59 protein-coding genes (1 of these 59 running past the window's edge) are annotated in these 57,671 nt (G+C 36.8%); 43 read left to right on the forward strand and 16 right to left on the reverse strand.

What is annotated here, in order from left to right:
- The first annotated feature begins 403 nt into the window (after positions 1–403).
- The 6 genes from C4B60_RS19010 to C4B60_RS19035 all read left to right on the forward strand — a co-directional run bounded on the left by C4B60_RS19010 (position 404) and on the right by C4B60_RS19035 (position 7,107).
- Positions 404–868 (forward strand): JAB domain-containing protein, encoded by a 465-nt coding sequence (locus C4B60_RS19010; RefSeq protein ID WP_104059625.1) that lies wholly within the window; start codon positions 404–406, stop codon positions 866–868.
- A 423-nt stretch (positions 869–1,291) separates the two neighbouring features.
- Positions 1,292–2,614, forward strand: a complete 1,323-nt coding sequence (locus tag C4B60_RS19015; protein ID WP_104059626.1) for a hemolysin family protein — start codon at positions 1,292–1,294, stop codon at positions 2,612–2,614.
- A gap of 70 nt (positions 2,615–2,684) precedes the next feature.
- Entirely contained in the window at positions 2,685–3,686 is a 1,002-nt protein-coding gene (locus C4B60_RS19020) for a sodium:calcium antiporter (protein ID WP_104059627.1), read from the forward strand.
- A gap of 281 nt (positions 3,687–3,967) precedes the next feature.
- Positions 3,968–4,375, forward strand: a complete 408-nt coding sequence (locus C4B60_RS19025; protein ID WP_104059628.1) for a MerR family transcriptional regulator — start codon at positions 3,968–3,970, stop codon at positions 4,373–4,375.
- Between the two features lie 38 nt (positions 4,376–4,413).
- Positions 4,414–5,724, forward strand: coding sequence for a hemolysin family protein (locus C4B60_RS19030; protein WP_104059629.1), 1,311 nt, complete (start codon positions 4,414–4,416; stop codon positions 5,722–5,724).
- Positions 5,725–5,799: 75 nt separating this feature from the next.
- Complete coding sequence (locus tag C4B60_RS19035) at positions 5,800–7,107, forward strand: hemolysin family protein (protein ID WP_104059630.1); 1,308 nt, start codon at positions 5,800–5,802, stop codon at positions 7,105–7,107.
- A 777-nt stretch (positions 7,108–7,884) separates the two neighbouring features.
- On the opposite strand, the gene C4B60_RS19045 is transcribed toward C4B60_RS19035, so the two are convergent.
- On the reverse strand, positions 7,885–8,685 hold the full coding sequence (locus C4B60_RS19045) for a DUF2935 domain-containing protein (RefSeq protein ID WP_104059632.1): 801 nt from the start codon (positions 8,683–8,685) through the stop codon (positions 7,885–7,887).
- Between the two features lie 311 nt (positions 8,686–8,996).
- Between C4B60_RS19045 and C4B60_RS19050 the strand changes: the two genes are divergently transcribed.
- The 4 genes from C4B60_RS19050 to C4B60_RS19065 all read left to right on the forward strand — a co-directional run bounded on the left by C4B60_RS19050 (position 8,997) and on the right by C4B60_RS19065 (position 10,993).
- Positions 8,997–9,377, forward strand: a complete 381-nt coding sequence (locus tag C4B60_RS19050) for a hypothetical protein (protein WP_104059633.1) — start codon at positions 8,997–8,999, stop codon at positions 9,375–9,377.
- A 213-nt stretch (positions 9,378–9,590) separates the two neighbouring features.
- Positions 9,591–9,986: a DUF6075 family protein gene (locus C4B60_RS19055; RefSeq protein WP_104059634.1), complete on the forward strand. Its 396-nt coding sequence runs from the start codon at positions 9,591–9,593 to the stop codon at positions 9,984–9,986.
- A 24-nt stretch (positions 9,987–10,010) separates the two neighbouring features.
- Complete coding sequence (locus C4B60_RS19060; RefSeq protein ID WP_104059635.1) at positions 10,011–10,772, forward strand: hypothetical protein; 762 nt, start codon at positions 10,011–10,013, stop codon at positions 10,770–10,772.
- A complete protein-coding gene (locus C4B60_RS19065; RefSeq protein WP_104059636.1) occupies positions 10,772–10,993 on the forward strand; it encodes a hypothetical protein in 222 nt (73 codons plus the stop codon). The genes C4B60_RS19060 and C4B60_RS19065 overlap by 1 nt, the downstream gene beginning before the upstream one ends.
- A gap of 188 nt (positions 10,994–11,181) precedes the next feature.
- Here the strand turns inward: C4B60_RS19065 and C4B60_RS19070 are convergent, their stop codons facing one another.
- The 3 genes from C4B60_RS19070 to C4B60_RS19080 form a co-directional block, all read right to left on the reverse strand.
- Positions 11,182–11,748 (reverse strand): MerR family transcriptional regulator, encoded by a 567-nt coding sequence (locus tag C4B60_RS19070; protein WP_104059637.1) that lies wholly within the window; start codon positions 11,746–11,748, stop codon positions 11,182–11,184.
- Between the two features lie 251 nt (positions 11,749–11,999).
- Entirely contained in the window at positions 12,000–12,431 is a 432-nt protein-coding gene (locus C4B60_RS19075; protein WP_104059638.1) for a CopG family ribbon-helix-helix protein, read from the reverse strand.
- Positions 12,403–13,197, reverse strand: coding sequence for a ParA family protein (locus C4B60_RS19080; protein WP_245154055.1), 795 nt, complete (start codon positions 13,195–13,197; stop codon positions 12,403–12,405). Before C4B60_RS19080 ends, C4B60_RS19075 begins: the two co-directional genes overlap by 29 nt.
- A 401-nt stretch (positions 13,198–13,598) precedes the next feature.
- Here C4B60_RS19080 and C4B60_RS19085 point away from each other — a divergent pair, with 401 nt between their 5' ends.
- The 22 genes from C4B60_RS19085 (at position 13,599) to C4B60_RS19185 (ending at position 35,620) form a co-directional block, all read left to right on the forward strand.
- Positions 13,599–14,090, forward strand: a complete 492-nt coding sequence (locus C4B60_RS19085; RefSeq protein ID WP_104059640.1) for a hypothetical protein — start codon at positions 13,599–13,601, stop codon at positions 14,088–14,090.
- Between the two features lie 213 nt (positions 14,091–14,303).
- A complete protein-coding gene (locus tag C4B60_RS19090) occupies positions 14,304–15,290 on the forward strand; it encodes a Kiwa anti-phage protein KwaB-like domain-containing protein (protein ID WP_167578709.1) in 987 nt (328 codons plus the stop codon).
- Positions 15,291–15,308: 18 nt separating this feature from the next.
- On the forward strand, positions 15,309–15,980 hold the full coding sequence (locus tag C4B60_RS19095) for a hypothetical protein (protein ID WP_104059642.1): 672 nt from the start codon (positions 15,309–15,311) through the stop codon (positions 15,978–15,980).
- A 437-nt stretch (positions 15,981–16,417) separates the two neighbouring features.
- Complete coding sequence (locus C4B60_RS19100; RefSeq protein ID WP_104059643.1) at positions 16,418–17,248, forward strand: ParA family protein; 831 nt, start codon at positions 16,418–16,420, stop codon at positions 17,246–17,248.
- A complete protein-coding gene (locus C4B60_RS19105; RefSeq protein ID WP_104059644.1) occupies positions 17,241–17,606 on the forward strand; it encodes a DUF5388 domain-containing protein in 366 nt (121 codons plus the stop codon). The genes C4B60_RS19100 and C4B60_RS19105 overlap by 8 nt, the downstream gene beginning before the upstream one ends.
- An 870-nt stretch (positions 17,607–18,476) precedes the next feature.
- Entirely contained in the window at positions 18,477–19,862 is a 1,386-nt protein-coding gene (locus C4B60_RS19110; protein WP_104059645.1) for a primase C-terminal domain-containing protein, read from the forward strand.
- Between the two features lie 582 nt (positions 19,863–20,444).
- Complete coding sequence (locus C4B60_RS19115; protein WP_245154056.1) at positions 20,445–23,078, forward strand: helicase HerA domain-containing protein; 2,634 nt, start codon at positions 20,445–20,447, stop codon at positions 23,076–23,078.
- Between the two features lie 11 nt (positions 23,079–23,089).
- A complete protein-coding gene (locus C4B60_RS19120; protein WP_104059646.1) occupies positions 23,090–23,980 on the forward strand; it encodes a replication-relaxation family protein in 891 nt (296 codons plus the stop codon).
- Positions 23,981–24,008: 28 nt separating this feature from the next.
- Positions 24,009–24,344: a hypothetical protein gene (locus C4B60_RS19125; protein ID WP_104059647.1), complete on the forward strand. Its 336-nt coding sequence runs from the start codon at positions 24,009–24,011 to the stop codon at positions 24,342–24,344.
- 11 nt (positions 24,345–24,355) lie between these two features.
- Positions 24,356–25,267 carry a conjugal transfer protein gene (locus C4B60_RS19130; protein WP_104059648.1) on the forward strand — a complete coding sequence of 304 codons (912 nt, stop codon included), beginning with the start codon at positions 24,356–24,358 and terminating at the stop codon, positions 25,265–25,267.
- Between the two features lie 23 nt (positions 25,268–25,290).
- Positions 25,291–25,512: a hypothetical protein gene (locus C4B60_RS19135; RefSeq protein ID WP_104059649.1), complete on the forward strand. Its 222-nt coding sequence runs from the start codon at positions 25,291–25,293 to the stop codon at positions 25,510–25,512.
- Between the two features lie 3 nt (positions 25,513–25,515).
- Positions 25,516–25,944 carry a conjugal transfer protein gene (locus tag C4B60_RS19140; protein ID WP_104059650.1) on the forward strand — a complete coding sequence of 143 codons (429 nt, stop codon included), beginning with the start codon at positions 25,516–25,518 and terminating at the stop codon, positions 25,942–25,944.
- Entirely contained in the window at positions 25,922–28,495 is a 2,574-nt protein-coding gene (locus tag C4B60_RS19145) for an ATP-binding protein (protein ID WP_104059651.1), read from the forward strand. Before C4B60_RS19140 ends, C4B60_RS19145 begins: the two co-directional genes overlap by 23 nt.
- Positions 28,492–28,929, forward strand: coding sequence for a hypothetical protein (locus C4B60_RS19150; RefSeq protein ID WP_104059652.1), 438 nt, complete (start codon positions 28,492–28,494; stop codon positions 28,927–28,929). The genes C4B60_RS19145 and C4B60_RS19150 overlap by 4 nt, the downstream gene beginning before the upstream one ends.
- Positions 28,922–31,324, forward strand: a complete 2,403-nt coding sequence (locus C4B60_RS19155; RefSeq protein WP_209020117.1) for a CD3337/EF1877 family mobilome membrane protein — start codon at positions 28,922–28,924, stop codon at positions 31,322–31,324. Before C4B60_RS19150 ends, C4B60_RS19155 begins: the two co-directional genes overlap by 8 nt.
- 11 nt (positions 31,325–31,335) lie before the next feature.
- On the forward strand, positions 31,336–31,962 hold the full coding sequence (locus tag C4B60_RS19160) for a hypothetical protein (RefSeq protein WP_104059653.1): 627 nt from the start codon (positions 31,336–31,338) through the stop codon (positions 31,960–31,962).
- Positions 31,949–33,142: a bifunctional lytic transglycosylase/C40 family peptidase gene (locus C4B60_RS19165; protein ID WP_104059654.1), complete on the forward strand. Its 1,194-nt coding sequence runs from the start codon at positions 31,949–31,951 to the stop codon at positions 33,140–33,142. Before C4B60_RS19160 ends, C4B60_RS19165 begins: the two co-directional genes overlap by 14 nt.
- A gap of 73 nt (positions 33,143–33,215) precedes the next feature.
- Positions 33,216–33,497: a hypothetical protein gene (locus C4B60_RS19170; protein WP_104059655.1), complete on the forward strand. Its 282-nt coding sequence runs from the start codon at positions 33,216–33,218 to the stop codon at positions 33,495–33,497.
- Positions 33,470–33,646 carry a hypothetical protein gene (locus C4B60_RS21560; protein ID WP_167578710.1) on the forward strand — a complete coding sequence of 59 codons (177 nt, stop codon included), beginning with the start codon at positions 33,470–33,472 and terminating at the stop codon, positions 33,644–33,646. Before C4B60_RS19170 ends, C4B60_RS21560 begins: the two co-directional genes overlap by 28 nt.
- Positions 33,647–33,655: 9 nt before the next feature.
- Positions 33,656–33,955 (forward strand): hypothetical protein, encoded by a 300-nt coding sequence (locus C4B60_RS19175; protein ID WP_135122147.1) that lies wholly within the window; start codon positions 33,656–33,658, stop codon positions 33,953–33,955.
- Between the two features lie 81 nt (positions 33,956–34,036).
- Positions 34,037–34,771 carry a type II toxin-antitoxin system PemK/MazF family toxin gene (locus C4B60_RS19180; RefSeq protein ID WP_104059657.1) on the forward strand — a complete coding sequence of 245 codons (735 nt, stop codon included), beginning with the start codon at positions 34,037–34,039 and terminating at the stop codon, positions 34,769–34,771.
- Between the two features lie 216 nt (positions 34,772–34,987).
- Positions 34,988–35,620, forward strand: a complete 633-nt coding sequence (locus C4B60_RS19185) for a YdhK family protein (protein WP_104059702.1) — start codon at positions 34,988–34,990, stop codon at positions 35,618–35,620.
- Between the two features lie 52 nt (positions 35,621–35,672).
- Here the strand turns inward: C4B60_RS19185 and C4B60_RS19190 are convergent, their stop codons facing one another.
- The 3 genes from C4B60_RS19190 to C4B60_RS19200 are packed head-to-tail and all read right to left on the reverse strand — an operon-like array spanning position 35,673 to position 38,511.
- Positions 35,673–36,539, reverse strand: coding sequence for a F510_1955 family glycosylhydrolase (locus tag C4B60_RS19190; RefSeq protein ID WP_104059658.1), 867 nt, complete (start codon positions 36,537–36,539; stop codon positions 35,673–35,675).
- On the reverse strand, positions 36,527–37,201 hold the full coding sequence (locus C4B60_RS19195; protein WP_104059659.1) for a response regulator transcription factor: 675 nt from the start codon (positions 37,199–37,201) through the stop codon (positions 36,527–36,529). Before C4B60_RS19195 ends, C4B60_RS19190 begins: the two co-directional genes overlap by 13 nt.
- Positions 37,198–38,511, reverse strand: coding sequence for a sensor histidine kinase (locus tag C4B60_RS19200; protein WP_167578711.1), 1,314 nt, complete (start codon positions 38,509–38,511; stop codon positions 37,198–37,200). The genes C4B60_RS19195 and C4B60_RS19200 overlap by 4 nt, the downstream gene beginning before the upstream one ends.
- A 151-nt stretch (positions 38,512–38,662) precedes the next feature.
- On the opposite strand from C4B60_RS19200, the gene C4B60_RS19205 reads away from it, so the two are divergent.
- Entirely contained in the window at positions 38,663–38,992 is a 330-nt protein-coding gene (locus C4B60_RS19205) for a four-helix bundle copper-binding protein (protein WP_104059661.1), read from the forward strand.
- 344 nt (positions 38,993–39,336) lie between these two features.
- On the opposite strand, the gene C4B60_RS21915 is transcribed toward C4B60_RS19205, so the two are convergent.
- Positions 39,337–39,462 carry a hypothetical protein gene (locus C4B60_RS21915; protein WP_280632287.1) on the reverse strand — a complete coding sequence of 42 codons (126 nt, stop codon included), beginning with the start codon at positions 39,460–39,462 and terminating at the stop codon, positions 39,337–39,339.
- Positions 39,463–39,591: 129 nt separating this feature from the next.
- Here C4B60_RS21915 and C4B60_RS19210 point away from each other — a divergent pair, with 129 nt between their 5' ends.
- Complete coding sequence (locus C4B60_RS19210) at positions 39,592–40,869, forward strand: helix-turn-helix transcriptional regulator (protein ID WP_104059662.1); 1,278 nt, start codon at positions 39,592–39,594, stop codon at positions 40,867–40,869.
- 364 nt (positions 40,870–41,233) lie between these two features.
- On the opposite strand, the gene C4B60_RS19215 is transcribed toward C4B60_RS19210, so the two are convergent.
- Positions 41,234–42,511, reverse strand: coding sequence for a helix-turn-helix domain-containing protein (locus tag C4B60_RS19215; protein ID WP_167578712.1), 1,278 nt, complete (start codon positions 42,509–42,511; stop codon positions 41,234–41,236).
- 343 nt (positions 42,512–42,854) lie between these two features.
- Here C4B60_RS19215 and C4B60_RS19220 point away from each other — a divergent pair, with 343 nt between their 5' ends.
- Entirely contained in the window at positions 42,855–43,646 is a 792-nt protein-coding gene (locus tag C4B60_RS19220) for an alpha/beta fold hydrolase (RefSeq protein WP_104059664.1), read from the forward strand.
- A gap of 81 nt (positions 43,647–43,727) precedes the next feature.
- Here the strand turns inward: C4B60_RS19220 and C4B60_RS19225 are convergent, their stop codons facing one another.
- From C4B60_RS19225 to C4B60_RS19255, 7 genes are read right to left on the reverse strand one after another with little or no spacing between them, the layout of a single operon-like run.
- A complete protein-coding gene (locus C4B60_RS19225) occupies positions 43,728–45,443 on the reverse strand; it encodes a hypothetical protein (protein WP_104059665.1) in 1,716 nt (571 codons plus the stop codon).
- Complete coding sequence (locus C4B60_RS19230; protein WP_167578713.1) at positions 45,436–46,344, reverse strand: alpha/beta hydrolase; 909 nt, start codon at positions 46,342–46,344, stop codon at positions 45,436–45,438. Before C4B60_RS19230 ends, C4B60_RS19225 begins: the two co-directional genes overlap by 8 nt.
- Positions 46,345–46,349: 5 nt before the next feature.
- Entirely contained in the window at positions 46,350–47,615 is a 1,266-nt protein-coding gene (locus tag C4B60_RS19235) for an LL-diaminopimelate aminotransferase (protein WP_104059667.1), read from the reverse strand.
- Complete coding sequence (locus C4B60_RS19240) at positions 47,612–49,036, reverse strand: class I adenylate-forming enzyme family protein (protein WP_104059668.1); 1,425 nt, start codon at positions 49,034–49,036, stop codon at positions 47,612–47,614. Before C4B60_RS19240 ends, C4B60_RS19235 begins: the two co-directional genes overlap by 4 nt.
- A 13-nt stretch (positions 49,037–49,049) precedes the next feature.
- Complete coding sequence (locus tag C4B60_RS19245) at positions 49,050–50,474, reverse strand: SagB family peptide dehydrogenase (protein ID WP_167578714.1); 1,425 nt, start codon at positions 50,472–50,474, stop codon at positions 49,050–49,052.
- Positions 50,464–51,195, reverse strand: coding sequence for a class II aldolase/adducin family protein (locus tag C4B60_RS19250; protein WP_245154057.1), 732 nt, complete (start codon positions 51,193–51,195; stop codon positions 50,464–50,466). The genes C4B60_RS19245 and C4B60_RS19250 overlap by 11 nt, the downstream gene beginning before the upstream one ends.
- A 5-nt stretch (positions 51,196–51,200) precedes the next feature.
- On the reverse strand, positions 51,201–51,455 hold the full coding sequence (locus tag C4B60_RS19255; RefSeq protein ID WP_104059671.1) for a phosphopantetheine-binding protein: 255 nt from the start codon (positions 51,453–51,455) through the stop codon (positions 51,201–51,203).
- 107 nt (positions 51,456–51,562) lie between these two features.
- Here C4B60_RS19255 and fabG point away from each other — a divergent pair, with 107 nt between their 5' ends.
- The 8 genes in view from fabG to C4B60_RS19295 are tightly spaced (at most 36 nt apart) and all read left to right on the forward strand, a layout consistent with a single transcriptional unit that may run on beyond the window.
- Positions 51,563–52,303, forward strand: coding sequence for a 3-oxoacyl-[acyl-carrier-protein] reductase (gene fabG / locus C4B60_RS19260; protein WP_104059672.1), 741 nt, complete (start codon positions 51,563–51,565; stop codon positions 52,301–52,303).
- Between the two features lie 21 nt (positions 52,304–52,324).
- Positions 52,325–52,573 carry an acyl carrier protein gene (acpP, locus tag C4B60_RS19265; RefSeq protein ID WP_104059673.1) on the forward strand — a complete coding sequence of 83 codons (249 nt, stop codon included), beginning with the start codon at positions 52,325–52,327 and terminating at the stop codon, positions 52,571–52,573.
- 5 nt (positions 52,574–52,578) lie between these two features.
- Entirely contained in the window at positions 52,579–53,838 is a 1,260-nt protein-coding gene (fabF, locus tag C4B60_RS19270) for a beta-ketoacyl-ACP synthase II (RefSeq protein WP_104059674.1), read from the forward strand.
- Between the two features lie 2 nt (positions 53,839–53,840).
- Positions 53,841–54,833 carry a hypothetical protein gene (locus tag C4B60_RS19275; protein WP_104059675.1) on the forward strand — a complete coding sequence of 331 codons (993 nt, stop codon included), beginning with the start codon at positions 53,841–53,843 and terminating at the stop codon, positions 54,831–54,833.
- A gap of 6 nt (positions 54,834–54,839) precedes the next feature.
- Positions 54,840–55,262, forward strand: coding sequence for a 3-hydroxyacyl-ACP dehydratase FabZ family protein (locus C4B60_RS19280; RefSeq protein ID WP_104059676.1), 423 nt, complete (start codon positions 54,840–54,842; stop codon positions 55,260–55,262).
- A gap of 36 nt (positions 55,263–55,298) precedes the next feature.
- Complete coding sequence (locus C4B60_RS19285; RefSeq protein WP_104059677.1) at positions 55,299–56,534, forward strand: beta-ketoacyl-[acyl-carrier-protein] synthase family protein; 1,236 nt, start codon at positions 55,299–55,301, stop codon at positions 56,532–56,534.
- Complete coding sequence (gene fabZ, locus C4B60_RS19290; RefSeq protein WP_104059678.1) at positions 56,527–56,976, forward strand: 3-hydroxyacyl-ACP dehydratase FabZ; 450 nt, start codon at positions 56,527–56,529, stop codon at positions 56,974–56,976. The genes C4B60_RS19285 and fabZ overlap by 8 nt, the downstream gene beginning before the upstream one ends.
- 13 nt (positions 56,977–56,989) lie before the next feature.
- On the forward strand, positions 56,990–57,671 hold the 5' portion of the coding sequence (locus C4B60_RS19295; protein ID WP_104059679.1) for an enoyl-ACP reductase FabI. 89 nt of this gene lie beyond the right edge of the window; only the first 682 of its 771 coding nucleotides appear in the window; the start codon lies at positions 56,990–56,992; its stop codon lies beyond the right edge, outside the window.

The raw sequence follows: 57,671 nt of genomic DNA on the forward strand, positions 1-57,671 counted from the left end.
GAATCGTAAGACGGAGCAAGGGCTCTACGTTTCTAGCCGGTAGGACACCCGAACCTTTCCGGCTACAAACGAAGAGCCCTAGGCGGGCGGTCAAGGGGCAAAAAACTTTTTGCTTTATTTATCCTCCAAGAGGAAGCAAAAACTTTTTGTGCTAATCCCTTGACCGCCTGCCTATGCTCGTCTTTCGTTCTCCTTGCAAAGAGGGCAAAAATCATCCTTTTCAGGAATGAATCGCTTCGGAAGGCAAAGAAGCAAACGAAAAGAGAAAATACTCAAACACCTAAATCTTTTAAATAGTGTCTAAACGGAATAAAAATGAAAGGAGGTGAAGAAAAGAAAGAAGCGTTGAACTGATCATTCAACGGGTAACATACAAAATCCCAATTATAAAGGAGTTTTAAAAGTGGAGAATCCGAAACTAACACCAATTTTTGAAGTAGTAAAAATTAAGCAGGTAGTAAAGGAAACGAACGCACCGTTTGAAAATTTTCCTGTTCGCTCTCCAGAGGATGTAAACAAAGTAGCTTCCGCTCATATCGCAGACGATGACCGAGAAGTCTTTCTTGTAATCGTACTCAACACTAAAAATCAAATTATTGCTTTGCACCGAGCGCATATAGGCTCCATTAACGCCAGCATTGTTCACCCAAGAGATGTACTAAAAGCTGCCATTTTAAATAATGGAGCCTCTATAGCCGTCAGCCATAACCATCCTTCAGGAAACAGTCAGCCAAGCGCTGAAGATATTTCAGCTACCAAAAGGCTTTATGAATCTTGTGAGCTTTTGGGAATTGATCTTTTAGATCATGTAGTCGTCACCCATACAGGGCAATATTCAAGTATGAGGGAATTAGGCTATATCTTTTAAAAACGGGCAGGAGGGAGAAATCCCTCTTGTTTAAAGAAAAGAAAAGGGACCATCAGCTGAAAGGAGCAGCTGGTGATCCCGACGAAGGGAAGAAAAGCATTCGCTTTTCCTGATTATTAAGCAGGCATCGAGCCTGCAAGACCGCTGCTTATGCAGCTTTTAAAATATGTAAAGAAAGTATCTGCTTTAACAAATGCTTCTCTAGTGCATTAATTCATAGCCAATGTAAACACTCAGTCATATTATAACTGGGTTTATATTTTAAATAAAAATGGATAGGAAGCCCTAAGATGCTTTATTGCTTTCCAATGTTATTTATTGCTTTCCAGATTTTGAAGTGGGATTATTAAGAAATAAGTTAGTCATTGAACCAAAACAAGAACATGTTATCTCTATAAATATAAATGATGGAGGGTAATTCCTTTGACGATTGCGCTTGTAACGCTCGTTGTACTAATTCTGATCAATGCTTTTTTTGCTGCTTCAGAGCTTGCTTTGGTAAACCTGAATGACAACAAAGTGAAGCGGGCTGCAGATAATGGAGATGCAAAAGCTCAAACGCTATACAAACTCATTTCACAGCCAAGCCTTTTTCTGAGTACGATTCAAATTGGCATTACGCTTGCAGGGTTCTTATCCAGTGCATTCGCTGCAGATTTTTTCGCGGGTCCGCTCGCTGAAACATTGGTTAATTGGGGCGTTCCGTTGTCATTTGGTGTGCTGAACACCGTTTCAGTCATTACCATCACCATTATCCTGTCATACTTTACACTGGTTTTTGGGGAGCTTGTGCCAAAACAGCTTGCACTTCAAAAAGCTGAAGCCATTTCTAACATTGCAGCTACGCCCCTTTCTGTACTGGCGAAAATCAGTGCACCGATTATCTTTATTCTGACCATGTCTACTAATGCAGTCGTCCGCCTATTCGGTGTTGATCCGAATGCAAAAAGTGAAGAGGCTACTGAGGAAGATATCAGAATGCTTGTAGACGTCGGGCGTGAAAGAGGCACCATTAATCTTGAGGAAAAGATCATGATTAATAATATTTTTGAATTTAACGATACCATCGCAACAGATATTATTACTCATCGCAGAGATATATCTGCTCTCCCGATTGATGCAACCTTTGAAGATGTACTTTCATTAATAAAAGAAAAACGCTTTACACACTTTCCTGTTTATGAAGAGACAATTGATAATATAAAAGGAGTTTTACATTCGAAAGACCTTTTCCAGTACATTGGAAATGGCGAGCCTTTCGATTTAAAAGATGTTATTAGAAAACCGTTTTTTGTATTAGAATCGCAGCCCATTGATGTGCTGTTTGCTTCGATGCAAAAAAGTAACATGCATATCGCGATTGTGATTGATGAATATGGCGGCACGGAAGGGATTATTACAATTGAAGATGTTATTGAAGAGATTGTAGGAGAGATCTCAAGTGAAAGCCTGGAAACTTTGCCTGAGCAGGAAATTGTCGAACTGGAACCAGGTGTGTATATTACCCGGGGAACGGTTAGGCTTTGGGAGCTAGAAGAAGCAATTAAGGTCAGCCTGCCATCAGGGGAGCTTGACACAGTCAGCGGTTTTATTATTCATGAGCTTGGCTATATCCCAAATGAATTGGACAAGCCTTTTGTTCCGTATAAAAACGTTGTGTTTAATGTACTTGAAGTATCCGAGAACAGAATCGAACGGGTGAAGATCCTTGTCAATCAGTCTGAAGACTCCGAGCCTGAAGAATAATGTAAATTAGGCTGCTGTTTTTAAGCAGCCTTTGTTGATTTTCCATCCATACGAAAAGAGGTAAATACATATGGCATTTATCTGGTTTATTCTGGCTGCAGTTGTGACTGTCTATGCAGCGATGAAGCTTTCAGCCTATGCAGATGTTATCAGTACAAAAACAGCTATGGGCGGCTTGCTCGTGGGAACGCTTTTACTAGCAGGCGCGACCTCCTTGCCGGAAGTAACAACCAGCCTTTCCGCAGTTTTAATCGGAAACAATGATATTGCAATTGGAAACGTGCTCGGATCAAACTTATTTAACATATTTATTCTTGCCTGCTTTGACCTTTACTACAGAAAGAAAAAGCTTTTTTTACAGGCAAGCAATGATCATCTATACACCGCAGGACTTGGCTTGCTGCTCACACTGCTTGTTATGGTAGCTTTAACACTCCGGATTGACTATACCATTCTTGGTCTGGGGATCGATTCTCTGTTGATTGTCGTTATTTATGGCGCAGGGATTCTGATTATTGGGCGATTATCAAAAACTGATCAGGTAGCACCGCAGACAGATGACCACATCATGACACCTAAAGAGTCCGTAGAGTCTGCGTTATCTGTTAAACACGCAGTGATCGGATTTATCATTGCAGCAATCGTCATCATGGGGGCAGGTACAGTGCTGTCCATCATGGGCGATCAGATTGCCGTCATCACAGGGCTTGGTTCAAGTTTTATAGGAAGTTTCCTGGTAGCTGCTACGACCTCACTTCCTGAAGCAGTGTCTGTACTCGTTGCCCTGCGTTTGAAAAATATTAACCTAGCAATGGGATCGATTCTCGGCAGTAATATTTTCAATATGCTTATCCTTGCAGGATCTGACCTGATCTATAGGGAAGGTGCCATTATCACAACGGTCTCAGAGTCTCACTTAACGACCGCAATCGGTGTAACTATTCTTTCAGTAATTATGATTTTGGCTGTTCTGATGAAAAAAGCAGCATCTTCTTTTACCTACATGATGCCCTCCCTCTTAATTACAGTCATTTATTTTGTCACTTCTTATTTAATTTTTGTGAACAGTTGATCTTTCCACTCTAAAAAGCTCCTGCAAAAACAGGAGCTTTTTAGATTTTAAACATGTTTGATCCAAAGATATACGTTTATATCTTTTCGCTCTGTTATTATCTATGCAACGCGTCCTGTGTGCTTCGTTCCCAAGGTTTTGTGCTGCTTCCTCATTCAGACCTTTCACTAAAATTCGTCACATTAATTAATTTGACACATTTAAAACACTATATCGTCACGTTATACTGTATAGTTTTGTAAAAACCATGATATATTTAGAGTACAAATATTAAAGGAGGTATGCCCCTTGGGAAGGAGCTGCTAAAGATAGGTCAAGTCGCTAAGCTAAGTGGGTTGTCTTCACGTACGATTGATTATTACACACAATGTGGTTTATTATCATTTGAACGCTCACCATCTAACTATCGTCTTTATGATGAAAGTGTCCTCCATACACTTGAGCGCATACGGCTTTTAAAAAAACAGCGAATGTCTCTTGATGAAATTTCTGCATCATTACAATTGCCGTATGATGAAAACCATGAGCCTCTCCTCAACGAGGTTCGAGAGGAAATTAATAAACTTCAAAAGAAAATGGTTTCCCTTGAAGAAACAATGAAACATAAACCCAAAGAAGAAAAAGCACGAATTTATCAAGATTTATCCAACAAACTCGCTGTTATCACGCAACTTTTAACGTTATTATAATTCTCGCGGAGGTGAATCCCTCACTATGAGGGAATCTATTGGATAGTATATTACTTTTAAACTTGGCCTTGGTCGCCATTTTAATCGCATTAACAGCTTTTTTCGTAGGTTCAGAGTTTGCTGTTGTTAAAGTTCGACTTTCACGCATTGACCAGTTAATCGATGAAGGAAATAAAAAAGCGATCGTCGCTAAAAAGCTCATTACCGATTTGGACTATTACCTTTCGGCCTGTCAGCTTGGGATTACAGTGACAGCACTTGGACTTGGTTGGTTAGGGGAACCGACTGTCGAAAAAATATTACATCCGTTTTTTGAAAATTTTGATATCCCAAGTTCTGCGGCAGCGATTATTTCATTCGCATTAGCCTTTTCCATCGTAACTTTTCTTCATGTAGTAATTGGAGAACTTGCTCCCAAATCATTAGCAATTCAATTTGCTGAAAAAATGACCCTTTTGCTAGCAGGTCCTCTATATTGGTTCGGGAAAATAATGTATCCATTTATATGGACATTAAATGGTTCAGCTCGTATTTTGCTGCGGACTCTTGGTGTTCGACCAGTTGGCCATGAACAAGCTCATTCAGAAGAAGAATTAAAAATTATTATGGTACAAAGTTTTGAGAGTGGTGAAATCAACCAAACCGAGCTCTCCTATATGGAGAACATCTTTGCTTTTGATGAGCGAGTGGCAAAAGACATTATGGTACCTCGCACCCAAATGGTTACCCTGATGAAAACAATGACCCAAACCGAAGTTCTAGAGATCATTAATAGTCATCCCTATACACGATACCCTGTAACAGAAGCTGGTGACAAAGATCATATTATTGGATTTGCCAACGTAAAAGAAATGTTGATTAATTACGCAGTTGGTCGAAATAGAACGCTGGAAGACAGCATGCATGAATTAGTGCTAATTCATGAGACCACTACTTTACAAAACGCCTTATTAAAAATGCAAACCGAGCGAGTTCATGTGGCTTTGGTGATTGACGAATACGGGGGAACAGCTGGCCTTCTAACTATGGAGGATATCTTAGAAGAAATCGTTGGAGAAATACGAGATGAGTTCGATACAGATGAAACACCCGATATTGAGACTGTAAGCAAAAGAAGATACCTTTTAAAAGGAAGGGTTCTGCTCGAGGATCTTACAGAACAATTTGGACTAACATTTGCAAATAGCGAAAATGTAGACACCATTGGCGGATGGTTCCAACTACAAAACACTGAAGCAATGCCGAATGATTCTATTGAAACTGACGGTCATCTCTTTACGCTCTTAGAAATGGATAACCATCAAATTATTCAGATTCAGCTTGATCTGCCTGCAAAAGAAAATCATTAAACTGTAAATGCAAAAAGACAGTTAAAGAGACTAAAAATTTCTCGGAGGTGAATCCCTCGTTTTTGAGGGTGAGTATTGGATCCCATAATCATTTTGAATTTAAGTTTGCTTGTATTATTGATTTTTTTAACAGCTTTTTTTGTAGGTTCAGAGTTTGCGGTGGTAAAGGTAAGGATGTCTCGAATCGATCAATTAATTTCAGAAGGCAATAAAACAGCTGTCATTGCTAAAAAATTAATCCATGACCTAGACTATTATTTGTCTGCCTGTCAGCTTGGGATCACCGTAACAGCCTTGGGACTCGGCTGGTTAGGAAAACCTACCGTTGAGCGCATTTTATATCCAGTCTTTGATCAGTTTGATGTCCCTTCTTCTATTTCTGCACCATTATCATTTATTATCGCTTTTTCTTTTGTAACCTTTCTACACGTTGTAGTCGGAGAACTTGCTCCTAAGACACTGGCGATTCAATATGCAGAAAAAATGACCTTATTATTAGCACGTCCTCTTTACTGGTTTGGTAAGCTGATGTATCCATTAATTTGGACACTTAATGGGTCTGCCCGATTATTATTGCGAGCTTTTGGGGTGCAGCCTGCAGGCCATGAACAGGCGCATTCGGAAGAAGAGCTGAAGATTATCATGAGTGAAAGCTTCAAGGGGGGAGAAATTAATCAGAATGAACTCTTGTATCTAAATAATATATTCACATTTGATGACCGCGATGTGAAGGATATTATGGTCCCCCGCATTCAAATGATCACAATTGATCAAGATATGGGTCGTGATGAGATTATTAGGATCTTTGACGAACATCAATATACACGTTATCCTGTTACTGAAAAAAAAGATAAAGATCGCACCATTGGATTTGTGAATGTGAAAGAAATGCTACTTCGATTCGCAAATGGTGTTCAAAGTAACGTAACAGAGATAACTCACGATTTGATTGTCATTCATGAAAGTACCTCAGTTAAGGAAGTCCTTCTGAAAATGCAGACTGAAAGAGTACCCATCGCTTTAGTAATCGATGATTTTGGAGGGACTGCCGGTCTTGTAACGATGGAAGATATTTTAGAGGAAATTGTTGGAGATATCAGGGATGAGTTTGATGGTGACGAACTGGCAGAAATCCAAAAAATAAATGAAACAACCTATCACCTTCAAGGACGTGTTTTACTGGATGAACTTGAGGAGCAGTTTAATGTTACATTTGAAAATCGTGACGATGTAGATACGGTTGGCGGTTATATTCAGCGTTTTAATGAAGAAAATTCTCCTGCTTTTACAATTAAGCATAACTCCTACCTGCTGACTGTTTTAGAGATAGAAAACTATCAGGTTCTGAAAGTCTTATTAGAGTTATTGCCTGAAAAAAAATAAAATTTTAAGACTACCAGTAGCAGACTCCTCCTGGTAGTTTTTTATTTTTCGCCTGATTGCTCAACTGTTTTAAAAACCTAAAGTTTTTTCCGCTTTTTCTTCTAATTCCGCCGCAAAATTCCCTCCAGAAGCTGCAAGAAGTTAATCGAGAAGTAGTAGAAATTAAATTAAATTTAAATAGGGTCCTCCCCGTTACCAGCAACAGATATTTCAAAAATATAAGAAAATAAATCTTTCTCTTTCAATCCTGTTCCAGGACGGCAGCACTAACGGTCTGATCAAAAAGAAAAGACCGCTTTTTGTCATGCCGTAAGTGTCGCTGGGGCATTAAATGGCTCGATAACCACGGTCTGTACGGCTTGCGCCTACAGGCCGTAGGTTCCTGATCCCTTGCCTTCGGCCCATCCTCCACGAGCCGAAAGCAACAAGTTCAAGCCCATCAAACCCAATCGGAACCAGCCTGACAGCTGCTTTTAAAGAATAGTTGCCCTTTTTCCTTCCAAATTGTAAGACGGAGCTATTCTTGTCTTTTCGTTCTCCTTGCAAAAAGGGCAAAGATTGTCCCTTTTCGGGGCTTAATCGCTTCGTAAGGAAAAAGGTTAACAACTAAAACAAGAGGAGTAAAGGCAAATGATCATAGAAGAGGATGGAAGTAGTTACTACAAGGTGTAGGAGCAAGCTCGGCTGAGTAAACAAGAATGCCCCCACGAACACAAATTGTTCGTAGGGACATTATTGTTTTGCTCCTTCATATACACCCTGCGCTGGGATAATTTTTTATGTTTCCCTTTGCTGGCCTGTGAGACTGGCTTCAAATAAATCAATGATTTCCAAAAATCGTTCAGCTTCTCTGAAAGTATGATCTGCCAAGAGTGGATGAATGTTACTTTTAATTCTGCATGCTTCAATAAGATCCCTTGCTGTCTTCTTAAAATCCCTTAGTGAAGCAACCGAAACTTTGTTTTGGTTTAGAAATTGACTTTGAAGAGGGATCGTTTCAGATTGTGGCCGCATTGAATCTAAATCAATTGCTTGAAAAAGAAGTTGATCAAAATCATGACTAAATTCTCTCGCCTGATCTACTAACCTTCTCTCGGAAGGATCTAAAAGATGTCCAATAAACTTAGCATGATCAGCCATAATCCTTAAGAAGAATACATTTTCTTGAATGACAGCATCTGGCGTTGGTGCTAACTTCCCTTCGTTTAGTTCTTTTAATCGATTAGCAAAGTAAGCTGCTTCTCTGCTTATATGATCTACTAATAATGGAAAATTGTTCGTGCGAATCTCGCAGTGCAACGTTAAACCTAATACCTTTCGCTTATAAGACCATATTGCCACTGCAGCTTGGTAAACTTCGGAATTAAAGGCTTGAACCTGGCGTAGATCTGAATTTACTGTAAATCGGTCTAACCTTTCTTCAATTTTTTCAAACAAAGAGATAAATTGTTTTGCCTCATCAATTAATTGTGTCTGTTCGTATGTAAACCCCAAGCTTAAAAATAAGGCATGCTCTTTCATGATCCTGGACCAGAATTTAATTTCATCCAAGGATCTGGCTACAATCGGGTCAGCCAATTTATACCCTCCCTGCTGAAGTTTTCTCCTTTCTCAATATATTTTCAAACTGTATTATTATTCTTATTTTTCATTTCATCTTCGATGAACAGCTGATTACATCATACATAAGGTTAGAGGTATTTATTTTAGTGTCTATATGGTATAATAAAAGAAAAATTTAAAAAGCTCATTCAATTGTAAGGTAGCTTCTATATGTGCATCTTATGGAAAAAGGAGTGTTTAGATGGATCCTTCTTTTTGTACATGTCCGTATTGTGGATGCGAGTTAGAAACCCAGGGACAAAATTTTTCATTGTGATTTTTGCGTAATGCGTGTGCCAGCTAATATTGCGCAGCGTAATCATGAACGAATTGCTGTCAGAGTGAAAGAATTTGTACTGGAATCGTATCTTGATAAGACCACACCGGAATTAATGATTCTTTCAACGTTTGAATTGCTCTCCCTTTTAAAGTCTGTACGGGCAGAAAGAACGGCTATGTATGAATTAATGAATACCTTTTACAAAGCAAGGACCAATCTTTCAACATCTGATTTTAAGGAATCTGAACAGTTTTCAGGAGAAGAGTATGAACGCATTTCCCGAAAAATGTTTGTCGTAGAAAATATCCTTAAGCTACGCCTTGGTTATGTGCCAACAAGGATTACGGAACATTATTTGGCCATATTTGGAATCCATCAAGAAGGATAAAAACAAGCCGATGATGATTCAACAGTAGCGAAAAGAAAAGGATACTGTCGGACAGTAAGCCTTTTAATCAATGGAGCAGTCGGGTATACTTTACGTAAATACCTTTGTGCTTGGGTATTGTATGTTACTTTTTGCTCCGGCCTGATCACCGGAGTCTTGTTTAATAGTTATTAGTGTCTACATGGTATAAAATAAAATCAGGAGGGGATGAAAATGAATTTTTCATTTTTGAATCGGGAACATCAAGAACGGTTTCAGGAGATTAGGGAAACCATGCCGATTCATACACGCAGGGATAAAGAATATCTCTCCCTTGTCTTTGTTATGACGGGTGATGATGAGCTGTTTAATAAGATGATTCCTTACTTTAACAAGCAGGATTGCACCTTATCTTCAACGGAATTATTTGAGGAACAAGATTTTAGTTCAGGCATAAATGTATTGGCCAAGCTTGGTGTTCATTTGTTTAATAATAACGTATCAGTTGAACCACTGGATTTTATGTCTTTAGACGAACAGAGAATGGCTTTAGCCATGAATGCTCTTTTGATTCGTCGTTATGGTCTCCCTTCTCCTTATGAGGAAACGGAGGAAAAGCTTTATTCTTAATCCATTACCAATAGGAGCGTTTTTATGAAACGAGTTTCTTTTTCTTTAGTGCCAGGACAAGTTGAACAGTATAAAGCGTTAGTCGATGCTTCTTTACAATCACGGATTCTTCGAAATTATATTTTAAATGAATACCAATTACCGGAGGACTTACGTGATATAAACATAGGTGACCGGCAAGGACTCAAACCACTCCCTTTTCACTTTGATGAATTTACGGATGAACGTGTCAATGAACTGGTCAAACATATTCAAAAACATGGGTGTAAAGCGAATCGATCCACACTTATGTCTCATATTTTAACCCAACTAATTCAGAAGCTATCCCTTCAATCGCAGGGGCTCCCTAAAGATCGCGTGATGCGTCATTCGAGTTTTTACTTTGAACGTGGGACACGGGAGCTCATTGAGAAGTTTATCCCCTTCCGGGATCGAAACGCTATGATAGAACGATTTATCTTAGAGGATTATCAACCACGAAAACAAAATCCTATCCTATTCGATAAGCCTGTAGAACCGGAAGCAATGAGAATTAGTATTGCAGCTGAAGCCTTTGATAAGCTTGATCAAAAGGTAAGTGAAATTGGAACAAAAGCCGTGACCAGAACGTCGTTAATGCGAGATGTGATCGAGCAGCTCATTGAAAAGTTATCAAATTCAGATGCACGAAAATTGATTGCGGAAGTTCGATTGAAGCATGCTTTAGATGATTATAAGAGTCGTTTTGGTGAGGATGTTTTAAAAGAACAGCTGCAGCAGTACACGATTAAAGGAGAAGGGTCCTAATGGAACTGCATCAATGTGATTATTGCGCTAGAAGAGATTATAAAGAATACGTAGCCCGAGTAAAATGGGGTGTTGATCGGTTCGATCCAGACCGACATCCTAATTACTACTGCAGGAAGTGTTTAAATACAGTCATTGAAAATTCAAAAGGTGTTCCCCATATAAAGGAATATGGGTACGAAGTTGATTATCCATTTGCTAATAACATTGAAAAAGGATAAAAGTACTTATAGATAACCGGGAAATTTAAAGTAAATAGAAGAACATTAAAATTATATAGGTTGCTATGTGAAAAATAATCAAATGAGGAAAAGCTACTTGATATAAGTGAGCTTTTTCTTATTTAATTTTTGTCTTTTTTTTCCTTTATTTTTAGGTTTAAAGTATGTTTTATCAAATTAATATACGATTATTTGAACCAAGAAAAAAACCCTTTCTTTTTGGGAACATCTTCTTCAGGAATATTTTCTTGTTTTGTTTGTTTCTCTTTTATAACCATGAGTAATTGTTCGTCTCTTTTTTCAATCATTTCAGTAAGAAACTTTTGTTGACTATCCATATGCAATTGTTGTTTTTTTAATTGCTGGATCAATACTTCATTAAAGTCCTTCTGGAGATCAAGCTGCCTTTTTATTTCTTTTAAGTCGTCCAATATCAATAGAGATATTTCTTGTTTTGGTTCTGGCTTCGTTTTTTCTCCGCCAGTAGCTAAATAATATTCAATTTGTTTTAAAGAATAATTTTGGACCCGGTTTAATTGCTTAATTAACCGTAACCTTTCTAAAGCAATCTTATCAAAATAGTGGTATCCGTTTTCTCCAATAATCGTAGGGATATGTGTTTTTAATTCGCGCATCCAATTTCGTACTACGCCCGGACTCTCTTCTATGTGTTGAGCAGCTTCTTTAACTGTTAAGCGAAGATCACTTATGTTTTCATTCAGGTTTTCAGTACATTGGTTTTCAATTACGTTCATGTTTACATGCACCCTTTCAAGATAAGTGTTAACTTATGTGTGAAAACATTACGCTAAGAATAACTTGTTGCGTGGGTGTGTGACAAGAACCAATCAGGTATTCATGTAGGTTCCACTCTTATGTTAAAAGTTCGGTGTTCAATTTAAAATATCCTTTGACTTCATTTGTCTATTTTTGATACATAAGCAAAAAAACTCCACCTATGTGGAGTTTTAAATTAAGGTTAATAAATTTACTTCAGCTTTTGTAATTAGCTCTTATTGATTACTCCATACTCCTCTAACAAACTTCTTATACCCTGGTTAATCAGTCTTGATTTATCACCCTTTTCTCCCCTAGCTGCTATCTTATCTACTTCAGCAGCTAAATCTGGGTCCATATAAAAGGACGTAAAAACTTTTTTGGGTTTCTTTTTTATTGCTTTTTTTCCAGCAGCTAATTCTCTTAAATAATCATTGTCATCAACAACATCGTTGTCATTGACATATGTTTTGTTATTGTTAATTTCAATGTTTTTATTGTTGTTTGTATTATTATCTTTAACATTTATTTCATCAATCGTTTCATTATTATTATTATTGTTGCTGTCATTTACGTTTTCTTTCGTATCATATGAATTAAAGAACGCTTGAGGGGCATTCGGTTTTTTAATTTTATCCTTGAGGTTGTTTTTGTTCGACACGTTCTTTCAGCTCCTTTACAAACGGAATGTAATATTCTAAGGCATTTTTTAATTCTGGATTTCCATCAAATCCTGCAATCGGTAACCGTCTGGTAGACGCTTTTCTTTTAATAATGGTATCAAATTTTAAGTTAGGGTGATCTTCCTCGATGGACTCTAGCATCACTTCATTTTCCTTAGCTCTTGAATCTATCAAAGAGAATAAAATACCTGCAGTATTTAAGTTAGGGTTATATCGTTCTTTTGCTCCTTCAACCATTTCAATAAATTTAGGAATGGCATAATACGCAAACATGGACCCGTCGAACATAATTACTACATGGCTTCCGCCTTCAGAATATGTACTGAGGGGCAGAATGGTTTGTTCTGAAAGAGATGGCGGTGTATCGATAATGATCCAATCATAGTCCTTCATTACAGGTTCTAATGTCTTCTGGAGAGCGTTAAGCTTTAATCCTTTTGAGTACATATGTCTTGGCAACGTGGCGAGAAAATCATTAGAAGGAATTAAGTCAAGATTCTCTTGGATCCGAATGATATATGGTCTTGCGTCGCCTTCAATAATTGCTTCTAAAACCGTTTTTTCTTCAAATACATTGCATATGTCGTATTCTCCGGTTAAAAAGCTTGTAAGGTTTCCTTGGCCATCCATATCAATAGCCAGAACCCTTTCTTCTTGGCTTAAGAGGTATGATGTAATGCCGCTGCTAGTAGATTTTGAACAACCGCCTTTACTGATCCCAAATGTCACTATTGTTGCTGTCAATCTTGACACCCCTTTCAACGTATATAGTAATGTATATGATGCTACTACTCGTATCATTACTATATAAATGTAATTAATAAAGATAACCCTTTTATTATTGTCTTTAATACTAACATTAAAATATATGTCATCATATATTTTAATATATATATTAACTTTACGACTAATTTTATAGTCAAAAGAGCATTTCTTCTAATGAGGAAGGAAATTTTTATTTTCTGAATAAAGGGAATTAATGTTAAACTTAAGCGACAGTTTAATGGAATAACCAAAACCTATAGCAGGTGTAATCAAATAACAATATTATGGCAAGGATAGAGGGTTTTTGACTAAATCTAATAAGAACGCTCAAACATTTTCCTCGAGCCAAATTTATATAGATATTTAAAGGGGAGATAAAATTGGATATAAGGTTCTATGATGAAACTAGGCCCAGAAAAAAAAGAGATAATATTGATGATGATTTTGAATCACAATTCTCAGCAGCAACTGCTGTATTTTCTTTTTTTCTCTTCAAGGGCAAATCTAAAGAAAATATTAAACAAATTAATATTGATTGTAGAAAAAATATAAAATCTATTTTTTATCATGATGTTGTTGATGGATTTTGGGACATCGACGTTCCTTATGACCCCTATGTATTTTTATCTATTACTGAGGATGAACAAAAAAGAAAGGAGTTTCTAAGGGTTTTCAATGAAATTTTCGAACAAATCTTTGAACATAAAAATTGGGATAAGGAAGTCTTACAAAAAGCATTAGCCAGTTCTAAAGAAGTAAGTTTTAAAAGGGAATTTTTATTAAAAGGAACTCCTAAGAAGAATCCTAAAAAAGATAAGCTAGCGATAGTAAGATGTATAGAGGATATTAGAAGTTTTCAAATAATCTGTTAACATGGGATTTTAATTCAACTTTAACTTTAGAATCAGGTATTAGAAATTGGAAAAAGATAATTTTATTGGAAGAGAATTAATGTATATAAACTTTTGAAAAACAAGGTTAAATAGAATAGTTCTGTCGAAATTAGCACTTTATATACTCCTGAAGGGAAGTGAGTTTTTTTGGGTTTGAATAGCAACGGGAATTTTATTAATAGAATAAGTATGATGTCAGATGAAGAGCTGGATACTTTAGACTTGCAGGTGTATCTAGTTTCTAAGGCAACCCAAAGTGATGATCTATATTTTGCAAAAAAAGAGATATTAGATCCTGACTTGAGAATATGGTTAAAAAAGAGAATAAAGAAAGAATTGAATAACATAAAGATTGACAGCGCAGAAGGCAAAAAGTTTTATACCGCAGAATATAATCATGAATTAACAAAGGCTGATTATATTGCTAAATTAGTTATAGAGGATGATGAAGATTTAAAGGATAAACTTGCAAAACTACTTCAAGCTTTAAATCACAGTAACAGCACATTTTTAGATAAAGATGCAAAGTTTCAAGTGGTTAAAATCTCAAAAGACACCGAACACGCCTATTTTATTTTTTATCGAGGTGTAAAAATTTCTGCAATGGAACGAAGAAATGTCAGTAAACTCCCGACAGTAAGAGACAGAGAGCAGTTGGTTATTCAAGACAAAAATGTCATCGAGTTTGGAGGTAAGATTGAACTCTTTATTCACGAAGAAATGATGTACATTCTGAATCCAAGAACACTAGAATATACTTTTAATTATGATGATCATATTAAAAGGCAGCGGGATAATAACTTAGAAACTATTACTAATATGAGCTTTTTTGATGACGGGTCAAACACAACCAAGTTTAAAGAAACCTCTAGCCAGTATATTCTTTCTAGAGGTTTAGCTTCAATTAAAAAAGAAACATTAGACGCCTTAGAGGAAAGTTTTGAAGAAAGGTGTGAAGAATTAAATATGATTAAAAGTGATATACCTGAAAATGAGCCAGATAGAGAAGAATATCTTGAGAGATACAGTTCACTCTGGCCACTTTATGAACACATTGATGTCGAAAATCAGAAGGTAAGATTTAATCCGGATCATGAAGTAACACCGTTACTTCATTTTTTCTCTGATAAGATCGTAGAGTCGTTTCTTACAAAAAAATTCAAATCTCAAACTAATTAAAAAAGGGGTATTTAGACTATGTGGAGTAAATTTCAGCAAGCTATATTATGGATAATAACTTATTCTCCACTAGTCATTGTAATGGTCTTTAGATTTATTGCAGGTAATAAATACTTCGGGCTCGACGAGTGGTTGGTAAATCAAACTTGGGTAAATAAGAATAGTATCTTTGTGAGTTATTTGAGTGCAGAAGTTTATTTTATTATTGCAACAATAATTTATACTTATTTTAGCTATAAGTACACCATTAAATGGTTTATGTCTGGGTTTGAAGATAGAATAAGGGCAGGAGAAGATGGTCAGGACATGTATATAAGAAAGGCAGAGAGGTTAAGTGCAAATGATTATTCTTTCTTTTTGCTAACATTACTTATTCCCTTGGTGTCTCTTGACCACTCATCAGTGATTAACTTAGCCGTATCATTAATAATAATATTCTTTGTTATCGCAATCTATGTGAAAACAGATGCAATAAGTGTTTGTCCTCTACTCTTTTTTTCTGGAAGAAGTGTTTTTAAAGGAGTTATTTCTTTAGGGGAGAAAGAACAAGAGCCTAATGACAGTTCTCTCAGAAAAGATGTAATTTTCATTATGATGAAGGATAAAATAACATTTAATCGGAAAGTTCGAGGTGAGAGGCTAGTTAATGATGTTTACTACTTAACAAATAATGAAATGGATAATGATTAATCTTTATAGATAGGGTTCAAGAGGGCATCTCAACTGAGGTGTCCTTTCATTTTATCCAAATTGTAAAAGGCTTTCTCTTGTATAAGACTTAGATTTTACAAAATTTAATTCATCTTTATATTTTATCTATATATTTCGTTTATTAACTTATCTTTTAATTACAATATTAATGTTGATATTAAAATATATGTCAACATATATGTATTAAAATATGTTAGAACCCTTTGAGTATTGTTATCAAGGGATTATTTGTGTCTAATTGAGTTTAGAATTACGGTTAAAATACGAAAAATTTAAAAAAAAATGAGTTATTTCTCTGTTTAAGGTGGCAATCCTTTATTAGAAATGATACGTTTAAAGTAACATTTTTTCATTTGTCTACAAATCTACAAATCTACAATTGAAAATTTAATTTATGAAGTCAAAGGAGAATATCAATGGCAAATAACTCTTGTACAGTCGTTACCTTTGGTAATTTCAAAGGTGGGACGGGAAAAACAACTAATAGTACCATGATTGCCTATAGTTTAGCTAAGATGGGCTACAAGGTTCTTTTAAGTGATCAGGACCCACAGGCAAATGCCACCAGCCTCTATTTAAAAACAAAGGCTATTCTATCTGATGATATTGTTAGTTTTGAGAAAACACTTATGGCTGCTATTCAAGCTGAAGATTTATCTTCTATCGTAACGGAGATAAAAGACAACCTTTTTCTATTACCAAGCTTCAGTGACTTCGCCCTTTATCCTAAGTTTTTAGAGAAAAAGTTCCCTAACGATATTGACCGTGTTCAATACTTCTCAAGCCTTATTGAGCCACTAAAAGCCGAATTTGATTTTATTTTTATTGATGTACCTCCTACTATTTCTATTATTACGGATTCAGCTTTATATGCATCAGATTTTGTGGTTGTGGTGCTACAAACCCATGAACGCAGCTTACAAGGTGCTGAAGTATTTACGACCTACTTGCAGTCTTTAATTGATGAGTATGAGGCAGACATGGACATCCTTGGGATCTTGCCGGTTCTTTTAAAGAACGGAGCTCCAGTTGATGTGGCCACACTGGAAAATGCCAAAGAAATCTTTGGAGAACATAATCTTTTTAAGACTCTTGTAAAGAATATGGAGCGATTAAAGCGATTCGATATTACAGGCATCACAGAAGACGATATGCATGATAAACGAGTCATCACCAGTTATGATGCCGTAGCGAAGGAATTTTTAGAGCGTCTACAACTTACTGTGGGAGATGAGAAAAATGTCTGATTTGCTAAGAAAAAAATCAAAACAGATACTTGATCGCGGTGCGTCCATCCAACCAAAGACTACTTTTAATTTAGAAGAAGAAGTGAGGGAATCATCCTCTAAACAGAAGGGGACTTCAGAAGGCCGGGAAACAGGCAGAAAGAAAGCAGCTGCAAATTCCACCACTACTGTAAGAGTAAGTACATTGAATAAAGACAAATTAAATGCTTTGGTCGTGCTTGGGGTTGCTGATAATGTCGATAACCTCGTTGATATTTTGATGGATGAATACATATCCTCGATATTATCTAAAGATGAAAAAAAGCAATATTCACTGATTTTAGATGTTTATAATTTAAAAAAGAACGGGAAAAAATAGTCTTGCTTCTAAGCACCCAGTAACAGCCCGAGGTTTTAATTTTGGGCTGTTTTTTCTATTTAAAAACTTTTCTTGAAATCTTGTAGACTGATCTACATGTAGATCAGTCTACAAATCTACATGTAGATCAGTCTACAAGTCTACATGTAGATCAGTCTATATGTAGACTGATCTACAATGTGTAATTAATCACGTAATTTATTTTCTCCTGAAATGCTGTTATATCAATAATTAATAGAGTAAGAGAGATTGAAAATATTTATTGTAATGGTTATTATTAATCTACATGTAGACCAGTCTACAAGTATATTAGTCTACAAATCTACAAATCTACTTGTAGACTGATCTACAAATCTACAGCTTTTTGAATGGACGGCAAACCCTATTGTAATGCGGTATTTCCTTCTTTATACTTGGGGGCACAAGCAGCTGGATGGAAAGTATTAGTATTTCATCGTAATCAACCCAGCTGAAAAAGGTCAACAAATCATATATGAGACTGGAAGCTCTTGAAGCTTAATAGGTTATAAAATCTGTACATAATTATCGTTAATAGAAAACAAGAGTAATTATAAATTCTAAAAAAACAAAAAAAAGAGTGTTGCTGTCAACAACACTCTCTTTCAAAACAAGCTAGCTCCTGGCAGTCAACCAAACTAGCTTTAATAGGTCAATCATGATGCTGTCAACATCATGATTAATTCATATAATTATATGTACAATAAATCATATATTATGTGAATGGTTTTTACAATTATTTTTGCTAGACAATTTCTAGCAAATTGTGAAATTCCCTATTAGAGCAAAAGGTATAGATCGCTATGAGCATAAGCTTGTAGCGATCTTTTTTGTGTCGAAAGGGGAAGAGTAATGAACGTTTATCGGGCTATATATAAGGATCAATTAACAGAAACACCAAAGGTTCAGTCTGAAAAGCAGCAAACAGGCTACAGCAGCCATCTTGGTTGGATATTTGTTTGTAACGAGTTTCATGAAAAACCTAAATCTCTTCGAACCTATCATTCTTTATACGGAGCATTAGAAGCGTTTACCTATTACACGCCTAACACTTTTTATCGAAGAGATCAGCGCCATGCAGGAGCTTTACGCTGGCTTAATGCCATGGTCATCGATATTGATGTAAAGAATGCTCAAAATCAAGGATTAATTTTACCGGATGTACTAGATGCGATAACAGCTGCAGGTCTTCCAGGACCCTCCCTAGTTGTTTCTACTCCTTCAGGAGGATTTCACGTGTATTGGTATTTTAACCAAGCGAAAAGAGCCTTGCCGAAAGTAACGGACCACTATAAACGTATTCAACAAACCATCGCAGAAGTTATTCAAGGGGATCCACAAGCTGTCGGGGCAGAGCGATGGTTTCGTATGCCCACAAATGAAAATACTCTCTATCAAAGCGAGATTCGCGTTTCATTTGACGATTTATGTGATTGGTTTTCTATACATATTGAAGAACAAATTGAAGAGAGAAAAGCCGTTTGTGTTGATGTTGCGAACCTTTTGCATCACGCAGCCGTTCAAAAGCTCCTAAAAGGTGTTTCTAAAGGGCAGAGGGATAACACATGCTATACCCTTGCTTTAGCCTTTAAAGCAGCAGGTTTTACTGAAAGAGAAACTGAACACCGCTTGCATGATTGGAACCAAAAGAATGATCCAGCCATGAGCCAGTTGGATGTGAAACGCAAAGTAAAAAGTGCCTTTAAAAAGGATGCTCCACCTGGACCATCGGCTTACTGGATTCGAACCTTATCGGGTATGACCTTTACATATCAAGTTTGGGAAGATGCTAAATCAAGGGAGGAACGAAAATATAGTCATTTTGATGAATGGGAGAAAGATGTCCTTCGCTACCTAAAACAACAAGGTGGCCAAGTTTGTGCTGCTCAACGATCGATTGCTCAAGCAATCAAATCGTCTTCAGATGATACGGTCTCCATTCCTTATTCTACGTTTAAAAAAATTGTTGATCATTTAATCCAAATTGGAATGATTATAAAAGACGTTAAAGGGAAAGGAAGGGCTGCTGTTACCATTTTAACCCTTAAAAAGAACTCAAAGGTTGTTCCATTTAAACGAAAAGATAAGCCGAAAAATAATGGGCTCAATTCAAATACATTTATAGATCTGGTGGTGGGTGGGATTTATTTATCCCTTATCTTTGACCGTTTTTTTACTCCTGGTGATGGCTTTTTTGGGGGTGTTATTTGTTCTTCGTCTCTTGGTGATATACCTTAATATACATATTTCCCTTTTGTAAAATTTAGAATATTTAGGTAAATACCCTTGATTATATTTCCATATATGGTAGGCTTGTATTGTAACTGATGTAGTAAAAGAAGTTGTAAATGATAGCTTCACCACCACCAACACCTAATACAAGTGTAGATACGTGGAATATGCCGCCCGGTCCTGCTAAATGGTCACGGCTCTCCATACTTCTGTTCCGTGACCATTTAGCAGGACCTTAGCTATATAATCCACTTACCCGATCAAATGAGATATGTGAGTGTGTGGGTGTTGGTGGTGGTGAAGTGTTAGAGAGTGTGGAGAGAGTAGAGTAGTGAGTGAGTATAGAGAGTGAGTAGTGTGTGTGAGTGAGTTGTGGATTGAAAGAGTAGAGAGAGAGTAGAAGGTAAGTAGAAGTAGAGAGAGTAGAAGTAGAAGATAGAGGTTGGAGTTTGGTTAGGTAGTAGAAGTTTTGTTGGATTGGGGATAGGTTGTGTAGTGGTGGATCGGGGAGAGTGTGGGTTTGGGTTTTAGTGTAGTTGAAAATTGATTGTATTAATTGAGAATGGTTTTTCGGGGGAGGGTGAGAGGATGAGGTATCATTTTTTGCCGTTTTTGATTCCGAAAGAAGGTAGAGTTTATGAGTTGAAAACAACGATGGATTCGAAGATTTTATATTTTAAAGATGAGACAGCCTGGGCGACAATGTTGAACTTTTTGGATCGACCTTGGTATAGAAGATTATTCAAAGATGAATGGATCAGTTGGGAAGTTGTAGCGACTAAAGATGATATACGCTATTTTGTATGGGTGCCAAATGAGCATATAGGAAAGGTGTTTAAAAGCAAGTACTATTCAGAGCATCCGCAAGTGGAGATTGTAGAGGTCGAGGATCCTAACATTGATTTTTCTCGTCCACATGCAGGGACTAAGCTTTTCACCGAATCCCATTGGACCATTCCTATTAAGACATACCACAATGAAGTGGTTGATACGCAAGCTGAATTGATTGAGTTTTTAGACGGGTTAGAAGATGGCCAGGAAGTTCATATGCAATTCCTGTTAAATACAGCTTACAGAACTGAACGAAGTTTTAGAGGGATATTCCGACAATTTCATCGAGAAGGGGATTATGATGAAACGCTTGATAAAGATAATGAGCTTTATTTATCAGCGATTGAAGGGAAGTCCACAAGAATGTTATCAAGGATGAATATACGCGTTGTGGCGTTTGGCAAGGATCCATTAGATTCTAAAGAGTTAATAAAAAGTGCAAAGGGATCCATCGGGACATTCTCCAGTGGCCGTTTGAATCGTTTAAGAGGTCGGGAGTGGTGGTGGTTTCGCACATTCCGTCCTCTTTTTCGTTGGGAATTCAAAAAACGTATCTTTTCTATGGAGCGCATGAAAAAAAGGATTGTTCTTGGCACAGAAGAAATGGCTGCTATCATGCGGCTGCCGAGTGAGCGAGTCCAAAATAATAAGTTAAACCGATTAAAAATGCGGTCAACACCTATCCCAAAAGAAGTAAAACATGCTCAGTTTGATCCGGCATTTGCTATTCCATTGGGTGAGCATTATTACCATGGTCAGAACAATAAGGTGATGTTTGATTTAGCGACTTTGCGTTATCATGCAGCTTTTATTGGCATGTCAGGTATGGGGAAATCAACCGCCATGTATAACTTAGTCGAGGATTTACTGCAATTAGATGGAGCTGGTGAGTCGATTGGGGTAACGGTCATTGATCCTCACGGTGATTTATGCCAAGACATTGCCGCACGAATCCCCCCGAAAAAACAGCATTTAGTTCGGTATTTCAAGTTTTCAGAAGGCGAGATGCCTTTTAATGTTTATGATGTTGATTTTGCGACCAGTGAAGATAAAATTGCTCAGACTGTGGCCGATGTTCTAAAGCGAACGTGGAAGGATTTTTGGGGTCCGAATATTGATGATAACTTTTTGAATGGTGGTATTGCATTACAGCGAATAGGTGAGGCGAGTTTGCCGAATCTACAACGGTTATTGAGCGATATTGACTACCGTGAAAGTGTCCTAGAACGATTAGACCGGCAAGACCCCATAGAAAATGATTTATATTTATATTTTGCTAATCTTCATGAGCTGAAGGATCGTGAATTACAGCAAAAAACCAATTCAACACTAAACAAACTTCGAAAAATAACGTTGTCCGGTGTTATGGGGAAAATGCTTCGTGCCAAAACAAACGGGTTACGTTTTAGAGAGAGTATGGATCAGGGAAGGATCAACCTATTAGATTTATCCGAATTAACAAGTGATGAAAAGAAGCTGATTGGCTCCATGTGTCTTACTTATTGTGAGCTTGCCGGTAAAAGCAGAGCTGATACGCCAGCTTCTGAACGTCATAAGCTGCCTTACCATGTGGTGATAGTGGATGAGTCGCCAACCTTTATGGAACACAGTACAGATGCCATTGAATCTTTTTCATCTGAATTACGGAAATATCGAACATCTATTGTATTAGGGATGCAGGGGTTAAAAGGTCAGGTGCCAATGAACGTGTCTGACTCGATTTTTCGGAATTTTGGGACTTTTGTTTCTTTCCGGTTAGGAAATTATGAAGATGCTCAATTGGTCAATAAATCATTGCCATCTGAAGTGTTAACGGAAAATGATTTTTTGAATGTAGAACCCTATCACGCTTATGTAAGGATGCAAGCAGGAAATGAAAGATCGAGACCATTTTTAGTCCGGATGAAAGAGCCAGGACCGGCTGCATTTCAAGATGCTATTCCTTCCATCAAGGAAAAAACGGTTTCTGAAGCGATTCAACTTGAAGAACAAGCCATTTCGAGCCTTTCAGTGGCTGAATCACAGAAAAAGGAAGCTGAAGTTCAAGAAAATGATGCTTATTTTGATGATCCTGAAATTGATTCAACCGAAGATATTGAAGGACCGGTTGCTGCTGACCAGGATAAACCTCACGTAGATCAAGCTGTCGATTCTTTTTTTGATGAAGCAGCTGCTTCATTAGATCCATCAGATGATGAGGAACATTCAGCAACAAATGAAAGTAAGGAAGAAGATTTTTTTCCGATTGATGTAGAAGAATTTAAAGAAAAACAGGAGCATCATGCAGCTGAAGTCACGTGTCAAGATTCTGAAGAATCTTTCAGGGAGGACGAGAAAGATGAGAAAAAGAAGCGTGAAGAAGACATGTCTATTGATGATTTCTTGGTTTAGGGGGATTTTAAATGCCAAAAAGAATTGGCGAGATCGAAGAAGGATTATTTGTTGCATTACATGACCTGGTGTTTGTGGATGTAGAGTATTTAGAAAAATATCTGTATGTACATCCTGATGGAAAGCCATACAGCAGATATTGGATATCAAGGCAAATGAGAGCGTTGGAATCAGAAGGGTATATAAAGTCCTTTCCAGTTGCAAAAGCAACTGTACGAGGCGGTGATCGCTTAGTTTATACATTGGATTCAAAAGGTGTTCAGGAAGTCAAAGAGATACTTGGAGATGCTGATTGGGATACAAGGTGGGCGCAGCGTACGCCTACTTATGTTTTTCATTCATTACGCATGTCACATATTCTTTCAACTTATGCAACCAAACAAGATGAATCAGTCACTTTTAAAGAATATTTTTCCGAAAGACGGGCGTTTCGAAATTATGGTGAAGTAACCAAAGATACGTTAGGAAAAAGTAGACAATCAGCTGCTACAGTCATTCGTCCGGACGGGGCGTTTGTACTGGAAAGAGAATTGAAAGAGACAAAAGTACAGTTCTTATATTTTGTTGAATTGGAACGAAGCAGACAACGGATAGACGTCACGTTGAATAAGGTTAGACGATTTAACGAGTATGTCAGGAAAAAACATTTTGCGGAAGATGTTATTTTCGGAGATTCGATTAAAGTGGTAAGAATTTTGTTTGTCTCAAACAATGAGACCGAACGAAACAAACTGATGGAAAATGCAAAAAAAGCTGATGCACGAGAGATCGAAAAGATCGGTGGAGCTTTGTTATTTACTACCTATAAAGAATTGTGTGAAGACCCATACGGAGAGATATGGAAAGCAGCTCATTCAAGCGAACCGAACCGACTATATAGACTCCATAGTCGCATCGAGTAATGAACGCATTTTGAAAGGGGGTGAAAATTTGGGCTATAAGGTGAAACGAGGATCGTCGTCTACTGATAGCGGCATTAAGGATATGTTTCATGGTTTTTTTAGAAGATTGATTGTGACTCTCGTTATTTTCGCTTTGATCGTTGTAGCCGGTTATTTTGCCTTTCAGTTTGCATACGATCGTTTCTCTCCTTTTGCTGCAGCTGCTGATGATGTTTTAGCGTGGATCAAGGTCTTTTATGCAGAGCATGGTGTTTGGGCTACTCTTGGGCTATTTGCAGCTGTTTGCATCGGTGTATGGGCCATCGGGGAAGAATCCCGGAAGAAAGATCGGCGTAAGCAAGCCGTGAACGAAATGATGAAGTAAGGAGGTAAAAAATGAAGAAGCGTGAATATCCAAAAACCGTATTCAGGAAAAAGGTTTTCAAAGGAGCTTTTTGGACCGTATTTTCATTGGCATTGTTCCTATCAGTCGTTTCGATTATCCGAGTTGCCAATGCTACTGAAGGCAGCGCAGCTGCAGATGAAGAAACGGTTGTTGAAGAAGAAGGCACCAATCATGCTACCGGAGTAGGCGCTCAGACTTTTGCTCAAAATTTCGCTGAAAATTACTTCATTTGGGAGAATACAGACGAAGGGAAGGAAGATCGGGTAGATAGGCTTTCGGAGTACCTTGCTGCAGGATTAGACTCTCACGCTGGATTGGGATTTGAGGGCATGGAATGGGATAGCAGGATAAACAAAACGCAAATTTGGAGCGTTGAAGAAACAGGAAATGATAGTGCGGTTATTACCTTACGTGTGTTGCAAGACTTAAGAAAAGGCAAAGAAAAAGCAGGACCCTATGAAAAATATTTTGCTGTACCAGTAAAAACAGATGGCCAATCTTTTGTCGTCAATCAAACTCCTTATATTGTCCCTGCTCCGGAAAAACCGGAACTAGCAGCCGAAAGTTCGATAGATGATAAAGGAAGGGTTAACGATTCAGCGTTGCACTCAGAAGTAGAAGGGTTTTTGAACACATTTTTCAGAGTTTATGCGAATGGTGAACAAAATGAATTGTCTTATTACACTGAAAGCAATGATCTTCAAACAATGGACGGAGCATTGACGTTTAAAGAAGTGCAAAAAGTCGTGGTTAAACAAGGCGAAACGAACGAAGAATTTTTAGTCGAAACCCTGATTGGTTTTGAAGAAAAACATACAAAAGCATCAATGGCTTATCCATATGAATTAAGGATTTTTAAAGAAGATGGCCGTTGGATTGTACGGGATATTAAAAACAAATAACACTAAAAAGGAGAGAAAAAATTATGAACTTTGGAGAAAATATTCAATCTTGGTTTGGCGTACAAATTGGAGCGTTATTGTTAGTGGTTATCGGGGCAGTTGCGATCTATTTCTTGATGAAAAGAGAGTTTTCTAAATTTGTCGGTTTTGCTGTATTTTCAATGATTGTCGGAGTGTTTGTATTCTCGCCTGATAACGTGGTAGGACTTGGAGAAAGATTGTGGTCAACAGTATTTGGGGGGTAAATTATGAAGCCGAAGATATTGCGAACTTACAATAGTGTTTGGAAAGTAGAGAAGGTTTTGTACGGTATTCAAGACATCCCATTGCCGATACCCTTATCGTATCGGCAATTAGGATTCTTTGCGGGAGGCATAATTCTAGTTTGGATGCTGAATCACTTCCCACCTTTAAGTCTAATAGATTTAGCTTTAATTGAATACATCTTTTTGCCGGGATTATTCGCATGGTTTTTCACCAAACAATTATTAGATGGGAAAGAGCCGCATCGTTTTTTAGTAAGTGTTGTTCAATTTCATCTGTCTCCGAATTATAGAAATCGTTATAAAGAAGTGTCAGACGTAAAAAAACCTTATCAATACACTGGTAAGGTTGGCTATCGCCAGTTGAGCTACCATGAAAGGAGGAAACCTGATGAACATAGAATTTCCGATTAACTATTTTGAAGGGAATTTAATCTTTTCTGAAGATGGATCCTGTTGGGCATATTATCAACTAGCCGGTTACAACTATGATTTTCTAGCAGATGACGAAAAAGACTACATTTTCACCAAAATCAAAGCCTTCTTTTGGCAAATCAATTTAGAAACTCATATGCTTGTTGTTCCGAATTTTCAATCTATAGAAGAAAAGCATGAACGGTTTAAAGAAAAATTGAGTGGACCCTTGAAGGATGCAGCTGTGAAACATACTGATGATGCTGCCATGCAGCTTGAAAATATTCTTGGTAAAGAAGGTACGGAGTATCGTTTCTTTCTAGGTGTTAAACTCCCAAAACCGGAAAACAAGAACAAAAACAATTCGTTCTTTAAGGATTTAAAAGAAGCATGGAAAGAGTTTATAGGGGGCGTTAATACCGCAAGTGGGCTAGATACTCCGGAGATATTAGAAGAAGAAATAGAGCGTTATAGAAGAAGCGAAAGACGAATTTTCAATAAAGTCCATTCTCGTATAAAAGCTGATCCAGTAAATGAAGAAGCCATTCAATGGCTGATCCGTCGCAATTGGTATCGAGGAATAGGGAAGGCTCCAATTCTTAAAAATTGGAGCCCGGCCTATTCCGTTGATTATAAAGAGTTTGAAGATAATGAAGTATTGGTGCGAAGACCCTTGTATCATGACGTTCTACGTTTAACGGAGGGATTCGTAGATGATTCGCCTAAAAGAAGCTTGGTTCTAAAGCAGATGTATGAGGGTGATGAAGTAGAAGGTCATGTTGCTTTTCTTACCGTTGCAAACGTTCCATATGAAATTGAGTTTCCGGGAGAAGAGTGGTTATATATCATTCAAAATCTTGATTTTCCCGTGGAAGTTAGTATCCGCACTGAAACAATGGATAATCGCAAAGCGTTAAATGCTGTTCGAAATAAGCGAAAAGAATTAAAAGATCAAGATCGCCATGCACAGGAAACCGGAAATGAAACGAATTTGAATGTTTTATCTGGAAAACAAGAAGCGCATGAATTGGAAGCTCATTTGCAAAAGTCTAGAATGCCGTTAATTAAAACCTCTATCGTGCTTGCGGTATCGGCAGAGGATGAAGATGAGTTGAAACGTAGGTGTGATACCGTCAAGGATATGTACCAAGATATGATGTTTCAGGTAGAACAGCCTTATGGAGACCAATGGTTAGCCTTTAATGAGTTTCTTCCCGGAGCCAAAAGGTATGTGAAAGATTATGTGCATTTCATGGAACCGGCCACAGTAGCCGGAGGAATGTTCGGAGCAACAAAACAATTAGGTGATGGAGAAGGTTTCTTTATCGGTTCTACTGGTGTTTTAGATCAACCTGTTTACATTATGCCGAACCGGGCAGCGCAAGGGATTCGAGGAACGAAAACCAATGCTTTATCTGCAGCCTTTCTTGGTTCTCTAGGTGGGGGTAAATCCTTCACCGCAAACCTTATCACATACCTTTCGGTTCTTTCAGGTGGTAAAGCTCTTGTAGTTGACCCTAAAGGAGAGCGTGGGAATTGGGGTGACGATCTATACGAATTAAAGGAAGAAATCAACATTGTATCCCTTTCCACACAAGAGGCAGATCGTGGGCGTTTGGATCCTTTTGCTATCCATCAGGATGTGAAAGAAGCCGAAACATTAGCTCTTGATATTTTGACCTTTTTAACAGGTGTTCGTTTAGGTGATTCAGAACGGTTCCCTAAATTAACGAAAGCTGTACGTGAAGTCGCAGAGGGAGAAAAGCCTTGTTTAACAAAGGTTCTTGAGTATTTAGTTGAAAGTGACGATACGGTTTCCAAGCAGCTTGGCGAACATATCCGGTCCTTTAGTGAACTATCTTTTGCGCAGCTTTTGTTTGGAGACGGAGAAAAACAATCTTCTATCAGCCTTGATAATGCCTTAAACGTGCTGCAGATTCAAAATCTTGAATTGCCAGCTCCGGACACAGACCCGGATAAATATAACTTATCTGAAATGCTTTCTGTGGCCATGATGCTCCCTATCTCATCTTTCGCCTTAAAGTTTATCCATAGCGACCGTAGCATCTTTAAAACGGTTTTACTGGATGAAGCTTGGGCTGTCCTTAACACTAGCCAGGGAAGCCATTTAGCGACCCGTCTTGTTCGTGCCGGTCGAGCCATGAACGCAGGTATTTATTTTGTTACTCAAAATGCGGATGATCTACTAGACGAAAAAATGAAAAATAATATCGGGATGAAATTTGCTTTTAGAAGCACCGATCCTAAAGAAATCGAAAATGTCCTTTCTCTGTTAAATCTGAAGCATACCGAATATAACGCTTCTACCTTGCGAGAACTTCAAAATGGCCAATGTTTATTCCAAGATATAACCGGTCGTGTCGGGGTTGTTTCCATTAATGCTTTATTTAAAGACTTATTCGATGCATTTGATTCCCGTCCTCCTGCAGAGAGGTTAGAAGTTTCAGAGGAAGAAATTGTTCCAGATGGAGAAGTGGATGATTTAATCGAAGAAGAACCAGAAACAGCACGATCGGGGGTGTATGTATGAAAAAATTAATAACCCTTATATCTTTTTCCGTCCTTCTTTTTGTTGCAGCTGCTTGCGGAAACGATGAAATCAATGGTCAAACTCCTTCTGATATTCCAATAGAATGGGCAAATGCCATGATTCAAAGAGATCAGGCCACAAGAGCTGAATTGCTTCAAAACCCATCAGAGGCTTTGGATCTATCAGAAGGTCCTCAAAATGATGAGGAACTACAAAATTATAGACTGGAAGAATGGAAAGCTTCAGATGATAAATACTTTTACGAAATTAAATTTACTGATCCCGTTAGTAATGAGGGCAGAACTCAAACTATGGAGATCAGAAGAACAGACGAGGGATGGAAACGAACTCAACTTCTTAACCTTAAAAACTTTGATACCTTAGTTGAGGGGCTAGATGGAACGGTTTTAAGGGAGTTGCATGAAGATGACTAAAATAGGACGTACTTTGCTCATTGCAATGGTCCTAGTATTGTCTATGCACATTCCGGCATCTGCAAATATTCAAGACAACTTAGTTCCCCAAGATCGAGAGGGAAGCACGGTTGGAGAAGTCGAATTAACGTATAACGAATACCCACAGCACCATTACAAGTTAGATACTTATGTAGATACTTCAGGTGATTGGCTTCCTTGGAATTGGGCAGAGGGGATTGGGAACGAACTGTATGTTGCATTAATGGAAATGGTTAATGCCATGTGGCAAATGAACGTTCTATTAGCCAACTTTACAATGCTTATTGTTCAAGAAGCGTTTGAATTAGATTTTGTATCCGGTGTAGTCGATGAAATAGGCGCAGCCATTCAAAACATTGCCGGTTTTGGCCAAGGTGGATTTATGGGAAATGGTCTTTGGCCGTTGCTTATTACATTTATCATTTGCTTAGTTGGTGCTTGGGCAGCTTATGTAGGAATGGTTAAAAGAGAAAGCAGCAGAGCATGGGGAGGGTTGATATCCTCTTTAATCGTTTTTGTCTTTTCTCTAGGTTTTTTCTCCAATGCGAGTCAAATACTAGGGGGCGTTAATCAGTGGTCAAGCGACCTGCAAGGAAACATTCTTGCGGTTACAGCGAATATAGTGACTCCTGGTGCTTCTTATTCAAAAGACGAAGGCATTGCATCTATACGAAATCAAATGCATGAAATCATGGTTCAAAAACCATACCTTTTAATGCAATACGGTACGACTGATGTTGAAAGCGATAGAGTAAACGATTTGCTTTCGATTGATCCAATTGCGGATGCTGAAGATCGTCAAGGGGTAGCAATGATAGAAGTTGAAGATCAAAACAATACAATGATGTCTACCAGTGGAGTATCAGATCGAGCTGCTTTTGTCCCGTTGTTATTTTTGGGGAATTCCATCATTGGAATATTTTTATTGCTCATATCTGGATCCATTATCTTATACCAAATTATTTTCATGGTTTTGGCACTTTTTGCCCCGGTTCCTTTGTTAATGGCGTTAGTCCCTCGATGGCAGCAGACAGCCGTTGAATGGGCGAGCAAACTTATCCATGCGCAGCTGATGAAAATCGCTATTGCCTTGCTTTTAACCATTCTCTTTGGCGTATCGGCTATTCTTTACCGGGCAGCTGATGGTACAGATTTAGGATATGTAGGGATGATGGTATTACAAATCATTTGTTTTGTTGGTATATGGGCTAAACGGAAAGACCTGTTTTCGATGGTTTCAACAGCTTCTAATAATATTCAAAGCAGTACAGGACAGACCCTACAAAACTATCGAATGAGATATAACAATGCCCGGAACAATGTCAGGCAAGGACAGAACTTTCTTACCAATAGAAATAGCTCTATGAGAGATCAGCCTTTGGCTAATCGTCAGGTTGCAAACGATTCTGTCAATCAGGAGACCCAAGGTGTAAATAAGAAAAAAGGTAAAAATCAAAAGATCAGTCATGCAAAAGCCGATGCAACTAACATCGCCCTCATGAATCGTGGGCAGGAGGAAGAAGCTAAAGTAAAAGCTCAAGAAGATAATGCTAAAAAGGTTCAGAATCGGGCGAATGTCGAAAATGCCCCTACTACTGATTCAGAAAAATTAATGGATCGGAAACGTGAAGACGGTAAAGATACTGAACGAACAGACGAGAAAAAAGAGGCTCCATCAAATGTTACGCATATTAATTCTTTGCGTGAGAGACGAATGGGAAAAGGCGAATTAGCAAAAGCGCCCCTTGCGGAGCGAGAAACCTTTAAGAACGACCTTAATGACACGGTACGAGACCTAGAGCAACATTCCAAAGAGCATCCTAACAGCAAGGATCATGAGAGTATTAACCAGCAACAGAGCGAACGCAATATCAATATGGTTAATCGCCAAGATCATCAAGATAAAATTAACGAAAAACAGACTAACAATCTTGCAGAAAGAAGGACGCTTGAAAAAGATGTAGACCGTGATATATCTACTGATTCTAGTAATCGGGAACAGACCAATGAAAGCACCAACCAAACTAATCTTGTCGATCGGACGACCCGGAACGTTACCACGAATGAAGGCCAAGAAAAGCATAGTAATGAGACGGTTAATCGAAATAACGTCTCCAATGAAAACACTGAAAGAACGGTTAATCATGTTACAGAGCGCAACCATAACAAGACAGAGAACAATCGAAACGTCCAGGACAGCTTCACTGAAACGGAAAATGTTTCTCGTGATATTACCAAACGTAGAGAGCAGAATGTGAAAGAGAATGTGAACACGATTAACAACGTTAATCGGGAAGAAAGAAATGAAACCACCAATCGAAATAACGTCAAAAAATCGGATAAAACGAATGATGTTAACCAAAGACGAGGATAGGAGGGAAGATCATGTTTGGATGGGATTTTGAGAACAGTAAAAGTGATCGAATTAAACTTTTTCTATTCATCCTTGTGATCTTCCTCGTCATTGGCTTCTCCACCACCTATGTATTGCGCAGCATTGGAAGCGAAGAAGCCGATACAGTCAACCAGTCAGAGGAAACACCTGAAGAAACCGAGGCTTTTGTTTCTTCTGATGAAGTTGAAAGTGAAGCGTCTTTGGAGGATGAAACCAACAAATATAATCAAACCGAGCATTTTACAGAGGAACAATTAGCCGAATCAAAAGAAGCAGCTGTTGAGTTTGTTCATGCTTATCACCCCTATAATGCCGAGGAACCAACCGAATATCTTGAAACGGCAAAACCACATATAACCGATTCTTTATATGGATCATTAAAAGAAGATGGCCGGAGAGAAGTGTTAGAGCGTTCGATTTTAACGGTTAACGATACGCAGGTGACAGAAGTCGTGAATCCTAGTAGTATTGTTGTCCGTTGGAATGTCATGGTTACGGGTGAAGCTCAATCCATTGATGGCAGCAAGACAGATACAGAGGATTGGTATTTAGTCGGATTGAGGGAAAGAGAAGGAGAATGGCTAGTAGAGGATGTGAGAATTAATGTCCCAAACTAACTATGATCCGAACGATTATGAACAGGAACCCACCCCTAAGAAGTCGGCCACTGGAAAGGCAGCTAAACATGTAGGGGAAAAGGTAGCGAAAAAAGCAGCAAAGGCAGCAGCTGCAAAAGCTGGAATCAGTATAGGTTGGCCCGTGATTTTAGGGGTAGCTGCAGTAGGCATTATTGCTGTTGGTTTAGCTGTTTCCCTTGTCATGATTGTGGCTTCCACTTCTACTTCAGAGGAAACCAGTTATGAAGGTGGTTTAGGGTTTTGGGGCGGTGAAATTTCTGAAATTGGCGCAAATGAAATTCCTGCAGCCTTCATTCCCATTTACAAAGCAGCTGAAGAAGAATACGGAGTCCCGTGGAATTTGATTGCAGCGCATCACAGAGTAGAAACGGTTTTTTCAACGATTGATCCGATGGTTTCCCCTGTTGGAGCTGAAGGACATATGCAATTTATGCCGTGTACGTGGACCGGTTGGAATCATCCGACATGTGGAGGATTAGGAGCCGGAAACATCCCTGATGGTGAAAAAATGGATCCGGCAGTCATTGCACGATACGGAGGGTACGGGGTTGATGCTAATGGTGATGGAAAAGCTGATCCTTGGGACATAGAAGATGCGATTTATTCTGCAGCAAACTATTTAGCTGCAAGTGGCGCAGCTGATGGACGTATCCGGGATGCCATCTTTGCTTACAATCGGGCTGATTGGTACGTAGAAGAAGTGTTAGGCTTTGCGGATTCCTATGTGGAAGGCTATGTGGCCATTGGTGGCGGCACCGGTGGAAACACAGGTGTTGAGGTTGTAGACGTAGGTAATCAGTGGATCGGCAATTCCGTTTATGTTTTTGGCGGTGGAAGAAATCAAGCTGATATTGCGGCAGGGCGTTTCGACTGTTCCAGTTTTGTTCATTGGGCATTTGCTCAAGTAGGTATGGACTTAGGTCCTCTTACTTCTACCAGTACGGAAACGCTCAAGCACCTTGGGCAGCCGGTTTCTCCGAATGATATGCAGCCAGGGGACCTTGTATTTTTTGATACGTACAAGATCGATGGCCATGTTGGGATTTACGTGGGTGACGGAAAATTCATAGGAGCCCAAACGAATACGGGTGTAGCAATTGCTGATCTATCACAAGGGTATTGGCTACAGCATTTTAATGGTCGTGTGAAGCGTCTTTAAATTACTCTTTGATGTTACAGACTTGGGAAGTTTAACGCTTCCCTTTCTTTTAGCTTCAGCTAGGAGGTTGAGAATGGAAACAAAGCGACGTTATTTTACCGCCAGTGAGATTAACCAGTTTACTTTTTGTAAGGAAAGTTGGCGTTTAACAAAGCTCAAAAAAGAAGGGAAAATTCGTTTGCGAGATCAGGATTATCAAATCCTCAATAATCGCTTCAGAAAAGGAAATGAGCATCACAAAGAATACCATGCAAAACGTGCTTATCAACCGAAATCCTCAAGCGTTGGCCGTGTCCTACTCTATGTCTTTGTATTGGTGGTGATCCTTTGGATAGTACAACATTACTGGTTCTAGTTGCAGCTGCAGCTGCAGCCGTTCTCCTTTATTTTCTTTTTCGTAACGGGAAAAATCTTGTTGTGTATGAGGATCTTAATGGAGCTGAAATCTTGATTGATGATGAGTTCAGAATCAAAGGGAAGCCAGATCAGGTACTGAAAAATTGAAGATACGCTATGGTTATTGAGGTAAAGTCAAAGTTCATTCCAAAAAATCAACGATCTCCCTACCCGGGAGATCGTATGCAGCTTGCAGCTAGTATGAAACTTGCTGAACGTCATTTCGGGAGAGTAAAAGGCGGTTACGTTTCGTATAAGAATCGATCCTTTTATGTCCGGTGGAATTGGTTTTTAAAGAGGGAATTACTGAAGACCATTCAGTTAATGGAACGTGCGGAAGAAGGAGAACAATTAAAGGTGCATGCGAAAAAAATAAGTGTTTTTCTTGTGTGTACCGGGACCGTATTTGTAAAGTAGCAAAATAGTGGCTCGCTGAAGAATATACTATGAAAATATTAAATGGTATAATTGACTTTATTTGTATAAGGAGGAATTTGTTTGAGGTCTAGAAATCATTATGAGTCGCAGCTTAGATTTAATAAAAGAACCAAATCGAGACCATGTGATGGTAAAAGTGTAACAGATGATCCTCAATTGATTTTGGATTATTTGAGTAGAAATACAGAGTTTGATACGTTTATCCGAGGGTGGAAATTAGATGAAGGAATTAAGTGGATTTTAGGATATGATCGTTATATTTTGGATAAAAAATCTCAATTAAATGCCCCATTTATTAATCAAACCTTACCCCCCGGAACAATTGTTTTATGTGATTTTTATGGACATATGGGGACGGAACTTACTTTTGAACATCCTGCTATAGTTTTAACTGAAGTTTATGGTGGAATAGTAATTTGTCCTATAAGTTCTAAGAGTTATCAGGATGGTGTATCATCTCACATTGATCTTCCGCAAGGTGTTCCTACGATGGGTGATTTGCCATATGCTAGTGGAATAAAGTTAGAACAAACGAGATTTATCTCTAAGAGTAGAGTCTTAAAGAAATTTAAGCGAGTATCTGACAATGCTAAACTTATGGAAATAAATTTAAAGTTAACTAAAGAGCTAATGCCTTTCTTCTATAGCGAAATTTTAAAAGATACAGAAAGTAATAATGATATCTTGCATTGGAAGGAACAAGAAATAAGAGCTTTAAAAGAGGAAAAGGTTCTGCTTGAAGAGGAACTTCGGTTAAAATCGGAGAAAATTTTGGAGTTAGAGAAAGCTCATTAATAGTTACCCCTTGAACCAACTCCTAAAGTGTTGTATATTATAAATACAAACAATATTAACGGGTCTTGAACCCATCAAAAAATTAACGGACTATAAGTCCAAACCCCCATTGATTTAATCAGTGGGGGTTATATTTTTGTCTTACCGAAAAGTCCTTTCTGCAAAGTTTCTGCACATTATTTGGGTAGATTAAACGTGAATCAAAATTTTGGAGGGATGATTGTGAAGAAAAATAAGTTATTAATGGGCGCCCTGGCTTTTACTCTTAGCGCAATGCTTGCAGCATGTGGCGGCAACGACGATGAAATGGGTTCAGGTGACATGAATGAGAACATGGATGAAAACATGGAAGAGAACATGGATGATATGGATCATATGGACGAAAGTGACTCAATGGAGGGAATGGACCATTCAGGCATGGAGATGTCTGGATCAGGTGAAATACCTGAAGGGTTAGAAGAAGCAGAAAACCCAACTTTTGAAGTAGGGGATACGGCCATTATCACTGAAGCTCACATGGAAGGGATGGAGGGCGCTGAAGCAACGATTGTAGGTGCATATGATACGGTTACTTACAGTATTTCATATGATCCGACTAATGGAGGTGAACGTGTAGAGGATCACAAGTGGATCATTCATGAAGAAATTACAGACGCTGCAGATGAGCCTTATGTAGAAGGTGATGAAGTGCAAGTAGAAGCTGATCATATGGAGGGAATGGACGGGGCAACTGCTACCATTGACTCTGTAGAAGAAACCACTGTATATATGATCGATTTCACTTTGGAATCAGGCGAAGAAGTGACGAATCATAAATGGGTGACAGAAAGAGAATTGTCTGCTGAATAATCAAAAGCTGAGAGTGAAACTCTCAGCTTTATTTAGTGTTCAGTTATTTTTGTTATTCTGATGGAATGATTTCTTCTGTCAACCAGTTCATTCCGCCATCTTCAGTAACAGCAGCCGTTCCGTCACCAGTTACTGCATAAATCTGATCAGGGTTTGAAGGATTCACTGCAAGATAAAGCACTGATTCCTCTAAAGGGATACCTCCAAGTTCCCCCTCATGGGAGAAAAAAATTTGGTTTTTGACGTGGTAAAATTGATTCTCTGTATATAAAGCGGCACTAGTACCTTCTGTTTTCTCTAATAAGGTGACGGTGTCGCCCGCATCGTTCGATTCAAAAATTCCACGATTAGTCAGAATGGCTAGCTGATCCTGATTTTCAGGGTGAACAGTCAGTCCAAAAACGGATTCTGCCTCCAGTCCTGAAAGTTGGGTAGGTACCCAGTCACGACCCTCATTCTCTGTATAATAAAAGCCAGCATCAAGTTCACTATTGCTCTCCATCAGGATGGTGTAGAGACGTCCGGTGTTTTTGCTGGCTGACATATAGTGATAGTCGGTTTCACCAGAGAAAACAAGTTGTTCAAGCGTTTCGCCTTGATCTGTACTTTTAATCAGACCGAGTGGATTTTCAAGGTCACTTGATGGTTCGGGATGACCGCTTGCATAAAACCCTTCCTTAGTTGCGGTAAACCCCATATAATCATGGTTGTTTGAAGTGGAATGGAGCCATTGCTCACCTTCTTTTTTTAAAAGACCGTAATGTGTTGCGATTAAAAGGTCTTCATCAACGAAGCCCATTCCATGTACGTGGGCGTGAGCTGTATCTGTATTTACTTCTTCGTAAAATGCTTCTTCTTCTGTTGAACATGCTGTTAAAAGTAAAATAGCACTTACAAGACTTACTTTTATTTTATCCATTTATAACCTACTCCCCAAATTGTATGCAAATGTTTTTCGATAGGAAAACCTATCTTTCTAAGCTTGTCCCGAAGATTTCTTACATGTGAATCCACTGTTCGCCCATCTGTCCAGGCCTCATATCCCCAGATGATGGATAGCAGCTGCTCTCTTGAATAAGCCCGTCCTGGATTCTTTAGCAAATGGCCAAGAATCGAAAATTCTTTTGGTGTAACGTTTACAGTCATTTCATTATAAGATAATTCATGAGAAAACTCGTCCCAGACCAGTCCCTTATGTTCAATTCTTCTGGAGAAATCATCAGAAGTACGTCTGAAAATAGCATGAATCCTTGCTACTAGCTCTTCCTCGTCAAATGGCTTGACGATGTAATCATCTGCACCGTCCTGCAATCCTCTAATAATATCTTCTTTTTCATAAAGTGCAGTTAAAAGGATAATCGGAACATCTGAGAATCTTCGAATAATCCGACATGCCTCGAAACCGTCCATACTAGGCATCATGACATCTAGTAAAATAAGGTCTGGCTCTTCATCCTTTACCAGTCTAATCGCATCCTCCCCACTACGAAGTTTAATGCAGTCATAGCCGAGGGGTTTTAAGTAGAGTTCAAGTAAATCAAGCATTCGCTGTTCGTCATCTACAAGTGCTATTCTTTTCATGAGGAAACTCCTTTCAAATCAATGACGATACTTAAGCCGGAACCAGTATTTTCAGCCCAAATCTTTCCCCCATGTGCTTCAGTAATTTCTTTAGCGATTGCAAGACCAATTCCAGTCCCACCCGTTTTTCTATTTCTAGATGTATCAACCCTGTAGAAGCGATCGAACAGAAAAGGCAACGCATCTTCTTTAACTCCGGGACCTTCATCTGTAAGTACGATCTGTTCTTTAGTAACTGCAATTTGAACTTTTTTTCCTGAAGGGGTGTATTTTAAAGAATTGTCCATTAAGTTAGTAATAACCTGTTCAAATCGACGTTGATCTATCTGTTTGTAGAAGGGGATAGATGCATGTATTAGAAGGTGAATTTGTTTTTCATTAAAGACAAGCTGCAACCTCTCTGTAATTCCCATGATAAATGATGTCATTTCCGTTCGTTCAGGTTCTATTGTAAAGCTATGCTCTTCCAGTCGGGCAAGTTCAAATAGATCCTCAATTAGCTTATGAAGCCGTTGTGATTCGTCATAGATAATCTCTCCATATGCTGAATCTTCTTTTTTAAAAAGTCCAGCGTACCCCTTGATATACGTAATGGGTGTTCTTAATTCGTGAGCAATTGAGGTTAAAAATGCTTTTCTTGTTCTTTGTATCTGATGCAGGTCTCCGGATATTTTTGTAATCGCTCGAGCGAGTTCTCCAATTTCATCACTTCTTTTTGTCTCTGGTACGGTGATGACTAACCCTTCACTCAATTTTCCAGCGGCCAGTCTGATCGAGAGAAGTGGTTTTATAATCAAATGACTCAGAAAATAAAGGCTAAGGACTAAAAAACAACCTAACAGCAATGCTGCAATCAAAAAGTGTCGATTTAATTTACTAATCAGGGATTGAACTTGAGCAGTCGGTTCGAGCATAATGACACTTCCGCCCCCATCAATCAGACTGATACTGGCGAGGAAGGGTTCGTTTCGCCAATCGTCTTCTGCCACTCCTTCTTCTGTGATTTCCCATCCCTCAGATAGATGTTCATCTGCCTGATTGGAAGCACCTGCAACTTGTCCATTTTTATTAATAATAACGACATCAGTCATCGCTTTTTCTTCCATCATGACAACATGATCGATTGTTTGCTGATCCATGCTTTCAGACAGGACATCACGATGGCTATCACCACGCTGGTGAAGGTTTTCAAGCTTATTATTCACTTGTTGATCTACAAGTAGATTGTGCATGATAAATAAACACACGACCAGAATGATCGTAATGCCGAATAAATAATAGAGACTGATCTTTAAAGATAACTTACTCATACCCGCACCCCATCTCATATAAAGAGTATACGATCATTTTGTGCAGAAAATATGCAGAAATACGGGTTTTTTTATGAATATCATGAATTTTGTTTACCAGAAAACCCATCGGGAAAAATTGACTAGAACATACTTAAAGGAGGAAGTAAACATGAACCAACAATACCAGGATTGTTTGGAAGCTTGTAAGAGATGTTTGGAGGCGTGTAACCATTGTTTTGATGCCTGTCTTAATGAAGAGGATGTAAAGATGATGGCACATTGTGTCCGTTTAGACCGTGAATGTGCAGATGCATGTGCGCTGGCGATCACTGCGATGCAGACTAACAGCCCACACGTACACGAAATATGCGAGTTATGTGCAAAAATTTGTGAATCATGTGCAGAGGAGTGTGCAAAGCATAATCATGATCATTGTCAACAATGTGCGGATGCGTGTCGTCAATGTGCTGAGGAATGCCGAAAGATGGTTTTAAGTTAATTTTTAAAGAAACTTGGAACAACTAGGGATCTAAATACAAGGCTTTTATTCTCCTGGAAGATGAAAAATTACTCTTTCAGAAGATTTTAATATGTAGAAAGAATGCTTATGGCAGTTTTCTGCGTAGTGTATGTTATCATAGTGAACCGAAAAAGCATCCATTCTTATTATGATGTACTTAACTCACAATGGAATTCTAATAAAAGTAAGAGTTTTTTTAAGCAGCAAAGCTGGCTAGTATGTAACTGGTTTAAACCAGTTACATACTAGCCAGCTTTTGTTAATGATGAAAAATCAATAAAGTGCATGATTAATCTCATAAAATAACATTTTTTAGTTCATCGTTAGCTTTCAACTATCACTGATTTTGTTCTTGGCCAGGTATCGTCGCCGACTTCTACTTGATTGCTAAAATAAAATGGCGATGAGAGAATAATAATAGCCATAATAGCAATTACTAGCTTTTTCAATGTGATTCACCACCTTATGGTTTATATAACATATCACTTATTATTAATAATGTTATATAATTAATAATACATAACAAATATATAGTTTTTTTGAACTTTTTGTCAATAAAAGATTTAGGAGTGACTAGAATGAACTCAGTTGGGGTCAAATTAAAACAAATAAGAAAAGATCAAAACATTACGCAAGGAGCATTAGCTGAAGGCATTACCAATCGCAGTTATATTAGCCAGATTGAAAAAGGCATGGTGAAACCCTCAATAAAACTTTTAAGGAAGTTATGTGAGCGCTTGAATTGTGAGGTAGATGCCCTTTTTGCTGATCAGGAATCAAACGTCATTACATTGGATATAAAGAATAAATTGTCATCAATTGAAAACTATGTAATACACGGTGAAGCCATTGATGGATTAAAAGAAGACATTAAAATTGTAGAAGATAATATTGAATCCCTAAACAATTTGGATTTGGCATTATATTATTTTTGTAGAGGAAAGTATGAAAAACATTATAAAAAGAATAGAAAAGATGCAACTGAATACTTGATAAAGAGCATTGATTTATATAAAAAAAGCAGTTTACACCAAGAGAAAATTCGCAGTGTAAATGAATTAGTTGATATTTACGTCGAACATAATAACTTAAGTGAAGCTTTTGATTACTTAGATACCTCATATAAAGAACTACTTATTCAAAATGTTGGCGGTATTGAACGCATCAAGTTTTTGACTAATCTAGGTATTGCTCACGCCAAAATTGGTGAGTATCGGTCTTCAATTAGATTTTTGCAATCCGCTATTGATCTCAGTGACGGCATGAAAGTATATGTAATGACCGGTCAAGCACATATGGTACTAGGGTTGTGTTATAAAAGAGTTCAAGAATATAAACTAGCTCTGTCGTCATACGAGAAGGCAGTACATTATTTTAAAGGCGTTTCTGACAAATTAAATCTAGCAAACACTTTGACCAATATTGGAATTTTGCATAGGTACGAAAAAAGTTTTGACAATTCCCAAAATTATTTTGCGGAATCTCAACAAATCTACAAAGAATTAAATGACGGGTTTGGCCTTCTGAACTTAATATATGAAATGGCAGTAACTCAGTATTATAAAAATAATTTTAATAAGGTTCTCTTGCTAGCTAAAGATTTTAACGCCAAACTTTACGGAGGTTTCCCACCTAATATCACAATAAAATTCAATTTACTTCAGGGAGATGCCCATTTCTCAATGGGTGAAACAAAGAAAGGTTTAGAATTATATAGGAAAGCTTTTTCATCTAAAGAAAACACTCCGGAAAGCCAAAGAGATATTGCTTATTATGTGAGCCAAAAGGTAGGAAATCTTCCTGAATGGAACTCCATTGTTAGAAAATATTCTTTAGAATTTGAATTTAAATATTAAACCTATGTATATAGAGAATTTCATATTTAGACAGTGAGATATTCTACTTTGTTCAATGGGAAGGCAACACGATTAGCGATACTTCTATGGTCACCCCTAACGTTGTCTGTTTTGCTGTAATAAAAAAATTAGAGCGTTGTTAATGATAACAACGGTCTAATTCAATTTACACCGAAATTCAAAATAGTTTTCTAATTGCAGGTGTTTTTTTAAAGATGTTTTAAGAGAACAGCTGCAGGGATACACGTCAAAATAATAATAAAAACAAGGACCGATTTAATCGGGTCCTTGTTTTTATTAGGGATTGTACATTATAAGACTGTGCCATAAACAGACCAAGAGTTTAATTTAGCAATTCCTTTCATCAAAATAAAAATTCTCCTGTTTTTTTCAATAAAATTTTATGTCCATCCTCGAAATAAGTGATGGCGTTTAAAAGATTACCTTGATCAACCAATATGGTGCCTTTTAAAAGATAACATTCTGAAAGCCAGTATGGGTTTTTTTCTTTGAAGAATGAAATAGCCAATTCTAACTCTTGTATTGCTTTGCTAAATTCCTTCTTTTCAAGATATACCTTCGCTAAAATATATTTAAGCTTAGCCTGTATAAAGTCATCTTCTTTATTAATATCTTTTTCTACATAATCTAGGAGCATTCTAAAGTTTTGTTTATTAAACAAATTAAGTGCCATCTCGAAAGTAGCATTGTTTTTATAATCATTTAGTTCATGTTCATTGCATATCTTAATTGCTTCCTGTAAATATTCAATAGATTTATCGAAATTATCAATCTTTCTGTAACATATTGCTAAGTTGGTTAGACAAGCAACTATATTCGCATAATCCTGTTTTGCTTCAAAATGATTTAATGCATTAGTACTTACAGCTATACTTTTTCTGTAATTCCCTAAATACAAATGAGCTATACCCTCCAACATATCTAGAGAGCCTCCATATAAATATAAATCATATTCTGCGGATACTTTATTTACTTTTTCAATCATTAATAATCCATCTTCAAACTGATTAATGCGACAATAACAAACGGCAAGATTGTATGTGAACTTAATATATAAGAGAATATTATGATCAGATAAATTAAATTTCTCCAGCAAAAAAACCCCATAAACAGAGCCATTGATACTCTCCATGAATTTTCCTGTATATCGATAACTAAATACTAAATATGAATACACTTCTATATAATCGTTTATGTTGGTAGGGGTAATGTACTCTAATGCCTTTACAAGTTCTTGAATTGCTGCCTCATGATTTTTCATCGAGTAAAAAAGTATGCCGTATATTTTGTGGTACATCCCTTTATGCTCTGGAGTCAAATCCGTAAAACTTACGAGTTCAAGTGTTTCCTTAGCTTTTAAGTATTTCTTTTTCACGATAAAATTTTTTGAACGGTTTAACAAAATAACTTGGCTTACTTCTATATCTTCAACTTCTTCTATTAAATCAGATATTTTCACCCCTAAACTCGTAGCAATTTGCTTAAGAGTTTTCAATGAGGGATCAATCTTTCCACTTTCGATTTGGCTAATCACACTACGATTAAGGTTCGGTTTTGCAAGTTCTTCTTGCGTAATCCCTAAGGCAGTCCTATAATTTCTTATATTTTTCCCTAAATCCATCAAAAAAAATCCTTTCAGCATACAAAAGTTGTTATATTATTTATAACAATAAACACTAATGCGTTTTATGTGTAAATTATATTGCTATTTTACATAATTATAGTATAATTGTGGTAATAGAAATTTGATTATTCAAAAAATTCAATGCAGGGAGGGACCTATGTTTAGATGATAAAGCTTTTAATGCTTTCAGATCCTATATGGCCAGATGCTTGCCACGATATAATAGATATCATTTATAATCAATTTATTCATTATCATACCATATAATTAAACATCAAACAGGTTTATTTACATAGAGTTTTGTATGGTGTAATAAAATTTTTAAAAAGGACTAAGACAAATGGAAAATAATTATAAGCTACATATGGAGAAGCATGGAAAAGGCGAGAAGTATTTATTTCTTCCTGGAGTTGTAGGAACGATAAATTACTGGATTGAAAGCTTAAAACCTTATTTCTCAAAAGGAGAATTTATATTTGTGGACCCTCTAGGATTTGGACGGTCTCCAAAACCCAACATTATCTATACGGTTGATGAGCATATTAATGCTATTTATCAGAGAATTAAACTTGAAGGTCCCTTTGTACTAGTGGGGCACTCCATGGGGGGGATTCTCGCTCTAAAATTAGCAAGTCGATATCCAGACCTCGTAAAAAAAGTGATAGTTATTGGATTGCCAGTCTTTTCTGATGAGAATGAGGCCAAGGTTTATTTTCGAAGTCGGATGAGAGGTTCTATCACATATAATTATTTAGCAGCCCTATCATGTCTGTTTTCTCGTGGAATTCTTTCCGGAATTTCCCCATTATTAAAGAAAAGGAAAAAATTTTCACCTTTGTGGAGCCCAACAATGATTGATGAAATGTTGATGCACACTTGGAAATCATTCACATCGAGTCTGTGGGAAGTGGTTTACCGAGGGGATGTAAAAAAAATATCTGAACAAGTAGACAGTAAAATACCGATTGTTTGTTTGCATGGAACTAACGATAAAACTGCTCCAGTTTCTAATCTTCATTCTTTAATGAACCTTCACAAGGAATGGGAGATATTTACTGTTACAGGGGGAGACCATCATATCTTTCTTCATCACACTTCTTGGTGTATGAGATATATATTACAGGAAGAATAGGAAGTACTCCAAAATAAAAAATGAACTGTGTAAGTACTTTACTCTCACAGTTCATTCTCTATAAAAATTTATCTTCAGTTATTATTCAACCCTGCTAAAATTTCTAACTAAAAAAGAAGTAGGTTCAGTTGGGTAATCTGCATTGATCAGATCGCTTGAATTTATTTTCGTTTTTTTCGTAATCGGTAAGTTGGTATAGTTAATTTTAAAAACTATGCTACCGATTAATTTATCTCCCAACCCAAAAGAAAATTCAAATTCAGATTTAATCAATTTAATACTGGCTTTATTATCATTCCATCCTATAGAGTAAGATTCCCAGGCATCAACCCTGTACCGGATGGTTTTTAAAGATTCAAGTTCTAAATTATCTTTGATAACTAAAGTACCCTCAGGACTATAATATAAACAGACTAATGTTTGATTGTTTGTATCTAACAATTCTAATTGTACATTTCTTTTATTGTAATTTTTCACGTAAAATTCAAACTGAATCTTACCTTTATTTCTTCCACATTCCCATCTTTGAAGCATCAGCATTTCGTATGGATCTCGATTTATTGCGGAAATAGTTCCTTTATGATTATCAATTAACTTTATCTCTCCCCATTTTGGCTGAATAAACCCCCAATTTTCAAATTCATCTCTATTTGCAGATTCAAAAGAATGATTATTATATAAATCGACTTTACTTAGCCATATATCTTCTTTATTCATACTATACACAATCCATGTGTAATGGCCAGGAGGGGGATCACTCCCAGCCGTTAATCCGGTGGGATAGCTAGGGCCATAATATTTATGTAGCCCGAAATATTTTCGTGGAGAGACCCAGTTTGTCAGACAATTCATCCCATAATAATTTTTTCCATCATTACTAGTTGTTACTGCTAATGGCCATCTATGAGTATTATCATTCGTTGGATTATATACAAGAGCATACTTTGTATTTGTTATTTTCTCAGCCCAACATTTCCCACCAGCTGTAACGATAGAAGGTTGCTTAGTTAATGGCGCCCAGGTTAAACCTTTATCTTGGCTGATAGAAGCTTTTCCCCATTTCCAAAATCCGATGGTTTCTAAATCAGAAACTTGATAATAAGTAAATGCTTTCCCATCTTCTATAGAGTAAAACCCATCTTTACTTCGATCTTCCTCCCACCATTTTTGTGTAAGAAGTTTATTGCTTAATAATTCTTCGCAATCATTAATGAATTCCAGATCTTTAGAATTCAAATAATAAGGGTAAATTGTATTTTTCTCATCCCATCCTGCATGAAGGTTATAACGAATAAAATAAATTTCGCCTAATTGCCCATTAGGCTGAATTTCTCTAATAACCCTTCCAATACCTTTCCCGTTATTCGGGAATTCCTCAGTATTAAGACTTAATCCATAGAATCCTAAACCATAAAGTTTACGTCTTTTAGATATAAAAAAGCCCATACGATGATGCATATTTGCATATAAACAATATTTATTAAAAGAGACTTTATAAGGTGGAAACAATTCAATGGCTGAACTCCATTTTTCCCCATCTATCGATGTCTTTAATAGGGTTCTAGAAGGGGGGATAGTTTCACTAATCGGGTTATTGATATAAGATAAATAAAATTTATTAAAAATGTAGGCTAACATAGGAGAATGATTAAAAGTTCCTTTATCTCTCTCTGGTTTTTCTTTGTCACGTGAACATCTCGTTACTTGATAATGTTTAATTTTTGGTACAGTACTATATCCACCATCGTGTTGTTCATTACATTCCTTTTGACATACATGACAAATTATTTCACCCATTTTTTTCCTCGCTGATGAAATTTTTACTCCGCATTGAAAGGTGAGCATTAAAAAATGGGATAACATTCTCCCAAAAGTCAGGATCACTCTGTGAGTCTCTATGCCCGTCACTTTTTACATAGAAACTATTTATTTTTACTCTGCTTTTAATATATTCAAGTTCACTTGAAGGTACAAAGTTATCATTGATTGAATGGGTCATTAAAATTGGAGTTCGAGTATTCTCTAATGCTTTTATGCAATCTAAATCTTCTTTCGTTTCGCGCGTTGTAATATTAGCTCTCATAAAAATAAACTTAGTTAGAATGGGAACTAAAGGATATGTGGGAAGTTTTTTCTGTTTTAGAAATGATTCCATTATAGTAGTGAATTTTATCGGGCTAGAATCAATGACAATTGCCTTTGCCGTATTTCCTTTTGATAAAGATAGAATGCTGCCAAAACCACCAAATGAATGTCCAAGCAGACCAATGTTGTTTGTGTCTATATCTTTGCGAGATTTGGCGAATTTCACGGCTGAGATTATATCATCTCGAAACGTTTTTACGGTCAATGCTTTTACGCTACTGCTTTCACCATGGCCCCGAACATCGAATAGTAGAAGAGAATATCCTTCTTCATGCAATCGATCGACATATCTATAAACTGTATCTCGGCTGGAACCCCACCCATGGCATAAAATTATTAAAGGAGGGGTTTCTTCGAATTTAGAGGGTATAAACCAACCTCTTACAATACCTTCCTTGCTAGGAAATTCGATGTTTTCATAAGGAACTGAAGGAACGGAAGTTATTTGTCGTCTTAAGGGCTGTTGAATTTTTTTTGCCATATTCCAAAAAAACAAAAAAACGCCGCCAAATACACCTATGCTACTTATTATGAAAAATAGTAACTTTTTCAACCCTTTCATCCCTTCTCATTCCATATATATTTATCAGTAGATAATCTTTCCTTTAAGGTATTTATTACTTTAAATTCTTTTTCTTCACTATCCGCTTCAAATGTTACAGAAAAGCGTATAAAATTTCCTGCATCATCCCAAGGTACAGTTGAGATAAGTTTCTTTTTTATTAAATATTGTGAGAAGTCTTCGCCAGAATTAAATGTTTCCCCATCTGTTGTTCCTATAGGTGCTTCCACATACAAATAAAAAGATGCTTGAGGCTTTCTCACCTTAAAACCTAACCCCAATAATACATCTGTTAACATTTTATGACGTCTATCGTACTTTTTCCAAGTGCGATAAGTAATTTCGGGATTTCTTAAACAATGAATAGCTGCTTTTTGTATAGGAATGAATTGACCAGAATCGGAATTGTTTTTCACACTTGAAAAAGCTTTGATGGCTTTTTTGTTGCCTGCCAAGAATCCAATTCTCCAACCAGTCATATTAAAAGCTTTAGATAACGAATGCAGGGAGAGACCAACGTCCTTGGCGCCTGGTACGGATAGAAAAGATAGTCTATTTTCATTAGCGGTGAGGGGTGCATAAGCTTCGTCCGAAATTACAAGAATATTATTCTTTTTTGCAAACTTAACTACTGTCTCATAAAATTTCCTTGTAGCAGGTGCACCTGTAGGATTATTGGGGTAGTTGATATAAAGTAACTTTGCTCTATCTAATACTTCTTCATCTATATTATCTAAGTCTGGGTAGAATTCATTCTCTTCCTTTAAAGGTAAACCCACCACATCACCACGAAGCCAAGATGTATGGGTAGCTAGGACCGGGTAGCCAGGTACTGTTACTAGAGCAACATCGCCTGGATTAATAAAAGCATAAGGAAGCAAACTTAGTGCAGATTTCGCTCCAATACAGTGTACAATTTCTTCTTGAGGATCAAGTTTAGAATGTAATCTAAATTCTTTTTCTAAATATTCTGCAGCGGCGAATTTGAAATCCTCAATCCCATTGTCAGAATAACCACGGTTTTTACTTTTTTTAGCTTCCATGTATAAAATATCGATAACTTCACTTTCGGCCATCCAGTCTGGTTCGCCTAATCCCATGTCTATTAATAGCTTATCGGGGTTATTTTTTAAAGCTTCTTCTTTTGCTTCTTTGATCTTACCAAATTTATAGTCTTTATTTTCTTGGCCAAATGTTGCTCCTCCAATACGGTCTGAAAACAGATTATTTATATTGTATTCACTTAAAATTGAGCTCTTCATCTTTTTTCCTCCTTTAAAGTCATCGTTTCTAATTCTTTTAACAACAAATTACGTTTTACTTTTCCTACCCCACTTCTAGGTATTTGATTAATTTTTACGAATTTTTGCGGTATTTTAAAGGATGCTAATTGTTCTTTTACTAAAGGGATTAAATCTGTTTTCTCAACATTATTATTCGTCACATAAAAAGCTACTGGATACTCTGAAATACTTCCTGGACTCTTATAGCCGACTACTGCTGCATCTCGTATATCAAGATGTTTCTTTAAAACGTTTTCTATTTCTACAGGGTCCACTTTCTTGCCCCCTACATTGATACTGTCATCTTGCCTTCCGTACACATAAAGAAACCCTTTCCTCATTTCTGCTATGTCATAAGTATGATAATATCCATCCTCAGTAAGTAAGGAATTGAATTTATTTAAATCCTTATAATAACCTGTGCTCATTGAAGTAGATTTAATTTGAATGATTCCTTTTTCTCCGTCCCTACATAACTTTCCAGATTCGTTTATAATTCTTACACTTACCCCTTCAATTAATTTACCTAGTGAATTGGGAATGGTACCATCATTAAAGGTAGCCGGACCAGCTTCAACAATCCCATAGTAATCACAGATGGGTAGATGAAATCTAATTTTAAATTCTGACTTAGTTGAATTATGCAGGGGTGCAGAGGAAGAAAGACAAAGTCTTAGATTCTTAATTTTTGGCTGATAACTTGTTGAAAGTAAACTGTCATATACAAATGGAAAAGCAGTAATGATAGACACATTTTCTTCTTCAATTACTTTCCAAATATATTTTGGAGTTAATATTTTTTTGCAAATAATAATACAAGCACCGCTCAAAAATGTTGAAATAAACGAAGTATTAAAAGCAAGACCATTATGAAAGGAAGCGGTACATAATATCTTGTCCTCTTTTATTAAACTTGAAGCTTCTGCCCAGTTACGCCCTGCATTTAATACTGCACTCTCAGTAAACATTAAACATTTTGGTACGCCTGTCGTACCTGATGAAAACCTACATGTCATAGTATTCTTCAAATCATTGTTATCTTCTATGCTTTCTACTTTAAATTCTTTAAAAATAATTTGATCGCCTAAACCAAGCTTAATTACATAATTGATACTATACTTTTCGCACAAAGTATTAACTTCGGTATCAGTAAAAGTGTAATCGATTAACATTGGAATAGAACCAGCTTTAATTAAAGCGTAATAGATAAATATATATGTTGGATGGTTTTTCATTTGAATTCCAACTGGACCTTTTGAAGATAATTTCATATTTAATATTTTTTCATGCCTTTCAATTTCTTCCCACATTTGAGAATAAGAATAAGTTTGGTTACCATAACGTATTGCTGGGCGTTTATTATATAATTCGGAGCTTTCCTTTATTTCCTCAATAATCATCTTATTACTCCTTTTATCGATTTAAAAAATATCTATCTCTTTTCAAACCATTAGTTTTGTCCACTCCAATCACTCCTGCATAGAGTATTTCATCCAACGGATGAAGATTTAAAAACTCTTTGACTTCTTCGTCATAATAGCCACCGATGCATGAATAACCTAATCCTATTTCGTTAACTTTTAAATGGATCTCTTGGGCCAACATTCCAGATTCAATAAGAGATTTTTTCCAATGTAAATCCTCATCTTCCATTCCTAAATTAGCACTAAAAAATAAAGCAACCGAAGCATTTTCAAGAATTTCTTGATTGATACATAGTTCCTTTACTTTGACATTAAAATCACCAATTTTTTCTTTTTTTAGATGGCCGCTTTCTAATTTATAAATTCCTGATTCCAGTGAATTTACATTATTAATTACAAAAGTTGTTTCTAACGGAAAATCACAATGAGAGATGAATTCAACAATCTTATCGAAGTCTGATAAGGCTATCTTTTCTTTGTTGAAAGTAGAGGCGGATCTTCTGTATTTAATAAGATTTAATAGTTTATCAAAATTTTGGTTTTCATAACCTAACCGTGATTCAGAAAGCCAAGAAGCTTTTGGGATAAGGTTTTTGGCATATACTTCCTTTTGGAAGCTACTAATTGGTTCCCAATTAAACTGATTACTTTGATCAGGGTCATTTGTATAAGAGTTGCTTAGATGATCTTTACCTACAACCTTAGAATTACTAATTTCTCTACTTTGATTAAAGTTTTTAATTGATATTAAACCTACGGCTTCTTCAATGGCATCTAAATTCAATAGTTTACTTATACTTCTATTGTTACAAATCGTATAAGTGCTTGTATCCATGCCTAGAGTATTTGCTAAAAGTCGCATATTGGTTATCACGTGTCCCGCATCTAGATGACAAAATTGATATCCTCTGTAAGAATATTTCCAACAACTCTTCCAAAGAGCTGCTGTAAATACAATATATATATCATCGTCTGAATCTTGTTCGAGTAAGTTATCATGAAGGTGAATATTCTCGTTGTTAATCTTATATAAGGCCATATCATGAGGGGAATAATAAAATACCCCTTTCTCTAGGGGAGGAGCATTATTAATAACAACATATAGTTCAATGGGGTAACATGCACCAGCTGACGGGTACGACCATAACATTTCTGGTTGGTGGTCATAAAATTTAATAGAGTTCATTCCAAAACCACTTAAAAGAAGACGCTCCAATCGATCAATAGGGTCATTTTTGGGTTTTTGCTTCGCGTAACTTGTTTTTAATCTTATACTATAGCCTTTATATTTTTTATTGCGTTCTGGTCGATCAAATTCGTTAAATCTACTTCCCACGTATTCACGCCCGCGTACATTTTTGACAAACTCTAGTAGCTCCTGACTACCAGTTGTTTTCAAATTATCACTTAACATAAGGAATTCCTCCATTACTAAAATAATGGTCGACCCTTCTGCACCAGTATTTCCAATATTCTTCAATGGCGGTCTTACCAAAGATAATCTTACTCTTTACTTTTACTTCTGCTCCTTCTGTAAATGTATAGGGGGTATTAAATGATTCAGCCATTAATTGAAATTTACAAGCGTTTTCTAAAACAATCGCCCAACAAATGGTTTCAGGAATAGATTTTCCTACAGCTACTATTCCATGATTCTTCAGAAACAGCGTATTTCCTACAGAAAAGGAATCGGCAACCTTACTCCCTATTTTCTGATTAGTTACAGTGTTTGTAGTTAAGTCAAACTTTTTTGTATTCATTACTGGCGTGGCATCGTGAGTTACTGGTTTAAGCTCCAGGTTTGTAGCGCCAAAAAGCATAGAATAAGGGGGGTGGGAGTGTATTAGACAATTTACATCCTTTCTACTCTTATAGATTTCTGTATGGAGTGGCCATTCAGAAGGTATAGCACCCTCACCAACCAAACGATTCCCTTCTAAATCAATTAATATGAAATCGTTTTCCGTTGTTTCCTCCCAACCTAGAAAAGCTCTTCGTATCAAAATAGTATTTTCTGTTATGCGATATGAAATTTGGCCATTGTTGATATCATTGTGTCCTTCTAAAAAGAGAGTTTTTGATCCGTAAGTTAAATCTTTTAAAACAGTAGCATTAATCTCTTCAATTGAATTCAAAGTCATCAAACTCCTTCCAATTGTTCCTGCTTCCTGATAACGAATTGACTCAGCGTAGTTAAAGAATCAAACACTTGAGGTTCTATCTCTTCAATTTCTAAGTCAATATCAAATTTTTCTTCAATCAGTACGATTAAATTTATCTGAACCAATGAGTCAAGACCTAAGTTTCCAATATTATCTCCAACCTCAATTAAATCTTCTTCTGTAACATTATCTTCCGATGCTTCAAGCAGTAATTCCTTTATAATCTCCTTCAATTTCCACCCTCCTTTCACAAAAAATTCAAAAAATTGTAGAAATTATTATAATTTACAGTATAATTAACATTGTTATTATTTTCAACAAAAATTTAAAAAGGAGGAAAATTGTGACGAATAGAGTTGCTTTAGTAACTGGAGGCGCTAAAGGGATAGGTCGAGAGATTTGTCTTGGGCTTTCAAGATCTGGCATGGACGTTGTAGTAAATTACTCTGAAAGTTTTAGGGAAGCTGATCTTCTTTGTGAAGAAATAAAGGATTCCGGAAAGCGTGCTACGGCAATAAAAGCAAATATTCAACATGAAAAAGAAGTAAAGAATATGATAAGTGACATTATTCGAGAATATGGAAAACTTGATGTCTTAGTGAATAATGCTGGTATAACGAATGACAAGCTTATTATTCAAATGACTACACAAGATATTATGTCGGTCTTAAACGTAAATTTGATAGGGGCTATGAACTGCATTAAGTACAGTGTTAAACCTATGTTGAAAAATCGTTATGGGCGAGTTGTAAATATAGCCTCGGTAGTTGGCCTTTCGGGTAATCAAGGACAATCAAATTATGCAGCTTCAAAAGCTGGATTAATTGCGGTTACCAAATCAGCAGCAAAAGAATTCTCATCAAAGAACATTACATTCAATGCTGTCGCTCCAGGTTATATTGATACATCCATGACACAGAAGATGAGCGAAGAATCAAAAGCAAAAATGCTAAGTGAGATACCTTTAGGAAGAGCAGGTACTGGAGTTGATGTAGCAGAGGCCGTAGCATTTTTAAGTACGGATAAAGCAGCCTATATAACAGGACAAGTTCTACAAGTTGATGGAGGCATGTACATTTAATAAAACTAGGAGGGAATATTAATGAAAAATACTTTTGAAGAGGTTCAGAATCTTATAGCAGAGAGATTGGACATTGATAAATTAAGCATTAAAAAAGAATCATCATTTAAGAATGATTTAGGCGCAGATTCTCTGGATGTAGTAGAGATGGTTATGGAAATAGAAGATATTTTTGAAATTGAAATTGCAGATGAAGACTCTGAAAATTTAAAAACAGTACAGGATTTAGTGGAGTATATTGATCAAAAAAATAAAGTGAATCAAGGTTGAGAGGAATGGAGAAAAAGCGCGTTGTAATTACAGGGATGGGAGTAGTAACTGCATTAGGGGAGGAGTTAAACGAATTTTGGAATAACATAGTTTCGGGGCAATCAGGTATCTCACTTGTAGAATCATTTGATACGACAAATTATACGACAAAAATTGCAGGGGAGATAAAAGATTTTAATCCTTTGAATTATATGAGTGAGGAAGAGTCTTCAAATTATGATAGGTTTACTCAATTTGGTTTAGCAGGAACCAAAAAAGCACTTAAGGACGCGGGTTTTGACACACTAAGTGCAATTGATCCAAATCGTATAGGCGTTTTAGTAGGTTCAGGAATCGGTGGTGCTATTACATGGAACCAAGAAATTTATAATTTTAGAAAAAAAATTTCATACGGTTCTAATAAGACTTTTATGACAAAGTTTCAAATATCCCACTGTACAAGTGCGATTGCTCAATATTTAGGTGTGAATGGCCCGTCTGGTACTATGGTTACCGCCTGCGCAGCAGGAAATCATTCTATAGGAGAAGCATACCAGATAATTAAAAATAATAAGGCAGATATCATGATATGTGGTGGGACGGAAGCATCTATAAATCCAGCAGGTTTTGGTGGTTTTACTTCACTCCGAGCAATGTCTACCAGAAATTCCGACCCACAACAAGCTAGTAGGCCCTTTGATAGAGACCGTGACGGTTTTGTTATGGCAGAAGGTTCAGGGATATTAATACTAGAATCTTTAGAACATGCGTTAAATCGAAAAGCTCGTATTTACGCAGAAGTAGTTGGCTTCGGTATGAGTGGGGATGCTTATCATATCACTGAACCTAGACCAGATGGGGAAGGGGCTAAGCAATCAATAATAAGTGCAATGTTGGATGCTAACATCGAGTCAAATCAGATAGACTATGTAAACACTCATGGTACTTCCACACCCTTAGGAGATATAGCGGAAAGTAATGCTATTAAAAAAGCTCTAGGAGCCCATGCATATAAGGCTTCAATAAATTCATCTAAATCAATGACTGGTCACTTAGTGGCAGCAGCCGGTGGAGTAGAAGCCATCATTTCTACTATGGTACTCAATAAACAAATAGTACCACCAACTATTAATATTGATAACCAAGATCCAGAATGTGATTTGGATTATACGCCAAACAAAGCACGTGAAAGGGAAGTTAATTTTTCTTTATCTAATTCTTTTGGTTTTGGGGGGCACAATTCTACTCTAATTTTAAAGAAGTTTAATAAAACCGAGGTGAAATAAATATGAACACGAGTATTGTACCTGTACATGATGATGCTTATTCTTGTTTGGAGGATTTAATATATTCATTATGTGTTTGGAAAGATAACGATTTTCATGCTATGTTCGCCTCTTCTTGGAATTTCGACTTAGATCCATTTGACAGCAAAAGCCCTCTTTCTTTAGCTAAAAGAATTGGAACTGGAAATAAAGAATGGGATAAACTTCTCTCCATCTACCATGGGGTTAAGATATCTGATCAACAAAATAGGTTTTCTGCAAAAGAACTACTACAAAGAATAAAAGATAGATCCCTTGAATTACCACTAATAATAGCTTTTGATTACTATTATTGTCCTTGGAGTAAGGAATTCTATTATAAATATCATGGTGGCGGTGGAGGGTTGTCTCATACTATCTTGTTATCAAGTATCGAAAATGAAGGTTTCATGTGTATAGACCCCCTTTTTAGTACCAATGTAGAGTACCTCCCGTTTAATCATTTTATTAAAGGCTATGAAGGGTACAGAACAGTTTCTTTTACCAAAAATATCTATACAGAAATTGATTGTAACTGGTTGGAAGTTACAAGATACGGTGTTAATAAATCATTAACAAGTAAATTCTTCGACCAATTAACAACTCTTACAAAAGAAATTTCAAATTTAGATTTGGTGTTGGAATCAAAAGGTTTTGAGGATCGGCCAGGTTTATCTCCTATCATGTATCAATTAAAGCTTATTGGTATGGGCAGAAAAAAGTTTTCTAAACTCTTATATAGAACGTATCTTCAAACTAGAAATGAAAAATTTAATATTTTATCTAAGGAAGTTCATAAATTGGGAACTGATTGGGATTATCTAAGCAATCTGATGATGAAAGTCTTTTATACAAAGCATCCAGAAAGAGTACTAAAGAAGCTAGTAGCTAAAATTAATGAAATTAGAATACAAGAAGAAGATAAATTAGCTGAAATTTCTTCGTGTATTAGCAAAAATTTAATAAGCAAAGGGTGAACTCTTATGTACAATTCAGATGTAATTACCGAAGTATTACCCATGGGTAGAGAAGCAATATTACTAGATAGAGTCACTGAAGTGGAACCAGGAAAGATGGGAAGAGGCATAAAAAATATTACAATCACTGAATTACCATTCAAAGGAGATAAAAGAACAAAGCCAAATTATCCTGAAGCAATGCTTGCAGAAACAATAGGTCAACTTGGCGTTTTTATCCATTTAATCCATCCGGAAAATAGAGGGAAAAGTACTGTATTAGCAAAAATAAAAGATTTCGAATTTTTCAATCATGTGTACCCAGGCGACCAAGTGGAATTAACTTACGAGGTAATAAAAAAGCGAGAAACCTCAGGTTTAGGAATTGGAACAGCCAGTGTGAATGGTGTTTTAATCGCACAAGGTGAAATGATTCATTTTTGGGAATAGGTTTTATTTAGAGCTGAAAAGATGAGGTGAATTTTAATGGATAAAAAAAGGGTTGTAGTAACAGGTATGGGAATGGTATCTCCTTGTGGCGATAGTGTTGAAAAAGTATGGGATAAGATAATTAATGGCGATCATCTTTTTTCAAAACTTGATTCGAAGAGAGCTAAAGAAACCAGTATTTCATTAGCAGGAGAAATACCAGAGTTAAATACGGAAGAATATTTCTCCAAAAGAGAAGCAAGGAAGATGGATAAATTTGTCCAATACGCGATGATCGCATCTACTCAAGCAATTAAAGATGCTAAATTAAATCTCGATAGTATAGACAATCATAGGTTTGGGGTAATAATAGGTTCCCAATTTGGTGGTGTTCATACGTGGGAAGAACAAATGCATCTACTCTATGATAGAGGACCTAAAAAAGTTAGTCCCTTTTTTATTCCAATGATGATAGTTAATATGGCAACGGGACAAGTTTCCATGAATTTTGGTGCGAAAGGTCCTAATAACACTCCGGTTACTGGCATGTGTTCAGGTTCAAATGCCATCGGTGATGCTTATAATCAAATTTTAAATAATAGTGCAGATATTATGTTATGTGGTGGAAGTGATGCTGCTATATCCTCCCCATTATTGGGAGGATACATGAGTCAAGGTTTGGTTTCTAATAAAGAGAATGGCAACTATATTTGTCAACCATTTACTGAGGAATCAAGTGGGTTCGTTATGTCTGAAGGATCAGGGGTTTTACTTTTAGAGTCATTGGACCATGCAAAAGAAAGGAATGCAGATATTTATTGTGAAATTGTTGGGTATGGATCCTCAATTGGTTTAGATAAGGAATCTGCTACTCCTTCTGTCAAGGGAATGGTCACCTCTGTTGAGTCAGCATTAATGGACGCTCAATTGGATTTCAAATCAATACAATATATAAACGCTTCCGGTATTGGTGTGGCAAGCTTAGATTCTCGTGAATTAGATAGTCTGAAGAGTCTTTTAGAGAAGTATGAACATGATTTACATATCTCCTCCCTAAAATCAGTGATTGGAAACTTTATGGGAGCGTCAGGCGCTATTGATTCAATCATATCAATAAACACTCTTCATCACGATTTAATTCCTTGTGACGTATATCCTTCATATGAATCAATTGATTCACTTATTTTAGATCAAGAAATATCTGAAAGTTTAGAATATGTATTAAACAATACGATTGATCTAAGCGGATTTAATACCTCATTAATTTTTAAAAGGTGGAGAGATAATGAGTGAAAATACTATAAGTTTGATAAATTCAGAGGAGATCAAAAATTTATTACCTCAAGCGGACAATATGGTCTTAGTAGACGTAATTTGTCAGGTAAACACAGAAAGTATTCAGGGGATTAAAAATGTTGCGATGACTGAGCATTTTTTGGAGGGACACTTTCCCAATGAATCAATGATGCCCGGAGTTTTAATCTTAGAATCAATGATCCAACTGGCGAATCTATTAATTTTGATAAGAGACGATTCAAAAAAAGGATATTACAGTCATCTAAAAAAAGTGGTCGATATTAAGTTCAAAGAAAAAGTAAAACCGGGAGATCAATTATTAATTACTGTTACATCTCTTGAAAGGTTAAAAAGCGCGGAAAGATTTAAAGGAGTAGTCAAAGTAGATAATAAAATAGTAACGGCTGGAGTTTTCGAATTAATTGGTCACACAAAATAAAGGAGGAATTTAAATGAACCTTATCAACGGGAAAAACATTTTAGTAATGGGGGTTGCTAATGAGCGAAGTATTGCTTGGGCGATTGTAAAGTCATTAAATGATCATGGGCAAGTAAATTTTATTTTAACTTATGAAAATGAAAAGATTAAAAATAGAATATTAAAACTTACAAAAGAGATGGATAATGTCAATCTGTTTCAGTGTAATGTTACTGAAGAAATAGATTTAGATAATCTTAAAAATTATATGGAAGATAATTATGGGACTGTCCATGGGATAGTTCATAGTATAGCATTTGCAAATCGTGAAGATTTAGATGGGCGGTATGTTGAAACTAAAAAATCAGGGTACGATCTCGCTCAACATGTTAGTGCCTATTCTCTTTTAGCCGTTACGCAAAGAATATACCCACTTATGTCGGAAGGTGGGAGTATTGTAGCCATGACCTACATTGGATCACAGCGAGTAGTGAAAAATTATAATGTCATGGGAATTGCAAAAGCATCATTAGAGGCTAATGTTCGTTACTTAGCAAAAGATCTAGGCGAATTTGATATACGAGTAAATTCGATTTCTTCCGGTCCAATTCGCACTTTATCAGGTAAAGGTATAGCAGGTTTTAATACATTTATTAAAGCTGTAGAAGATCAAACCATTCTTGGTCGATCTGTAGATCCTGAAGAAGTTGGAAATA

It is taken from the genome of Jeotgalibacillus proteolyticus, from assembly GCF_002926065.1.
GTDB lineage: Bacteria > Bacillota > Bacilli > Bacillales > Jeotgalibacillaceae > Jeotgalibacillus > Jeotgalibacillus proteolyticus.

Coding starts and splice junctions, on each gene's coding strand:
- C4B60_RS19200 (WP_167578711.1), bottom strand. CDS start 38,511: ATGAGTAAGTTATCTTTAAAGATCAGTCTCTATTATTTATTCGGCATT.
- C4B60_RS19100 (WP_104059643.1), top strand. CDS start 16,418: ATGGCAAATAACTCTTGTACAGTCGTTACCTTTGGTAATTTCAAAGGT.
- C4B60_RS19060 (WP_104059635.1), top strand. CDS start 10,011: ATGAAACGAGTTTCTTTTTCTTTAGTGCCAGGACAAGTTGAACAGTAT.
- C4B60_RS19065 (WP_104059636.1), top strand. CDS start 10,772: ATGGAACTGCATCAATGTGATTATTGCGCTAGAAGAGATTATAAAGAA.
- C4B60_RS19215 (WP_167578712.1), bottom strand. CDS start 42,511: ATGGATTTAGGGAAAAATATAAGAAATTATAGGACTGCCTTAGGGATT.
- C4B60_RS19165 (WP_104059654.1), top strand. CDS start 31,949: ATGTCCCAAACTAACTATGATCCGAACGATTATGAACAGGAACCCACC.
- C4B60_RS19095 (WP_104059642.1), top strand. CDS start 15,309: ATGTGGAGTAAATTTCAGCAAGCTATATTATGGATAATAACTTATTCT.
- C4B60_RS19070 (WP_104059637.1), bottom strand. CDS start 11,748: ATGAACGTAATTGAAAACCAATGTACTGAAAACCTGAATGAAAACATA.
- C4B60_RS19090 (WP_167578709.1), top strand. CDS start 14,304: ATGTCAGATGAAGAGCTGGATACTTTAGACTTGCAGGTGTATCTAGTT.
- C4B60_RS19240 (WP_104059668.1), bottom strand. CDS start 49,036: ATGATTATTGAGGAAATAAAGGAAAGCTCCGAATTATATAATAAACGC.
- C4B60_RS19245 (WP_167578714.1), bottom strand. CDS start 50,474: ATGTTAAGTGATAATTTGAAAACAACTGGTAGTCAGGAGCTACTAGAG.
- C4B60_RS19170 (WP_104059655.1), top strand. CDS start 33,216: ATGGAAACAAAGCGACGTTATTTTACCGCCAGTGAGATTAACCAGTTT.
- C4B60_RS19145 (WP_104059651.1), top strand. CDS start 25,922: ATGAACATAGAATTTCCGATTAACTATTTTGAAGGGAATTTAATCTTT.
- C4B60_RS19130 (WP_104059648.1), top strand. CDS start 24,356: ATGAAGAAGCGTGAATATCCAAAAACCGTATTCAGGAAAAAGGTTTTC.
- acpP (WP_104059673.1), top strand. CDS start 52,325: ATGAAAAATACTTTTGAAGAGGTTCAGAATCTTATAGCAGAGAGATTG.
- C4B60_RS19210 (WP_104059662.1), top strand. CDS start 39,592: ATGAACTCAGTTGGGGTCAAATTAAAACAAATAAGAAAAGATCAAAAC.
- C4B60_RS19275 (WP_104059675.1), top strand. CDS start 53,841: ATGAACACGAGTATTGTACCTGTACATGATGATGCTTATTCTTGTTTG.
- C4B60_RS19105 (WP_104059644.1), top strand. CDS start 17,241: ATGTCTGATTTGCTAAGAAAAAAATCAAAACAGATACTTGATCGCGGT.
- C4B60_RS19160 (WP_104059653.1), top strand. CDS start 31,336: ATGTTTGGATGGGATTTTGAGAACAGTAAAAGTGATCGAATTAAACTT.
- C4B60_RS19050 (WP_104059633.1), top strand. CDS start 8,997: ATGCGTGTGCCAGCTAATATTGCGCAGCGTAATCATGAACGAATTGCT.
- C4B60_RS19175 (WP_135122147.1), top strand. CDS start 33,656: ATGGTTATTGAGGTAAAGTCAAAGTTCATTCCAAAAAATCAACGATCT.
- fabF (WP_104059674.1), top strand. CDS start 52,579: ATGGAGAAAAAGCGCGTTGTAATTACAGGGATGGGAGTAGTAACTGCA.
- C4B60_RS19110 (WP_104059645.1), top strand. CDS start 18,477: ATGAACGTTTATCGGGCTATATATAAGGATCAATTAACAGAAACACCA.
- C4B60_RS19115 (WP_245154056.1), top strand. CDS start 20,445: ATGAGGTATCATTTTTTGCCGTTTTTGATTCCGAAAGAAGGTAGAGTT.
- C4B60_RS19055 (WP_104059634.1), top strand. CDS start 9,591: ATGAATTTTTCATTTTTGAATCGGGAACATCAAGAACGGTTTCAGGAG.
- C4B60_RS19190 (WP_104059658.1), bottom strand. CDS start 36,539: ATGGATAAAATAAAAGTAAGTCTTGTAAGTGCTATTTTACTTTTAACA.
- C4B60_RS19195 (WP_104059659.1), bottom strand. CDS start 37,201: ATGAAAAGAATAGCACTTGTAGATGACGAACAGCGAATGCTTGATTTA.
- C4B60_RS19140 (WP_104059650.1), top strand. CDS start 25,516: ATGAAGCCGAAGATATTGCGAACTTACAATAGTGTTTGGAAAGTAGAG.
- C4B60_RS19150 (WP_104059652.1), top strand. CDS start 28,492: ATGAAAAAATTAATAACCCTTATATCTTTTTCCGTCCTTCTTTTTGTT.
- C4B60_RS19225 (WP_104059665.1), bottom strand. CDS start 45,443: ATGGGTGAAATAATTTGTCATGTATGTCAAAAGGAATGTAATGAACAA.
- C4B60_RS19135 (WP_104059649.1), top strand. CDS start 25,291: ATGAACTTTGGAGAAAATATTCAATCTTGGTTTGGCGTACAAATTGGA.
- C4B60_RS19235 (WP_104059667.1), bottom strand. CDS start 47,615: ATGAAGAGCTCAATTTTAAGTGAATACAATATAAATAATCTGTTTTCA.
- C4B60_RS19025 (WP_104059628.1), top strand. CDS start 3,968: ATGCCCCTTGGGAAGGAGCTGCTAAAGATAGGTCAAGTCGCTAAGCTA.
- C4B60_RS19020 (WP_104059627.1), top strand. CDS start 2,685: ATGGCATTTATCTGGTTTATTCTGGCTGCAGTTGTGACTGTCTATGCA.
- C4B60_RS19280 (WP_104059676.1), top strand. CDS start 54,840: ATGTACAATTCAGATGTAATTACCGAAGTATTACCCATGGGTAGAGAA.
- C4B60_RS19285 (WP_104059677.1), top strand. CDS start 55,299: ATGGATAAAAAAAGGGTTGTAGTAACAGGTATGGGAATGGTATCTCCT.
- C4B60_RS19120 (WP_104059646.1), top strand. CDS start 23,090: ATGCCAAAAAGAATTGGCGAGATCGAAGAAGGATTATTTGTTGCATTA.
- C4B60_RS19185 (WP_104059702.1), top strand. CDS start 34,988: ATGATTGTGAAGAAAAATAAGTTATTAATGGGCGCCCTGGCTTTTACT.
- C4B60_RS19155 (WP_209020117.1), top strand. CDS start 28,922: ATGACTAAAATAGGACGTACTTTGCTCATTGCAATGGTCCTAGTATTG.
- C4B60_RS19220 (WP_104059664.1), top strand. CDS start 42,855: ATGGAAAATAATTATAAGCTACATATGGAGAAGCATGGAAAAGGCGAG.
- fabZ (WP_104059678.1), top strand. CDS start 56,527: ATGAGTGAAAATACTATAAGTTTGATAAATTCAGAGGAGATCAAAAAT.
- C4B60_RS19205 (WP_104059661.1), top strand. CDS start 38,663: ATGAACCAACAATACCAGGATTGTTTGGAAGCTTGTAAGAGATGTTTG.